General features: G+C 61.3%; 47 protein-coding genes and 2 pseudogenes. 16 read left to right on the forward strand and 33 right to left on the reverse strand.

Annotated features, from left to right (window positions below; all coding sequences use genetic code 11):
* The 6 genes from N181_RS24340 to N181_RS24365 all read left to right on the forward strand — a co-directional run.
* Positions 1-223: L,D-transpeptidase (locus tag N181_RS24340; RefSeq protein WP_155621622.1), on the forward strand; the 223-nt coding region annotated here is incomplete at its 5' end.
* 18 nt (positions 224-241) lie between these two features.
* On the forward strand, positions 242-1,693 hold the full coding sequence (locus N181_RS24345) for a TadA family conjugal transfer-associated ATPase (RefSeq protein ID WP_037433247.1): 1,452 nt from the start codon (positions 242-244) through the stop codon (positions 1,691-1,693).
* Positions 1,690-2,643 (forward strand): type II secretion system F family protein, encoded by a 954-nt coding sequence (locus N181_RS24350; protein WP_037433249.1) that lies wholly within the window; start codon positions 1,690-1,692, stop codon positions 2,641-2,643. The genes N181_RS24345 and N181_RS24350 overlap by 4 nt, the downstream gene beginning before the upstream one ends.
* A 9-nt stretch (positions 2,644-2,652) precedes the next feature.
* Positions 2,653-3,594 (forward strand): type II secretion system F family protein, encoded by a 942-nt coding sequence (locus N181_RS24355; RefSeq protein ID WP_037433252.1) that lies wholly within the window; start codon positions 2,653-2,655, stop codon positions 3,592-3,594.
* A gap of 17 nt (positions 3,595-3,611) precedes the next feature.
* Complete coding sequence (locus N181_RS24360; RefSeq protein WP_037433254.1) at positions 3,612-4,904, forward strand: ATPase AAA; 1,293 nt, start codon at positions 3,612-3,614, stop codon at positions 4,902-4,904.
* A gap of 155 nt (positions 4,905-5,059) precedes the next feature.
* Positions 5,060-5,605 carry a hypothetical protein gene (locus tag N181_RS24365; RefSeq protein WP_050984036.1) on the forward strand — a complete coding sequence of 182 codons (546 nt, stop codon included), beginning with the start codon at positions 5,060-5,062 and terminating at the stop codon, positions 5,603-5,605.
* Between the two features lie 302 nt (positions 5,606-5,907).
* Here N181_RS24365 and N181_RS24370 read toward each other — a convergent pair whose 3' ends face one another.
* The 7 genes from N181_RS24370 to N181_RS24400 form a co-directional block, all read right to left on the reverse strand.
* Positions 5,908-6,390 carry a tetratricopeptide repeat protein gene (locus N181_RS24370; protein WP_370009469.1) on the reverse strand — a complete coding sequence of 161 codons (483 nt, stop codon included), beginning with the start codon at positions 6,388-6,390 and terminating at the stop codon, positions 5,908-5,910.
* Positions 6,391-6,765: 375 nt separating this feature from the next.
* Positions 6,766-7,848 carry a fatty acid desaturase gene (locus N181_RS24375; RefSeq protein ID WP_060563949.1) on the reverse strand — a complete coding sequence of 361 codons (1,083 nt, stop codon included), beginning with the start codon at positions 7,846-7,848 and terminating at the stop codon, positions 6,766-6,768.
* Between the two features lie 87 nt (positions 7,849-7,935).
* Entirely contained in the window at positions 7,936-8,316 is a 381-nt protein-coding gene (locus N181_RS24380; protein WP_060563951.1) for a DUF6481 family protein, read from the reverse strand.
* 176 nt (positions 8,317-8,492) lie between these two features.
* Complete coding sequence (locus N181_RS24385) at positions 8,493-8,702, reverse strand: cold-shock protein (protein ID WP_014332328.1); 210 nt, start codon at positions 8,700-8,702, stop codon at positions 8,493-8,495.
* A gap of 270 nt (positions 8,703-8,972) precedes the next feature.
* On the reverse strand, positions 8,973-9,227 hold the full coding sequence (locus tag N181_RS24390; RefSeq protein ID WP_037394885.1) for a hypothetical protein: 255 nt from the start codon (positions 9,225-9,227) through the stop codon (positions 8,973-8,975).
* 478 nt (positions 9,228-9,705) lie between these two features.
* On the reverse strand, positions 9,706-9,846 hold the full coding sequence (locus N181_RS34150; RefSeq protein ID WP_014332331.1) for a hypothetical protein: 141 nt from the start codon (positions 9,844-9,846) through the stop codon (positions 9,706-9,708).
* A 558-nt stretch (positions 9,847-10,404) separates the two neighbouring features.
* Positions 10,405-10,881 carry an Lrp/AsnC family transcriptional regulator gene (locus tag N181_RS24400; RefSeq protein WP_015887171.1) on the reverse strand — a complete coding sequence of 159 codons (477 nt, stop codon included), beginning with the start codon at positions 10,879-10,881 and terminating at the stop codon, positions 10,405-10,407.
* Between the two features lie 245 nt (positions 10,882-11,126).
* On the opposite strand from N181_RS24400, the gene N181_RS24405 reads away from it, so the two are divergent.
* The gene (locus N181_RS24405) at positions 11,127-12,452 is read left to right on the forward strand and encodes an NAD(P)/FAD-dependent oxidoreductase (RefSeq protein ID WP_037433269.1); all 1,326 of its coding nucleotides are present in this window, start codon (positions 11,127-11,129) and stop codon (positions 12,450-12,452) included.
* Positions 12,453-12,863: 411 nt separating this feature from the next.
* Here the strand turns inward: N181_RS24405 and N181_RS24410 are convergent, their stop codons facing one another.
* The 11 genes from N181_RS24410 to N181_RS24460 form a co-directional block, all read right to left on the reverse strand.
* Positions 12,864-13,301: a hypothetical protein gene (locus tag N181_RS24410; RefSeq protein WP_037433271.1), complete on the reverse strand. Its 438-nt coding sequence runs from the start codon at positions 13,299-13,301 to the stop codon at positions 12,864-12,866.
* A gap of 227 nt (positions 13,302-13,528) precedes the next feature.
* Positions 13,529-14,845: an HlyD family type I secretion periplasmic adaptor subunit gene (locus N181_RS24415; protein ID WP_037433272.1), complete on the reverse strand. Its 1,317-nt coding sequence runs from the start codon at positions 14,843-14,845 to the stop codon at positions 13,529-13,531.
* On the reverse strand, positions 14,842-16,602 hold the full coding sequence (locus N181_RS24420; RefSeq protein ID WP_037433274.1) for a type I secretion system permease/ATPase: 1,761 nt from the start codon (positions 16,600-16,602) through the stop codon (positions 14,842-14,844). Before N181_RS24420 ends, N181_RS24415 begins: the two co-directional genes overlap by 4 nt.
* A 409-nt stretch (positions 16,603-17,011) precedes the next feature.
* Positions 17,012-17,356 (reverse strand): SMa0974 family conjugal transfer regulator, encoded by a 345-nt coding sequence (gene rctB, locus N181_RS24425; RefSeq protein WP_037433276.1) that lies wholly within the window; start codon positions 17,354-17,356, stop codon positions 17,012-17,014.
* A gap of 41 nt (positions 17,357-17,397) precedes the next feature.
* Positions 17,398-18,660, reverse strand: a complete 1,263-nt coding sequence (locus N181_RS24430) for an 8-amino-7-oxononanoate synthase family protein (protein WP_037433312.1) — start codon at positions 18,658-18,660, stop codon at positions 17,398-17,400.
* A 191-nt stretch (positions 18,661-18,851) separates the two neighbouring features.
* Entirely contained in the window at positions 18,852-19,610 is a 759-nt protein-coding gene (locus N181_RS24435) for a winged helix-turn-helix transcriptional regulator (RefSeq protein ID WP_234885865.1), read from the reverse strand.
* A 519-nt stretch (positions 19,611-20,129) separates the two neighbouring features.
* Entirely contained in the window at positions 20,130-20,843 is a 714-nt protein-coding gene (locus tag N181_RS24440) for a winged helix-turn-helix transcriptional regulator (RefSeq protein ID WP_037433319.1), read from the reverse strand.
* 32 nt (positions 20,844-20,875) lie between these two features.
* The gene (locus N181_RS24445) at positions 20,876-21,652 is read right to left on the reverse strand and encodes an SDR family oxidoreductase (RefSeq protein WP_037433278.1); all 777 of its coding nucleotides are present in this window, start codon (positions 21,650-21,652) and stop codon (positions 20,876-20,878) included.
* A complete protein-coding gene (locus tag N181_RS24450) occupies positions 21,649-23,361 on the reverse strand; it encodes an acetolactate synthase catalytic subunit (RefSeq protein WP_037433281.1) in 1,713 nt (570 codons plus the stop codon). Before N181_RS24450 ends, N181_RS24445 begins: the two co-directional genes overlap by 4 nt.
* Positions 23,358-24,719 carry an aspartate aminotransferase family protein gene (locus tag N181_RS24455; protein WP_037433283.1) on the reverse strand — a complete coding sequence of 454 codons (1,362 nt, stop codon included), beginning with the start codon at positions 24,717-24,719 and terminating at the stop codon, positions 23,358-23,360. Before N181_RS24455 ends, N181_RS24450 begins: the two co-directional genes overlap by 4 nt.
* A 102-nt stretch (positions 24,720-24,821) precedes the next feature.
* Positions 24,822-25,520, reverse strand: a complete 699-nt coding sequence (locus N181_RS24460; RefSeq protein WP_037433285.1) for a GntR family transcriptional regulator — start codon at positions 25,518-25,520, stop codon at positions 24,822-24,824.
* Between the two features lie 278 nt (positions 25,521-25,798).
* On the opposite strand from N181_RS24460, the gene N181_RS24465 reads away from it, so the two are divergent.
* Genes N181_RS24465 through N181_RS24480 form a run of 4 tightly spaced genes read left to right on the forward strand, consistent with a single transcriptional unit; the run spans position 25,799 to position 29,775 of the window.
* On the forward strand, positions 25,799-26,917 hold the full coding sequence (locus N181_RS24465) for an ABC transporter ATP-binding protein (RefSeq protein ID WP_037435671.1): 1,119 nt from the start codon (positions 25,799-25,801) through the stop codon (positions 26,915-26,917).
* The gene (locus N181_RS24470) at positions 26,914-27,795 is read left to right on the forward strand and encodes an ABC transporter permease (protein ID WP_037433290.1); all 882 of its coding nucleotides are present in this window, start codon (positions 26,914-26,916) and stop codon (positions 27,793-27,795) included. Before N181_RS24465 ends, N181_RS24470 begins: the two co-directional genes overlap by 4 nt.
* On the forward strand, positions 27,785-28,651 hold the full coding sequence (locus tag N181_RS24475; RefSeq protein WP_080579138.1) for an ABC transporter permease: 867 nt from the start codon (positions 27,785-27,787) through the stop codon (positions 28,649-28,651). The genes N181_RS24470 and N181_RS24475 overlap by 11 nt, the downstream gene beginning before the upstream one ends.
* A 50-nt stretch (positions 28,652-28,701) precedes the next feature.
* Complete coding sequence (locus N181_RS24480; protein ID WP_037433292.1) at positions 28,702-29,775, forward strand: ABC transporter substrate-binding protein; 1,074 nt, start codon at positions 28,702-28,704, stop codon at positions 29,773-29,775.
* A gap of 97 nt (positions 29,776-29,872) precedes the next feature.
* Here the strand turns inward: N181_RS24480 and traA are convergent.
* A pseudogene (traA, locus tag N181_RS24485) lies at positions 29,873-34,491 on the reverse strand (Ti-type conjugative transfer relaxase TraA).
* 208 nt (positions 34,492-34,699) lie between these two features.
* Here traA and N181_RS24490 point away from each other — a divergent pair.
* From N181_RS24490 to traG, 3 genes are read left to right on the forward strand one after another with little or no spacing between them, the layout of a single operon-like run.
* Complete coding sequence (locus tag N181_RS24490) at positions 34,700-34,987, forward strand: TraC family protein (protein ID WP_037433297.1); 288 nt, start codon at positions 34,700-34,702, stop codon at positions 34,985-34,987.
* A complete protein-coding gene (locus tag N181_RS24495) occupies positions 34,977-35,216 on the forward strand; it encodes a conjugal transfer protein TraD (protein ID WP_037433301.1) in 240 nt (79 codons plus the stop codon). The genes N181_RS24490 and N181_RS24495 overlap by 11 nt, the downstream gene beginning before the upstream one ends.
* On the forward strand, positions 35,207-37,117 hold the full coding sequence (traG, locus tag N181_RS24500) for a Ti-type conjugative transfer system protein TraG (protein ID WP_037433304.1): 1,911 nt from the start codon (positions 35,207-35,209) through the stop codon (positions 37,115-37,117). The genes N181_RS24495 and traG overlap by 10 nt, the downstream gene beginning before the upstream one ends.
* Positions 37,118-37,318: 201 nt before the next feature.
* Here the strand turns inward: traG and N181_RS34155 are convergent, their stop codons facing one another.
* The 4 genes and pseudogenes from N181_RS34155 to N181_RS24510 all read right to left on the reverse strand — a co-directional run bounded on the left by N181_RS34155 (position 37,319) and on the right by N181_RS24510 (position 39,220).
* A complete protein-coding gene (locus N181_RS34155) occupies positions 37,319-37,486 on the reverse strand; it encodes a hypothetical protein (RefSeq protein WP_162832835.1) in 168 nt (55 codons plus the stop codon).
* Positions 37,487-37,809: 323 nt separating this feature from the next.
* Entirely contained in the window at positions 37,810-38,133 is a 324-nt protein-coding gene (locus N181_RS24505; RefSeq protein WP_037433307.1) for a DUF736 domain-containing protein, read from the reverse strand.
* 416 nt (positions 38,134-38,549) lie between these two features.
* A pseudogene (locus tag N181_RS35010) lies at positions 38,550-38,970 on the reverse strand (hypothetical protein).
* Positions 38,960-39,220: a type II toxin-antitoxin system Phd/YefM family antitoxin gene (locus N181_RS24510; RefSeq protein ID WP_037433320.1), complete on the reverse strand. Its 261-nt coding sequence runs from the start codon at positions 39,218-39,220 to the stop codon at positions 38,960-38,962. The pseudogene N181_RS35010 and the gene N181_RS24510 overlap by 11 nt, the downstream one beginning before the upstream one ends.
* 124 nt (positions 39,221-39,344) lie before the next feature.
* On the opposite strand from N181_RS24510, the gene N181_RS32330 reads away from it, so the two are divergent.
* Complete coding sequence (locus N181_RS32330) at positions 39,345-39,566, forward strand: hypothetical protein (protein ID WP_234885867.1); 222 nt, start codon at positions 39,345-39,347, stop codon at positions 39,564-39,566.
* Here N181_RS32330 and N181_RS24515 read toward each other — a convergent pair.
* The gene (locus N181_RS24515) at positions 39,536-40,459 is read right to left on the reverse strand and encodes an ArdC family protein (protein WP_037437455.1); all 924 of its coding nucleotides are present in this window, start codon (positions 40,457-40,459) and stop codon (positions 39,536-39,538) included. The genes N181_RS32330 and N181_RS24515 overlap by 31 nt on opposite strands.
* Positions 40,460-40,633: 174 nt before the next feature.
* On the opposite strand from N181_RS24515, the gene N181_RS33420 reads away from it, so the two are divergent.
* Complete coding sequence (locus tag N181_RS33420; protein WP_153451764.1) at positions 40,634-40,924, forward strand: hypothetical protein; 291 nt, start codon at positions 40,634-40,636, stop codon at positions 40,922-40,924.
* A 708-nt stretch (positions 40,925-41,632) separates the two neighbouring features.
* Here the strand turns inward: N181_RS33420 and virB11 are convergent.
* The 9 genes from virB11 to N181_RS24565 form a co-directional block, all read right to left on the reverse strand.
* Complete coding sequence (virB11, locus tag N181_RS24525; RefSeq protein ID WP_037434805.1) at positions 41,633-42,622, reverse strand: P-type DNA transfer ATPase VirB11; 990 nt, start codon at positions 42,620-42,622, stop codon at positions 41,633-41,635.
* 9 nt (positions 42,623-42,631) lie between these two features.
* A complete protein-coding gene (gene virB10 / locus N181_RS24530) occupies positions 42,632-43,777 on the reverse strand; it encodes a type IV secretion system protein VirB10 (protein ID WP_037434806.1) in 1,146 nt (381 codons plus the stop codon).
* Between the two features lie 9 nt (positions 43,778-43,786).
* Positions 43,787-44,641, reverse strand: coding sequence for a P-type conjugative transfer protein VirB9 (virB9, locus tag N181_RS24535; protein ID WP_037434808.1), 855 nt, complete (start codon positions 44,639-44,641; stop codon positions 43,787-43,789).
* Positions 44,641-45,312: a VirB8 family type IV secretion system protein gene (locus N181_RS24540; RefSeq protein WP_037434809.1), complete on the reverse strand. Its 672-nt coding sequence runs from the start codon at positions 45,310-45,312 to the stop codon at positions 44,641-44,643. The genes virB9 and N181_RS24540 overlap by 1 nt, the downstream gene beginning before the upstream one ends.
* A 4-nt stretch (positions 45,313-45,316) precedes the next feature.
* The gene (locus tag N181_RS24545) at positions 45,317-45,595 is read right to left on the reverse strand and encodes a hypothetical protein (protein WP_060563955.1); all 279 of its coding nucleotides are present in this window, start codon (positions 45,593-45,595) and stop codon (positions 45,317-45,319) included.
* A gap of 38 nt (positions 45,596-45,633) precedes the next feature.
* The gene (locus tag N181_RS24550) at positions 45,634-46,566 is read right to left on the reverse strand and encodes a TrbL/VirB6 family protein (RefSeq protein ID WP_037434812.1); all 933 of its coding nucleotides are present in this window, start codon (positions 46,564-46,566) and stop codon (positions 45,634-45,636) included.
* 3 nt (positions 46,567-46,569) lie between these two features.
* Positions 46,570-46,800, reverse strand: coding sequence for an EexN family lipoprotein (locus N181_RS24555; protein WP_037434814.1), 231 nt, complete (start codon positions 46,798-46,800; stop codon positions 46,570-46,572).
* Positions 46,797-47,495 carry a P-type DNA transfer protein VirB5 gene (gene virB5 / locus N181_RS24560; RefSeq protein ID WP_037434815.1) on the reverse strand — a complete coding sequence of 233 codons (699 nt, stop codon included), beginning with the start codon at positions 47,493-47,495 and terminating at the stop codon, positions 46,797-46,799. The genes N181_RS24555 and virB5 overlap by 4 nt, the downstream gene beginning before the upstream one ends.
* Positions 47,495-49,268: VirB4 family type IV secretion/conjugal transfer ATPase (locus N181_RS24565; RefSeq protein ID WP_060563954.1), on the reverse strand; the 1,774-nt coding region annotated here is incomplete at its 5' end. The genes virB5 and N181_RS24565, both read right to left, overlap by 1 nt.

Raw genomic sequence — 49,268 nt, forward strand, 5'->3', positions numbered from 1 at the left:
GGGGCTTCCTGAACTCGTCCCCGCAGGACCGTTCAACCCTATGGGGGCGCGAGGGATCTATCTCTACCGAGGCAATGCGGACACGCTTTACCGCATCCACGGCACGAATGAGCAGTCGACAGTCGGTGAATTTGCCTCCTCCGGCTGTTTCCGCATGAGCAACACCGACGTCATCGATCTCTACAAGCGCGTGAAGGTCGGGGCCACGGTGGTCGTCAAGTAGTTGTAAGGAGTAGGGCTGATGGCGAACGGGTTTATAGGACGCTTTTACAAGCAACAGCCGCAGGAGAGTGCCGGGCTCAGGCAGATTGCCGAGATAGCCGCCAATGGTGCAACTACGGTCTCTGCCATGCCAAAGGAAGCGGTTGCCGAAGCGGCCGTGGAAGAGCAAGGCCCACTCGGCCTCGACATGGTGTCGGAAAGGGTCAACCTGCACCGCCACCTGTTGGACCAGATCAATCTCGGCATCCTTGACACGCTCGACGAGGAAGAGATTGCCGCCGAGATCCGACCGCTGGTCAAGGAATATATCCGTCGCAACAACTCACCGTTAAATGCCAAGGAAATCAATGACCTCGTCCACGACATCACCGACGAGATGCTGGGGCTCGGGCCGATCGAACCGCTGCTCGCCGACGAAACCGTCGCCGATATTCTGATCAACGGCCACAAAAGCGTGTATGTGGAACGCCGCGGTCAGCTCGAGAGCACTGCGGTCCGCTTCAAGGACGAGGATCACCTTCTTCGGGTGATCAACAAGATCGTCTCTGCCGTCGGGCGACGGGTCGACGAATCGACCCCGATGGTCGACGCCCGCCTGAAAGACGGCTCGCGCGTCAACGTCGCAATCCGGCCGATCTCAGTCGACGGGCCGCTCGTTTCCATCCGCAAATTCACCCGTAAGCCGCTGACGCTCGAGCGCCTCGTCGAATACGGCGCCATGGCGGATCAGATGCGCATTCTGCTCAGCGCAGCGGTTAAAGGTAGGGTGTCGATGATCATCTCGGGCGGTACCGGCTCGGGCAAGACCACTCTGCTCAATGCGCTTTCCTCGCAGATTTCGGAGAAGGAACGGCTAATCACCATCGAGGATGCCGCGGAACTGCAGCTCCAGCAGCCGCATGTCGGCCGCATGGAAACCAGGCCGCCGACGCTCGACGGCCGCAACGAGATCCGCCAGCGCGAACTCCTGAAGAACGCGCTGCGCATGCGGCCCGACCGTATCATCGTCGGAGAGGTGCGTGGCGAGGAGGCCTTCGACATGCTGCAGGCGATGAACACCGGCCACGAAGGATCGATGACCACCATTCACGCCAATACGCCGCGCGATGCGGTGAGCCGCCTCGAGCAGATGGTCGGCATGGCCGGCATGCCGATGTCGCAGTTGAGCGTCCGCTCCCAGATCGCCTCGGCGATCACGATCATCGTCCAGGTGCAGCGCCTGAGCGACGGCAGCCGCAAGGTCGTTTCGGTCTCCGAGATCACCGGCATGGAGGGCGAGGTCGTGCAGATGCAGGAGATCATGCGCTTCAAAAAGACAGGCACCGACGAAAATGGCCGCATACAGGGCGAATTCCGCGCCACCGGCCTACGACCGCGTTTCATCGAGGAATTCGCCGAAGTCGGAGTCATCATTTCCCCGGCGATCTTCGAACCCGGTAAACCACTTCAGACGGGACCCGGCAAGCCATGACCCTCATCCTCCTCTATGCCGCCGTATTCGTCGCAGCGCTGGTCGCTGCTGAAGCGCTGCTGCGCAGCTACTTTCGAAGCTCCGAACGCCATCAGGCGGTGAACCATCGCCTTAGTCTCCTCGAGGGCAGCGAGAACCATCGCGAGACCTACCGCGAAATGCTGAAGGCACGCGGCGTCGACGGGGACTCTCGGTGGCAGCCCCTCATGCAGCGGCTGCGGCAGTACTATGTGCAATCCGGCATCAAGTTCGATGTCAAGCGATTTGCCCTCTACGGCGCCGCCGCTGCCATGGGCATCTGGCTGGCACTTCAGTTTTTCGTGCCGAGCAACCTCGTCCGGATACCGCTCTTCCTAGCCATCTGTCTGTTGGTGCCGGCGCTTGTCGTCTGGCGGGTGCGCGCCAGGCGCATGCACAAATTCGCAGAAAAGCTGCCGGAGGCACTCGACGTTGCCAACCGGAGTCTTGCTGCGGGCCACCCGCTTCCGGCAGCGATCTCGCTCGTGGCGCGCGAAATGCCAGATCCGATCGGTACCGAGTTCGGCCTTCTGTCGGACGAACTGACTTATGGCGTCACGCTCGACGATGCGCTCGTAAATCTCAATGAGCGGGTCGGCGTCGACGACCTCAACCTGCTCGCCATATCACTGAGCGTCCAGGCCGGAACCGGCGGCAACCTGGTCGAGATCCTGCAGAACCTCTCGAAGACCCTACGAGACCGGTTCATGCTGAAAGCGAAGGTCAAGGCGATCTCGGCGGAGGGGCGCATCACCGCGATCTTTATGTCAATCTATCCGTTCCTGCTCTACGGCATGATCAAGGCGCTGTCGCCGACCTATTTCGACCCACTCTGGAACAGCGGCTACGGCACCACCATCGTTTCGGGGCTGCTCGTCGTGATGGCGATCGGCAACGTCATTCTCTACAAAATGGTCCACTTCGAGTACTGAGGCGCAGCCATGTGGAACGAGTACGGCATATACCTCATCGTCTTCTTCTCGGTCATGATCTTTTCCGCCGCCGCCTCGGAGGTCGTCTTCCGGCGACGCGAGGTGGGTGTCCGGCTTTCGGAGGCCAAATCGCGGGCCACGGGCAATGATATCGTGGATGGCGCGATGGCGGATCTCGGCGAGGCCGAGAACCGGCTGATCCGCCGCTATTTCGAGATCACCCGACACGACACCAACGCGAATTCCACGCAAAACCGGCTCATTCGCGCCGGTTATTTCAGCGCCAATGCAGTCGCGACCTTTCAGGTGATCCGTGCAATCGTCTGCATGGGCGTGCTGGTCTCCTCGGTCTTGGCCTTCAACCGCTTCTTCCCCGAGACGTCGCGGCTGATGACCCTGCTTATTGCCATGTTCGCCGCCGGCACGACCTTCATTCTCGTAAATATCTATATCGATCGGCGTGGCGACGCGAAAGAGCGCGAATACCGGCGGCTCTTTCCCGATTTCATGGACATGCTGATCGTCTGCCTGGATGCGGGCATGAGCCTCGAAGCGGCGGCAAACCGCGTTGCGCGAGAATTCGTCAGCAAGAGGAAGGACTTCGGGCTGCATCTGTCGATCATGATGCTTGAGGTGCGCGGCGGTCGCCGGCTGCGCGAAGCGCTTGCCAATCTTGCCACGCGGCTCCGAATCGACGAGGCGCGGGCGCTCGCGGTCCTCTTCCGCCAGTCGGAAGAGCTCGGAACAAGCGTGACGCAGACGCTCCGTGTCTACAGCAAGGAAATGCGCGACCTGCGCATCGTCCGGGCGGAGGAAAAGGCCAATGCCTTGCCGATCAAGATGCTCCTGCCGCTCGGCGCATTTCTGTTTCCCGTCAGCCTTGTGATCGTGTTGGTCCCCGTCGTCATTCGCGTCATCAGTCTCATCGTCGGCCTGACGCCCGGTGGTTAAAGAAAAGCGAGGTTCTCATGCATTCGCTCGATCAGGTTCATGAAGACATGGCTCCGTCACTCGACGCCCGCATGCCGCTGGCGCCGATGAGCGTCGAAGAATCGGGGCTCGAATTCTCCTTCCTGTTGCGGCTGGCGGCAAAATGCGCGACCGAGCAGGACACGGTGACGCCCTCGCATCTGGCGGAGCGGATGAAGCTGCCCAAGGTGGTGGTCAACTTTCTGGTCAAGGAACTCGTAAAGCTCGCCTATATGGAGGCAAGGGGTTTGGCGGGAGAGGACGTGAGGTCTGACATTCGCTACGCGCTTTCGACCAAGGGCATGGAATATGCCCATGCTGCGATCCGACAATCCTCCTATGTAGGGCCGGCGCCGGTCTCGCTCGACGCCTTCTGCCGCCAGATCGCCCTGCAGTCCATTCATCACGAGCGAGTCACCCAGGATGGCCTTTTCGCGAGCCTCGAGGGGCTCGTGCTGTCGCCGTCGCTGGTCGAGAAGCTGGGCCCGGCCATGAATTCCGGGCAATCCATTCTGCTTTATGGCCCGCCGGGAAACGGCAAGACCAGCATTGCCGAGCGCACCTCGCGCCTGTTCCGACAGACGATCTGGGTGCCCTACGCCATCGAGGTTGGCGGCTACGTGATCAGCTTCTACGACGAAGCAGTTCACCAGTCGGTGGCCGGGACATCCTATCCGAAAGCAGATCAACGTTGGGTGGAATGCCGGCGGCCGGTGATCAAGACAGGCGGCGAGCTGACGCTCGATCTTCTCGATCTTTCCTACAGCGAAGGCTCGACCGTGTATGAGGCGCCGCTGCATCTCAAGGCCTCCGGCGGCGTCTTCATCATCGACGACTTCGGGCGCCAACAGGTGATGCCCCAAGCGCTCATCAACCGCTGGATCGTGCCGCTTGAGCGCGGCTACGATTTCCTAACCCTCCATACCGGGAAGAAGTTCAAGGTTCCCTTCGACGAACTCGTTGTCTTTTCAACCAATATCGCCCCGAAGGATCTTTCCGACGAGGCCGGCTTGCGACGGCTGAAATACAAGATATTCGTCAATAACCCATCGCGAGCAGAATATATCCGGATATTCGAGGGCTATGCGGCAGGCGTGGGCGTGGTAATGTCCGTACCGGACCTGGAACAGTTCTACGATCGCAAATACGGTGCCGAATCACTGGGGTCCTGCTACCATCCCAAGTATCTTCTGGATTTCATAGGTTCCTATTGCGAGTTCAACGGATTCCGGAAGGTGGCGTCGCTGGAGATGCTGGAGCGAGCGTGGGAAGGGGTCTTCACGGTGGACTAGGCGTCGGGCGGCGTGTGACTATGGTTGGTAAAGGTCACATGAAATACTGAGCCGGGGCGCTTGCCTCGGCAACCATCGGCCCCGACCTCCTGTCGGGCGGAGGTATTTTTCGAGGGCCACGGCCCGGCTTGCGGCGGAGTGAGGGGATGGCCAGCATGGCGAATATAGAAATTGAGCCCGACGCGCGGCGCGAACGAACAGCGGACGAGCCGATACGCAAGCGCGCCGTGCCACTCATCGCCCTGGCACTGATATTCCTGCCGTTGAATGCCGGGATCCTGCTCTACACGGCCAAGAACGCAGCCGACCTCAGAGAAAGCCGCGACGTTCTCGCCGGCGTCAAGCGTTCCCTCGACGGACTGAAGCTGCAGCTCGAAAAACAGGGCCGCAACATCGCCAGGGGCGCAAAGGCCGATGAGCTGGCAATCGTTCGCCAGCGGCTTGAGAACCTAAAGAAGGCGGTCTCGGAGCTGGACGACGGGATGCGCTCCGGTCTGCCGAGTTCCGGCGGCTCGGTTATCCTGAGCGCTCCGGGCAAGGGGGCGACGCAGCGCCTCGAGCCATCGCTGACGACCGCTGCCACGGAACTGCAGCCCCAGGACGGCAGCCTGCCCGCTATGGGGACCGAGGGCGGCAACTTGCCGCGTTACGAAAGGTCTATTTCGCCAGAAGGCAAGTTGATCCTGCGAAAGGTGCGATAGCCGAAGCTATGCGGCGCTCGTAACGGCGAGAACGCGCTGGCTGCAACGGCGGCATGTGACAGGAACCATGCGATAGAACTTGAGCAGTCCTAACTCATAGCCGGTTCAAATCAGCAGCATTTCAAAGTGCTACAGCGACGTTTTCGCGTCTGAATCACACTGCGCGATAGTCGCGCAACAGGGTTTGCCGGATGCGTTCTCCGTCCCTCATCCCTGTCCCTGTCAGGGATCAGGGATCCTTCAAACTGGCTACAGCGCCGTGCGTCTTTTGAGACGCACAAAGATCGCTGTAGCACTTTGAATTACCGCTGCGCGTATTTGACGCTGTTCTTCATCAACTCGAGATTGCGCGCGGTCGTCTCATTCGCAGGGTCGAGCTCGTATGCCTTGAGGAAGTACTGCCGTGCGCGCGGCAGGTCGCCACGCAGGAGACGCGAATACCCGACATTGTTGTAATAAACCGGACTGTTGCCGATCATCTTGGAGAGTTGCTGATAGGCCCGATCCGACGTGTCGAACCGCCCGATCATGTCAGCAGAGGCAGCGAAGCCGAGCCAAGCAGCAGGGTCCTGTGGGAAAACGGCAACCGCACGTTTGTAGATGGCGTAGGACTTTCCGTAGTTCTTTTCCTTGAACTGCAACTTGCCAGTCGTGATCAGTTCATCGTTTTTGTAGAAGGCGACCGCCGAGTCGTCCTCGAGAGTTTTGGCACTATCGCCAAATGCCGCAACGTCGTCGAACGCAGCCGATTGGCATCCACTCAGGACGAGTGCGGCCAACAGCAACGGCGAAAGGCGACCAAGTCGTGACTGAATTTGATCTATCAATATTCATCCCCTTAACACTGGGCCATCCTAGACTCGCGTTTTCTCACGCTCACGTAAAATTTTATGCGATGGAAGCTAACAAATGAAGAATTCGCGCCAATAGTCGCCAAAGAGAGACACATGCCTTCGACCGCGATTGCGCCGCCTGAGGGGAAGCTTGCCTCCAAGGCGCTTCCTTGCCACCGGCCAAGCCGAAAGCGATTACCCGAGGCAGGAGCCAGTTGAAGAGGTCGAAAAGGCGCAGCTTGATTCTTCCGGTAACGCCTGGGAGTGCAACCGGCCGTATCAGTTCCGTAGCGGGTCTGCATTATGGAGTGACGATCTCTGATATCGTCACAGGCCTTGTGTCACACCAGGGGGCGCCGTGAAGCGCCTGTCATGATTGAACGCCGCACGGGCAGCATCTTGGAATGAAACGAGTTTCTGGCGTCCGTCATCCCAAAGGACGAGCCTGACGCATTGCAAGCTTTCCCAAAGAGTGATGCGACCGATATGCGCGAGCGGCGGATGGTCGCGAAGTACTTCCGGCAGTCTGTAGTAAGGGATCCTGCTCGACAGGTGATGAACGTGATGGATGCCGATATTGCCGGTCAACCATCGCAGCACCAGCGGCAGGTCATAGTGGGAGGCACCATGCAGAGCGGCCTGGGGGAAGTGCCAATCATCACCGGCCGACCAGTGCGTATCTTCAAACTGATGCTGCACATAGAAGAGCCAGATGCCGGCGGCGCCCGACAGGAGCACAATCGGCAGGTGGATCAAGAGGAACGGCAGGAGTCCGATCGCCCAAGCCATCAAGGCGGCGCACACCCCGATCGCCACATTCGTCGCCATCGTCGAGACCCAGGGCAGCGCCCCACCGTTCATCATTCCGACCGGCAGGCGCTGTTTGAGGAGAAAGAGCCAGGCCGGGCCGAAGCCGAACATCACCAGCGGGTGCCGGTACAGGCGATAGCCGAGGCGCTTGATGGGTGAAAGTGCATGGTATTCCGAGACTGTGAGCGTGGTGATGTCGCCGACACCCCGCTCGTCCAGATTGCCGGCCGAGGCGTGGTGAGCGGCGTGCGCCCGGCGCCAGTAATCGTAAGGCGTCAGGGTCAGCACGCCGATGACGCGTCCCGTCCAATCGTCGAGGCCGCGGCGGGCGAAGAACGAGCCGTGGCCGCAATCGTGCTGGATCATGAAAAGCCTGAGGAGGAAGGCCGCGGCCGGAATGACCGCGATCAGCCCGTACCAGAAGCTGTGAGCGAGCGAAAAATAAGCGATGGCCCAGAAACCGGCGAACGGAACGGCAGTGACCAGAAGCTCCAGGACGCTGCGCCCGATTCGGGGCTGACGGTATTTCGCAAGGGTCTTCAACCATGCCCCGGCGTTGTCTTCAGCAAGGGATGCCAGTGGACGGGCATGTGCGTTCATCAAACTGGTCCGTATTTCCTCGCCTCGCACACACTCGCCAAGGCCCTGTGGCTTGCGGTTGAGTCTCAGGCGCAGTGGTTGAAAGTGTCAGGCCTGACGAGCCTTGCGTGCCGCATAACGGCGATCGCGCTCGGCTTTGCGGGCAGCTTCGTCGGCCACGACCCGTGCAACGCGATTGGCAATTTCAGCCTGCCGGGCTTCGGCTTCTTTCCTCGCCTCGATTTCGGCGGCCGCAGCCGCTGCTGCGGCTTCCGCCAGCAGGCGCTGGTTTTCGGCTGTCTTCAATGCTTCGCGTTCCGCCCGACGGACTTCGCGTGCGGCCGCCACCGCTTCGCGGGCGGCAAGCCGCTGCTGCATCTCGGGATCAGTCGCCTTCGGGGCGGAGGCGAATTTTTCCAGAAGCTGACGCTTGGCCTCGGCCGCAGCAGTGCGGCGTTCGGCAAAGCCATTGGCGTTGAGGTGTCTCAATAGATATTTCCTTAATTCTCATGGTCACGAGCTTTCCCGCCACTTTCGGAAGGAGGACTCGGGATGTTGCGCCCGCAATGGAGCCCAGAACAAGAAAAAGGCCAGACATCCGCCTGGCCTTTTCGAACTTCTTGCCGCCATGCCAGTACATCCGTGGTCATCGGCGGCCAAAAGCTTTAGGCAGCGCGAAGCTGACCTGCGGACATTTTGCCCGACTTGTTGTCTCGCTCGAGTTCGAAGCCGAGTTTCTGGCCTTCTACGATCGAGTTCAGCCCTGCACGCTCGACAGCCGAGATGTGAACGAACACATCAGCACTGCCGTCGTCGGGCTGGATGAAGCCGAAGCCTTTGGTGGCGTTGAACCATTTAACTGTGCCAGTGGTCATGAAGAACCCTTTCTTAGCAACATTGATCACCGCCGGGCGACGCACAGCGGGTTTTCGACTTTTGAAAGGGAAGTTCGTCAAGAGGCGCGAGGCGCAGCAAAAACAAATATCGGCAAACAAAGTATCGATGATCTCTCAGTACAGCACTTGGACGATGACGTCAACTTCTTGTTTTGGATATCGGCCACATACTACCTCCGGTGGTTGAATGCCAATAGAATCGCGCACCCCACGCCAACCGGCACCAAAATCCCGGGTTGTGAAAACGGCTCAATTTTTCTGGCGGCCCCGCCGCGGCAAAGGGTATGCGTCAGCATCATAAAGCTCCCGCATCTGCTCACCATTGTAGCGGGCCTCCTCGACCTCCAGGACAGAGCCGCGAAGCATCGACGACGGCATGTCCTCGATCGCGAAGCGAAGCGCTTCGGCGACCGAATCAAACCGCTTGTAACGAAGCCGGCTCGTCCTTCGCACCGTCTTGCAGGGATACAGTCCCGCGCCGGCACTGTAATCAAACATCGCCATCGGTGCGCTCCTTGGGTACAAAGAGAGTGCCGCGGGAAAGCGTCCTACGTTTCTCGAGGCGTTGCTGCCGTTCAGCGGGCCCGCGCTCGCGCATCCGGAGTATCTGCCTGGCGCGGATTTTTTGCAGCTTGTCTGCATTCGAGCCTTCGGGCGCCGCGGGCCGGAACAGGCTTTCCGCCGTGTGACGGGCTGTATTCATCATAAGAGTGTCCTAAAACGTGGTTGCGCAACGCCATAGCGTTCAGCGCAATTTTCTCCCCGCCAGAGGCGGGTTCGGAACGTTTGCAAATCGGGAGTCGCCAAGCAGCCGGCCGAGCCGGTGAGATCAGGTAGCCGAAAGGCTGGAAAACGTAACCTTTATGTGGCGACGCCCGCAGCGCTATTCAAGGCAGCCGCCGTTCGGCGTCGAAAGCCCGGGACCCTTGGTGGCCGAGGCAACGGCAGAGGCGGCACGCAGACGCCTCTGCTCCTATTCGCGCTATTTCTGCTTCTTGCCGAGGCTAAGCCCGCTATTTGCGAACTTGACCTGAGCGCCCTGCACGGCGGCGACCGGCGCCACCGTCTTGTCTTTTTTGGGCTTTCTAACTTCACGGTTGCTTCTTGCCTGGCCTTTTGCCATCTGGTTCTCCCTAATTTCGGTTGATCCTCAGCCGAAGCTTTCAACGCTGCGGCATCGCCGTACGCTAACCCCGTTCAGCAAGGCCGCAATGTTTCGCGACCAAGGCAGGAAACGCGGGCGCGCGGCGCTGCGAATCGCTTAATGCGCGGTGCGGCCGCTCGCTCGGCATTACGGAGTTGCTGAAGCCGAACGTTTTCGCCGTATCCAAATCCACTGACGCTGACGAGGTTGCGAGCCGTGGCGGGAAAGTGGAGGTCGGAAGACATGCTGTCCTCCTTTCGTTGGGGCCAGGACACCGAGGCCCCGAAGCAGCAGCGCCCTGAAAATGGCTGCTGACGTCACCAGCATGCTCTCTTTAAAGGTCATACGCAATCGGCCATACCATCAAATCCGAACTCGCCCGCTGTTTCCAGATCCACAAACGGGATGCAGTCGGGTATTGCGACGGGACGGTTTTCCCAAACTCGGCATCACTCTACTGCCCGATTGGCCCGCTGAAAATTGACTATGCCGAGCGACAGAATGTCCTCTTTCTGACGGTTGCAGGTTCGCCCTCGTCTAATGCGGAAACAGGCTGGTCAACGGCATGTGCGATTTGACGATCGGCGATTTCAGCACGACATAACTGAAATACTTGTCGATACCGACATCCATGTCGATCAGCCGTTCCATGATCGTCTGATATTCGACGATGCCGCCGGTGACGAACTTCAAAAGATAGTCATAGCCGCCGGAAACCAGATGGCATTCCACGACGGAATCGACCTTCTCGACGGCCGCGAGAAAGCGGGCGAAATCGATCTGGCGATGGTTCTTGAGCGTGACTTCGGTGAAGACCGTCAGGGTCTGGCCGAGCTTGGCGATGTTGATCTGTGCCGAATAGCCGACGATATACCCCTCCGCCTGCAATTTCTTCACCCGCATCAAACAGGGGCTGGGCGACAGATTGACGAGTTCGGCGAGCTCGACATTGGTGATGCGGCCGTTCTTCTGCAGTTCGTAGAGGATCTTGATGTCGATCCGGTCGAGTTTCATCGGCGCTCTCCAGTTCGTGGCGGCGACGCGGTGGCCGTCTGCGCTTTCCAGCATTTTATGCGGCTGGGACTCGCTTGCAAGCGAAACGGCCACGCCATCCTCTGTTAAGTTTATGAAATTTTCACCAGAATAAATCTCCGCCAAGTATAAATCGAACCGAAGAATATGCTGCGGGATGGGCTATGTGCAGCAGTCCGCCGGGCGCGGAAGCGCTAGAATGCCGGTCGAAAGAATGGAGACCATCGATGCCCGCCCCGCTTCTTCAGATCGAAACGACGCCTGCCCTGCCCACCAGCGCCGACGCCGTCGTCATCGGCGGCGGCATTGTCGGGGTTTTCGCGGCCTACCATCTGGCCCGGCGCGGCCTCAAGGTCGCCCTCGTCGAAAAGGGCCGGATCGGCGCCGAGCAGTCCAGCCGCAACTGGGGCTGGTGCCGCCAGCAGAACCGCGACGCCCGCGAACTGCCGATGGCGACCAAGAGCCTGTCGCTCTGGGAGGATTTCGCCGGTGAGACCGGCGAGGACACCGGCTTTCGTCGCTGCGGCCTGCTCTATCTCAGCGATGACGAAAGCGAGCTCGCCGGCTGGGCGCGCTGGGGCGATTTTGCCCGCACCGTCGGGGTGACGACCCATATGTTGGATGGTGCTCAGGCGAGTGAAAAGGGTGCGGCGACCGGCCGCCGCTGGAAGGGCGGCGTCTTTTCGCCGACCGACGGGACCGCCGACCCCGCCCGGGCAGCACCTGTGGTCGCCCGCGCCGTCATGAAGCTCGGCGGCACCGTCCACCAGATGTGCGCGGCCCGTGGCCTCGAGCTCGAGGCCGGGCGCGTCAGCGGCGTCGTCACCGAGGCCGGCACGATCCGCACCCCGATTGTCGTGCTTTCCGGCGGCGCCTGGGTCTCCTCCTTTTGCCGTCAACTCGGCATCCGCTTTCCGCAGGCCTCGATCCGCTCGTCGATCCTCTCCGTTGCGCCTGGTGCCGAGGGCTTGCCGGCGGCGCTGCATACGGCCGCGGTCTCGGCGACGCGGCGTGGCGACGGCGGCTATACGCTGGCGATCAGCGGCCGCGCCCGGGTCGATCCGACCCCACAGCAGATGCGCTTTGCCAGGCATTTCGTGCCGATGTTCGCGCGACGCTGGCGGAGCCTTGCTCCCGGCGGTTTCGAAGGCTGGAAGTCCGGTCATGAAACACTTCACCGCTGGCGGCTCGACGAGCCGACCCCGATGGAGTTCAACCGCATGCTCGATCCCCGCCCCGACCAGACGCAGATACGCTTGACTCTGGAGCGCGCCCGGGCGCTCCTGCCGGCCCTTCAGAAACTACCGGTCAGTGCCGCCTGGGCCGGCTATATCGACAGTACCCCGGATGGGGTACCGGCGATCGGCGAGATCAGTTCGCTGCCCGGCCTTGTGCTGGCCGCCGGCTTCAGCGGCCATGGCTTCGGCATCGGCCCCGGCGCCGGGCACCTTGTCGCCGACCTCGTGACGGGTGAGCCGCCGATCGTCGACCCGAAACCCTACCATCCCGACCGGCTGAACGGCTCGGCCTGGGGCAAGGTCGCCGATTTCTGACATAGCTTATCTGGGCTGGCACTGCGGTTGCGAACAGCCCGCCTGCGAGTGGCCCGCGAACGGGCGGGTAGTGTGAGGTTGCCGCCGCACACTTCGCCGCTCCCGCGTCCCTCGCGCCCGAAGACGCAGGGCGCACCACAGCGGCGAAGTGGCTCCCCCGCTTCGCGTCCTCAACTCATGGGACGTCAGCAATCGAAGGCGTCGCCGGTCACACCGTTACCGGGCGAACGACCAGCCAAACAATCCCTCTACGCGGCCCGCCGAGCGGGCCGCCACCGTGAGCCGTGGTCGCGCAGACGTCGCTTGCCCTACAGCGCCGTGCGTCTTTTCAGACGCACTAAGGACGCTGTAGCACTTTGAATCGGTGCACGCTTTTATCCTTAGATCGGCTTCGATTTAAGGAAACATGCACTAGCCAAAGAATATCTGGCGCAGGCGAGCAAAAAGCCCCGGCTGATTTTCGACGAGCATCGCGCGAATGTGACGTGCCGCCGTCGACGCACTGACCGTGGCGCCGAAATGGCAATAGCAGATGACCTTGTGCAATTGCTCGTCACTCAGTTCGAAAAACCGCTTCGCCTCGCCGTAGCTGTCATTGTCCATGCCAGCCGTCCGAAGGACCGGGTCCTCGAATGCAACGGAGATCGGCGTGCCGTCGCCACGCATCGTTGCGCGGACATGTGCCGGCTGATACTCGGTCTCGTGCAGTGTCGAAAGCCGTCTGTGCGGGCTGCGTTCCAGGAGTTCCGCCCAGCGCTCCAGGCGCTCGGTCCGCGACAGGGTGCGGCGCGGAAAGTCCTGTTTGACCTCGGCGACGCCTTGCAGTTCTTCGATTGCATGGTGCTTCATTGTGACCTCCTAATCACCTTAGTTGGTCCCCCATTCCACCTCATACGCTTGATAAAACTGACTCCAACCGGACGCGAAGTCCAATCACGAAATGCCCGCGAACTCTTAACCGGTGAGAACAGGCAGAATCGGCGCTAACCGCGGTCCGATGGCGCCCCGCTCATCCGAGACGGGCCGGCGTCCCGCCCCAACTCCGGGACGCGCGCCGGCCGTGTCGCGATACCGTCTCAATCCTCACGGAATGCGTGGCGCATCTGGTCGGTAAGCGGCTTCGCCAGGTAGGAGATGACCGTGCGGTCGGCGATCTTGATGAACACCTCGGCGGGCATGCCTGGATAGAGAGACAGTCCCTTGAGCTTAGCGAGGCTTTCCGGCTTCGGACGAATGCGCAGCGGATAGTAGCTGGCGCCGGTCCGCTCGTCACTGACGAGGTCCGGGGCGACGGTCACCACCTCCGCCTCGACCTCGGGCGTGGTGCGCTGGTTGAAGGCGCTGAAGCGGATCTCGACCGGCTGGCCGACATGGATCTGGTCGATATCGTGGGTCGCCACCCGCGCCTCGACGGTCAGGTCGTCGGCCTCCGGCACCACGAGCATCAGCGTCTCGCCGGGATTGACGACGCCGTTCACCGTGTGGACGGCCAGCTGATAGACGCGGCCCGGCAGGGGCGCCGTGATGTCGAGCCGCCGCAGCTGGTCGGTCGCGGCCGTGCGCCGCTCCTCATACTCGGCGATCTTCGCCTCGACATCGGTCAGTTCCTTGGAGATCTCGGTACGCCGGTCCTCATCGAGCTGCAGGACCTGCAGGTCGACTTCGCTGGATTTGCCGCGCGCCTGGGCACGCGAGGCAATATGCCGGCCGCGATCGCCTTCGAGTTCCGCCCGCTGCCGCTTCAGGGTCGTCACGCGCTGCATCGGCACGAGGCCCTGGCCATAGAGCGAGTCGACGCCCGTCAGTTCCTCGGCGATCAGCGTCAAGGCATCCTCGATCGCCTTCAACTGCACGGTCAGGCCCTCGATCTCATCGGCCAACTGCGCCTTGCGCGATTGAAGCTGCCCCTTCATTCCGAGCAGTGCGGTGCGACGGCTGGCAAAAAGCCTCTGTTCGCCGTCGACGAGTTTCGTCGCCGCAGCGCCAGAGATCAGGTTCACGACGTCCTTGTCGATCTCGAACGACTCAGCTCCGATCCGCTCTGCCTGGAGCCGGGCGCGGCGCGCATAAAGCTGCGCCAGTGTGCTATCTACAATCGCAAGGTTCGCACGCACCGTGGTGCCGTCGAGCCGGATCAGCACCTGGCCTGCCTCGACACGGTCCCCTTCCTTGACCTTGAGCTCCCCGACGATACCGCCGGTCAGATGCTGGACCTTCTTGACGTTGTCGTCGACGACGACCACGCCGCCGGCAACGATCGCGCTCGACAGTTCCGTCGTCGCCGCCCACCCGCCGACGCCGGCAACGAGGGCGAGCGCCAGGACCGAGACGCCCATCATGTGGCGCCTGAGCGAGCGGCGCGCACCCGGCATCCGTTGCGTGCTGCCACTCATTGCTTTGCCTCCTGGCCTTCCGAGACGATCTTCAGCGGCGACGGGCGATCCGTCTGTTGCTGCCTTAGAACCTTGCCGAGCACTTCCTCCTTCGGGCCGAAAGCCTGCAGCCGGCCCTCGTTCATCATCACAACCAGGTCGGTGCTCGCAAGCGCACTTGGCCGGTGGGCGATGACCACCACGATGCCACCGCGACCGCGCACATTCATGATCGCTTCGCCGAGCGCCTGTTCGCCCTCCGCATCGAGATTCGAATTCGGCTCGTCGAGGACCACCAGGAAGGGATCGCCGTAGAGGGCGCGCGCAAGCGCGATGCGCTGGCGTTGGCCGGCCGAAAGTGCTGCCCCGCCCTCGCCGATCTCGGTATCGAAGCCATTCGGAAGGCGAAGGATCAGCTCATGGACGCGCGCCGCCTTGGCGGCAGCGACAATTGCCTCCGACGTCGCATTCTCGGCGAAGCGGCAGATATTCTGCGCCACGGTTCCGGCGAAGAGCTCCACATCCTGTGGCAAATAGCCGATATGCCGTCCAAGCGCGTCGCTGTCCCATTGGTCGAGCGCGGCCCCGTCGAGTCGCACCGAGCCGCGATAGGCCGGCCAGACGCCGATGATGGCGCGCGCCAGCGACGACTTGCCCGAGCCGCTCGGCCCGATGACGCCGAGGGCGCTTCCGGCACGGACGGTGAAACTGATGTCCGTGAAGATCAGCCGCTGCGCTGCCGCAGGTCCACTCGCCAATGCCTCGACGCTCAAGCGCTCGTGCGGGTCCGGCAGCGAAAGCGGCGCTTCCGCCTCGGGCAATGCCTTCAGGAGGTCCTTCAGGCGTTGCCAGCTCTGTCCCGCTTGGACGAGGCCGCGCCAGTTGCCGATGGCGAGCTCCACCGGTGCAAGCGCCCGGGCAGTCAGGATCGAGCCGGCGATGATGATACCGGGCGACGCCTGGCCCTCGATCACCAGGACCGCTCCGGCGGCCAGCACGCCCGATTGCAGCGCCATGCGAAAGACCTTGGAAAGCGCGCCATAGCCATTGCCGATGTCGGATGTGCGCCTGTTCTCTTCCCGGAATTCGGCGTTGCGGCGCTCCCAGAGTTCGGCAAGCCGGCCGGTCATGCCCATCGCCTGGACGACCTCGGCATTGCGCTGCGAGGCTTGGGCGAAGGCGTTACGCAGGCTGCCCGCCTCGGACGCCTTCCTGGCGGGAGCCTGCGTGCCGCGATTGGTGAGATAGGTGAGAAGCGTCAGGATCAGGCCGCCACCGATCGCCACGAAGCCGATCACCGGATGAAACAGGAAGCAGATGGCGACATAGAAGGGAAGCCAGGGCAGATCGAACAGCGCCGCCGGCCCGGCACCGGAGAGGAACGCGCGAACCTGATCGAAGTCGCGCAGCGCCTGAAGCCCGTCGCCCTGCATCCTGAGCTTCAAGGGCGCCTTCACCACCGCCCGATAGACGCGGCCGCTCAGGCTCTCGTCGAGCGCGCCGGCAATGCGCACCAGCATGCGCCCGCGGATCAGCTCGAAGGCGCCCTGGAAGGCGTAGAGCAGCAAAGCCAGCAGGCAGAGCGCAATCAGCGAGGGAATGCTGCGGCTCGGCAGAACCCGGTCGTAGACCTCGAGCATGAAGAACGAGCCGGTGAGATAGAGGATATTGACGAGCGCACTGGCGACGCCGACGCCGACAAAGGCGGATCGGCAATCTCTCAGGGCGGAGGCGGGATCGATGTTCCTGCCATTCGATACTGCTAAAGGTTCAGGCACTGGCCAATGTCTCCAGGTACGGCGTGTCCGGCCGCGGGGGCCTTCTTGATCCGGCGCGAGGGCGACGGAGAATGAGGATGCTCGGTCATCTTGCTCTGCAGCTTAAATCACGCCGGCCTAATTTTTCAAAGTGCGCACGGAAGAGTTGTTCCCGAGGAGACAGGAATTTATGCGAAAGATTGGGGGTTGGCCATCGCCGGGTGTCGTTTTATGAGTGTCGCGGCACCTCCGAGGCATAACTGCAAAAGGCATCGCCACTGCTTTTCTTCCCCGGAAGCTAGAAACTGCTTTGATGTCGGCAGACGAATGGTGAGCGATAAGCTCACTGCTAGGCCGCTCCTCCGGGGTGTCATCAGCGAAAGCGCTAAGTCTGCCGCGGCGTCAGAGCCTGGGTTGATTTCGGCATCAATTAAACGACTTCGCTTCGAGGCGCCTCTCCGATTGTGGTAGGAGGCGCCAAGGCGGCCGGATACCAAGCGATCTTCTCAGGCGGGGATTGGAGGATTTGGAAAATGGAAACCTCGAACGCTATTCTGATGGCGTGGGAGGAAACGAGGTTCGCCGCTCCGATCCGCATCCGCAGGCCACCATCCACGGCTCTCGCAGCCGCGTAACCATCTGTGAATATGAAGGTTTTTTCGCTCCCCTGTTCAATTGTGTATTCGTAGAAGCCTGCAAGCCGCAGGCGCATTTGCTCAACGAAGCACTGCGGGTTCGACAGGAAAACGTAGCACGTGAAGACGTGCTGATGCATACCATCCCTCCTTCGAATTTACCGTCTCGCCGTGTGCGTGGCTATCGAACCGGTGCACCGCCAATCTCTCCATGAATATCATGGAGCACGCTCCCCAATGCCCGGATTTCGTCCTCCGAGTGGCTGGCGGTCGGGCACAGTCGCAGCCCTGCCCTTCCCCTTGCAACCGTGGGAAAGAAAATGGCCGACGTGTAGAAACCGCGGTCCAGCAATGCTCTTGCCGCTGCGATTGCCTTGAGTTCGTCACCCACCTCCACGGTGCGGATTGGCAAGGGCGAGCCTCGCTGCTCCGTTGGGACGAGGCTGTCGAACAGGGCGACGCGATCCCGGAGCGTCTGTTGCAGCTTTGCAAGTTCTTTCGTCCTATGCAATTTCTGCGATGCCAGCGCGGCACCAATGGCTGCGACGTTCAGCGACGCTGAAAACGCGTGTGCTATCGCAAACCTTCGAAACAGCTCTTCTTGTCGAGACGTGCCGAGCAGGAGCAGACCGCCCGAGGCACCGAAACCCTTTCCGAGCGACGCCGCTATTATGGTTCGCTCGCCCAAGCGGCCGGCGATTTGCGATCTGGCAAAGCCTTCACCACGCTTGCCGAATAGCGAGACACCGTGTGCGTCATCAACATACAGGAAAAGGCCATAGCGATCCTGGAGGCGGAGCAGACGTTCGATATCGGCGCTTCCGCCCATCGAATAAACGCCATCACAAACAAAGGCGACGGAATTGTTGGTCTGGCAGAGAGTTTCAAGGGCCTCAAGGTCGTTGTGCGCGACTGTTTCAACCCTCGTTTCGGTGGCAATAGTTCCCTTGTGAAAGGCGAGTGTCGCGTGGGCGAGGCGGTCAAATACCATCACGGGTTTGATGCCACCGGTCAGATACCCAGACGCGATCAGCGGTAATGCGCTCATATTCGCGGCCAGAACCGTGCTGTAGGTGATCACCCGTGCGCCAAACAACTCCGATAAGGCCGCTTCTAAATCGCCAAGGATTGAGAAATTGAGGCGCGTTCTTGCACACGACCAATGGAGCGCGCCATATTGGCTCAGCGCTTCGATCGCGCCTGCGACGATCTGCGGATGATTGTCGAGACCAAGATAAGAGCATCGCACGAAGTCAACGATATGGCGGCCATTTTCCTGGCGGAGCGCCACAACGCGTCCCGCCAGTGGGCGTCCATAGATCGCCATCAATCCCTGAAAATGCGCCGCATCGAAGTGACTTTGAGCATACTGAATGAGGCTGCTGGTGTTTCTGTAGGCGCTGTTGCCTGCAACGCTTTCCTGCCCTGGCGATTCGGCTTTCATCTCGTCCTCCCGATGGGGCTTGATTCGCATGTATCGGGAGCATTAAATCTTCAAATCAAAAACTCAATAAAGTAGATGTGAAATATTGTAAAAACTAGTTTTCAGAATACAACTAAGTTGTTAAATATTAATCGGCGCCTTTACATTATGATGATTTGTAAATTGGCAGTTCAACCTATGAAATTGCCGCATCAGTCCCACCTTGCGTCCATGTCCAAGGCATAACCCGTAGCTCGCACCGTGCGTATCATGCTACGCCCAGTTAGGCGCTCAAGTGAGCGGCGCAGTCGCCCGACGTGCACATCGACCGTACGGGGCTGCACGAAGAGACCTGACGGCCAAGCAGTTTCGATCAGTTCCAAGCGACTGAAGACACGGCCCGGCTTTTCAACTAGGCACCGCAGTAGATTGAATTCGATGGGGCCGAGCTGGATTTCTTTATCACCATAGACGACCATGCGGCGTCCGGCTTCTATCCTGAGCCCGCCAAAGATGGTGGCCCCTCCCCCGATTGCCCCGGTCGGCCGTGTACCGTTAGCGTCACTCCGGGAGAGAGAACAAAGGTATGCCAACAGCCTTGCGGGTGAGACTGGACGGAAGAAATTTTCGTCAATGCCAGCTTTGAGCAGCGCGAGATAGTACCGCTCATCCCCCGACGAAACGAGCGCGATCGTTGGAACGCCCGCGGTCGCGTGGGAGGCCTTAATTGCCGCACACGTTTTCAGCGTCAGCCCCGGGTCTTTCGCCGAATCCAGTATGATTGCCGTGACGTGTCTTGTGGCGGCCCGTTTGATGACTTCGTCCTCACCGACCAGCGCTGTCTCAAAGCCCTCACGTACGAGGATATGTGCCAGAAGCACGTAGAAGTCTGCATCGTCCGAGCAAATCAGTACTAAGGGTTTCGCGTGTTGAGCCTTCATGCGATCAATTCCCTGCTCGTCTTCAGTCATTTGATGTCACAAAACATCAAGTAATATGCTCTTTCCCGCACAGTAAGCCTTATAATTTTAGTGTTTTCGCTCTTTATGCCATGAATAGTGTAAAATCCGTCCATTTCTCTCGAATTTTTGTTGCAACATATTGCTGATTTTTCGGCGGACGTTAGACACTCTTCGGATTCGGCCCCGCCGCCAATTCACGTCCCAATGACTTCAAAGGAAACGCAGATCATATGAAGGCCAGCCTCGATCACGTCCCGCACGAAAGCAGCGCGTGCTCGCGCGCATAGTGGAGGCCCTGCACGAGAAATTTGAGGATGCGCCCGTCGACGTGATAGCTTTCCTTTAGGATGTCGACGAAAAATTTGCCATGTCGCAGCGCCGCGTCAGCTTGCGTCGTCCACGGGCAGTGAAAATCATCGGCGTCGACAACAGGAAGCTCACAGTTTGCATACTGGCACGAGGCCCGGGATCGCTTGCTTCAGCTCCGTTAGCTAAAAGCGGCCCCGCGGGGTCGCGGCCGAACAAAAGCTACGTTTGTATTGGTTTCGCGACTTCGTCGAGCGAGTAGCCAACGGATCGCACTGTGCGAATGATGTTCGGCCCATACCGGTTCAGCGCACGCCGAATGTGTCCGATGTGAATATCAACTGTGCGTGGCTCGACTTCGGCTTCGCGCGGCCAACCAGCTGCGATCAGATCTTCGCGACTGTGCACGATGTCAGGCGTCCTCATGAGATGCAGAAGCAATCTGAACTGCAGGGCGGAGAGACGCACGGCGTGACCGTTGCGGGTGACCCGGACCCTCGTGACGTTCATCTCTATATCCGCGTGGCGGAAAATCAGCTCGGGCGCAGCTCGAGGGCGAGGATCGTGTGGCAGTTTCGTATGCAGCCGCTTCAGCAAGGAGAGCAACACGATCGGTTTGAGGGGGCGGAACAAAACGGTATCGACTCCGGCAACATGAAGGTCACGGCTGAGGTCGGCCTCCAGTGAATTTGCGAGGGCCGCAACTGTCACCTCGTCGCCGCCTGCCGTTCTAATTTGGCGGCAAAGCCCGGGGGCCTCCTCCCCTCGACTGCTGCAGTCGAGCAGGATGGCGACTGCCTTTTCAGTCTGGATCGCATCTAGCAGTTCCTTTGGATCGACGCAGATCCGGGCGGGGAATCCCTCGGTCTCAAGAATGTGTTTCAGGAGAAGGAAGAGCTCCACGTTGTCCGTATGAATCAGTACTTCCGCATCCATCTCGCACCCTGTGTGGCCCGAAAACTCCCCTGTCAAAGCGGCGCATATTCCCCGCCGTTAACGTCTATAGTCACGCCGTTTACGTAGGCCGCCTCATCTGACGCCAAAAAGCAGATAACCGCCGCAACCTCTGCCGGTTCGCCCAAGCGGCCGGCGGGAATGCGGGCAACAGCCGCGCGATTGACCGCACTGTCGCGCGGTCCGGCCATCTCGGTGGCAATCCTGCCTGGTGCAACGACATTCACTGTAATTCCTTCCGCCGCATATCGCGCAACCAGTGAGCGTGCGAGCCCCGCAAGCGCGGCTTTCGAGGCGACATAGGCGGTGCCAGCGATTTTGGGTAGCGCACGGCCGGCAATGGACCCGACAAGAACGATGCGGCCAAAGCCTTGCGCGACCATGCCAGGCATGGCCGCCTGGCAGCAGAGCAATGTCCCGGTCAGGTTGACGGAAAGAACGGCGTTCCATTCATCGAGCGTGATCTCTTCGAATGGGGTTGGGCCGTCCGGCCCTTTCGGTGATATTCCTGCGCTGCAAACCAGAATTTCAGGCTTTCCCCAGTAGTTCTGCAATTCTTGAAAGGAGGCTTCGATCTGCGCCGGTTCGGCCAGTTCGACAGCGCGAGCGAACACGCGCTCGGAGCCGAAATCCCGCGAAAGCGCCTCGGCGGCGCTTTCGACATTGGTGCGTCTTTGTCCGAAGACGGCGACCCTGCATCCCCGTTGCAAGAGGTGACGGGCCGTTGCCAGTCCGATTCCGGAACTACCGCCAGTGACGACGGCAATCCTTGCTGTGGCATTGCGGCTCATGCTGCTTCGTCCATCTTGGCGAAGAGCGATAGGGGCGGATGCGCCGCCGGGTCGGTCATCACTTCGATCAGAAGCGGCCCCTGCTCCATGCCGCGCTGCAGATGATAGGCAAGCTCGCCTGGGTCGTCGACACGGACGGCCGGGCAACCACACGCTTCAGCCAATTTCGCGTGGTCGACCTCGGCGAAGTGGCATGCCGATGTGAAGTTACCGAACTTCACCGTTTCCGCGTCGCGCTGGAAACCGAGAATGCCATTGTTGAGGACGACGATGGTGACAGGAAGCTTCATCCGCATCATGGTCTCGAGCTCCGCCCAACTATGGGCAAAGCCGCCGTCCCCGACGATGGCGACGACCGGCCTGTCCGGGCGGGCAGCCTTTGCGCCGATCGCGAGCGGTACTCCCCAACCGAGCCCCGCCAGCCCGCGTGGCGTGATAAAGCGCATCCCGCTCGCCGGCGCTCTCAATTGGCCCAGGACCCACATGGATGAGTAGCTAGCGTCGGCGACGACCGTCACATCTTCGGTTAGCAGATCCTGGAGCTCCGCCATAAGCCGCTCCGGGCGGATCGGGCGGGAGCGCGATGTCGCCACATCGCGGCGATCATGCTCGAAGCGTCTCCAATATGCAGCGATGCATTCTTCGAGCCGCGCGCGATTCGCATGCCGGCGTGTGAGGTCGACACGGGAGAGCGCCACGCGCAGTGCCGCTAGCGTCTCCCGCGCGTCGCCAACAAGCCGAAGAGATTCGTAGTTGCGCCCGATCTCCACCGGATCGACATCGATGTGTACGACCGTCGCGCCGGAGGGAATTTGGCGCCAATTGTCGGTGCCGTTCTGGTTGGTCCGCGTTCCGATGAGAAGGACCAAGTCAGCGGCTTCGGCCAAAGCGGACGAGTGGCGTCCGAGCGAGCGCGGGCCGACCAGCGAACCTAGCACGCCGGCGGAAAGCGGATGGTATTCGTCAACCGCTCCCTTCCCCATATTCGTGGTGAAGACCGGCAGGGACGCATCCTGCTGGAGCGCAACGAGTTCCACCGCAGCACCGCCGCAGTGAATGCCTCCGCCGGCGATAACAATGGGCGCTTGCGCCGATGCGATGAGGGAGGCGGCCTCTGCGAGTGCGCCATCCGAGGGTCGGACGCGGTCCAGGGGCCAATGCCCCAGGTTCCTTGAACGTGCGACTGCTGGCGCTCCCGCCTCTGTCCGGAGGAGATCCGCTGGCAGCAAAAGCGCGGCCGGCCCGGCGCGGCCGGACGTTGCAGCCGTGAAGGCGGCGTCCACATAATCTTCGATGCGTCCCGGGACAGTAACGCGCCGCACCCATTTGGTGCAGGACTGGAACAAAGCGATCTGGTCAAGGTCCTGAAAGGCATTCCGGTCCGTTTGATCGCGCTCGACATCCTGCACCAGCGCCACTATCGGCACACTGGCCTTCAGGGCCTCGGCAAGCGGCGGCACAAGCAAGGTTGCCGCGGGACCGTTCTGGGCTGCGACGACGCCGACCTTACCGGAAACACGGGCGTATCCGTCGGCCATCGCGCCGCCCATATTCTCCTGCCGGTAAGCGATCTGTCGAATGCCGATCGCCTCGGCGGCGAGAATGACGGCCGATGGAAGGCTTTGGCCGAAAATGAATTCCACGTCGTGGCGGCGAAGAGTCTGCGCGATACGCTGCGCAACGGTTTCGATGGGATTGTGCTGCGTCATTGAGCGCGTTCCTTTCCGGATTGGCTGTCGGCATCAAGAAAATTGTCAAATGCTTGGAGGATGAGTTCAATCTCGCTTTCGACCATTACCGTCGAGAGGCAGGCCGCGGCCCCGTAGGGTAGAAGTATCCCCGCTTCCAGGAAGTGGCGGCTCATTCGCCGCATGAGCGAGGTCTCTTCGGCGCTCAGATAGGCATCGCGATACTCAGCGGGTGCGACGCGCTTGGGGTGGATCCGGAAGAGCGAGGCGGCGCCGGTCACCGAATACGGCGCATCGCGGCTGGCAATGCTTGCCCTAAGGCCGCCGCGTAGTAGCTCGCCCATCTTCTCCAAGCGATTGAAGGCATCTGGTGTCATTGCTTCCATGGCCACACGGCCGGCGACCATGGAAACGGGATTTGCAGAAAAAGTGCCGCCTTGCGGCAGCGACGGCTTCGCATTTTCGGTGCCGAAAACGCGCATCACTTCTTCGCGGCCGCCAATGGCGCCAATCGGAAAGCCACCTCCGATGATCTTGCCGGCCGTAATCAGGTCGGGTTCCAGACCGTACCGTGCCGAAGCGCCGGCGTAGCCTTGCCGAAGATTGAGCACCTCGTCGGCAATGATCAGGATTCCGTATTTGCTCGCTGTTTCCGACAACGTCTCTATGAAGGCGGGCTCCGGATGCATCAAGCCCGCCCGGCTGGGCATCGGATCAATCAGCACGCCCGCGATGCGGTCGCTCGCCGCACTCAAGCGCGCTTTGAGACCCTCGACATCATTGAACCGCAGAAGAAGCACCTCTTCGGCTACCCTCGGCGGAGTGCCACGATAGACCGGCGTGGCGATCGGAGCAGGATCCCAGCCATCCTTGCCAGGCGCCCCCCCCTGTCCTGCCTCGGCCCAGTCATAGGCGCCGTGATAGGCACCTTCGATCCGCGCGATAGCGGGCCTGCCGGTGAAGGCGCGCGCCGCCTTGATGGCAAACATCACCGCTTCAGTGCCGCTGTTGACGAAGCGGACCCGCTCCATTGCGGGAATGCGGGCGGTCAGCAGTGCCGCCAGGGCAATTTCATGTTCCGTCGGGTTGGCGAAACAGGTACCCGAGCGTAGCAGGTCGACGACAGCCTCCGAGACTGGTTCGAACCCGTGTCCGTGAATGAGCGTGGTAAAGTTGTTGTTAAGATCGAGGAGTCGGTTCCCGTCAACGTCGACGAGATAGGCCCCCTCTCCGCGCTGGACATAGATCGGAAAAGGATCCTTCTCAACCGTTGCGCGGGTGGTTCCATCTGGAAATAGGGCCTTGGCGCGGTTGAATAGGTGCTTGGACCTACTGCGCGCAGACGCCTGCCGCAGCCTGTTTGTTGCTTGATCGAGCATAGTTTCCGGCTTCCTGACAAAGAAAACGACCGCTCGCTTTGCACGAGCTTCACATTTTTGTTGCAACAAAAATGCAGCCCGTCAAGTCCATGCAACAAAATCTTAGGCCGAACAGTCACCTTCTTTCTCTTGATTGGCGCGCTTCAGCCGCCGATATCCATCGCGAATGTCATTCTCCATCGCTGCCCTGAGGCTCGCCGCGTCGCGCTCTTCAAGAGCCTCCATGGCGATCTCGTGGTTGCGAACTCCGTACTTCTCCTCGGCAAACTCTGGGTAGAGATTGTGCAAGGAGGGGCCGATCCTCAGCCAGAGGCTTTCGATGATCGAGACGAGATGAGGAAGTCCCGAGAGGCGATAAATCGCGAAGTGGAATTCCTTGTTGTGCCAAAGCGCTTCCGCATAGCGCTTTTCGTCGAGAGCAGAATTGATAAGCCTTTGTAAGGACTTTAATTCCTCCACATCGACAGGCGTGCCGTGTTGAGCAGCCTGCTCCGAAGCGAGCCCCTCGAGCGCCAGGCGCGTGAGCGTTATTTCTCGAAGCGCGGTCGAGTCGAGAACCGGAACGACAACCGTCTTCGGCCCGGTGTAAACAAGCGCTCCCTCGCTCGTCAGCCTGTTGATGGCATCACGCGCTGGCGTTGTGCTGACGTCGAGATCCTGCGCGACGGCGCGAACCGTCAACTTGTGGCCAGGCCTATAGACGCCACGGATGATGCGCTCCTTCATTTGCCGATAGGCCGCATCCCCCAACCTTTCCATTGCCCGCTCGACCTGCGGCACCTTCTTTGGAATATCCGGCATTTCACGATCACGATCGGTTGACACTACGAATTTTTGATGCAACAAAAATGAAGTGTGAAGGGTTTGCAAAGCTTTTGTCGCATCAGCGGTATTAGCAGCTTTCCCTTGCGCCGTCACGCGGACCGCATACTCGCGTCCCGTGTGAACCAAACCTCAGCAATAGCACCTCGTCCTGACTCCCCCTCAGAGTCGGAAGACGGATCTTCATTGCGGTCGATTCGGCCGTACCCAGGGGAGAGACGCCGAAGAGCGTCCAGCAGCTGAAAGGAAAGGCGGATTTGATCGGTCAATCTCTGTCCCTTGCGGGACTTCAAAAACGATACGGCGAGGCCTTTGCGGTTCGCGAACTGTCTCTCGACATCGCTGCCGGGGAGTTCGTCTCTTTGCTGGGGCCGTCCGGCTCCGGCAAGACGACAGCCTTGACAATGATCGCCGGTTTCGAGGCGCCAAACGCCGGCAGGATAACCATCGGGGGGCGGGACGTCACCTTCCTCCCGCCCAATCACCGCGACATCGGAATGGTGTTCCAGAAGTATGCGCTTTTCCCACATCTGACGATCCGACAGAACATCGCGTTCCCGCTGAGGATGCGAGGTCGGATGCAAAAGGCGGCAATTGCCCGGCGGGTCGATGAGATGCTGGAGCTCGTGCAACTCTCCCGCTACGCAGAACGCTACCCCAACCAGCTTTCCGGTGGCCAGCAGCAACGCGTCGCGGTGGCGCGCGCTTTGGCGTTCGAGCCACCCGTCCTCCTGATGGATGAACCGCTCGGCGCCCTCGACAAGAAATTGCGAGAGGCGATGCAGTTTGAGATCAAGCGCCTGCAGGAGCGGCTTGGCGCTACGGTCATCTATGTAACGCATGATCAGGACGAAGCGATGACGATGTCGGATCGCGTCGCCATCATGTCCGATGGCCGTCTGGTGCAGTTCGGCACACCGGCGGACCTCTATCGGCAACCGAAAACCGAGTTCGTCGCGGACTTCATCGGCCGGATGAATTTTATCGATGGCGATTGCCTTGAAAGCTCAGCTGAAAATGCGGTCGTGCGTTTATCCGAGGGGATCGTGCTCAACGTTCGCTCAGTGGCGAACGACCGCGAGCGCAGGTGCTCAGCCGGCGAAGCTTTGCGCATGGCAATCCGTCCGGAACGGATGCGGCTTGTGAAGCGAGGCCACGGGGGCGCCGATGCGCTGCCAGGTATTGTAGACGCCGCTGTATTCATCGGCTCCACCTACATCTATCTCGTCCGCCGAGCCGATCGCCCGGAGGCGAGCCTGCAGGTGCAGATCGCCGCCGACGGGTTCGTGCCATTCCAGAAGAACGACGAGGTGGACATCCTCCTCGATGAGAAGGCCTTGCATATCTTTCCTGTGACGGAGAGGCGCGCTGCATGACGAACTCCTCGCCACACTCTTCCGCTCGGTCAACGTTGTCGTCGGCGCGTTTTTATTCGCCATCCGCATCGTTGGGATTGGCCGCGCCGCTCCTCGCTGCCCTGGTGGCAGGCTTTCTCTATCCGGTTGTGCGACTCGTCGCATTGAGCTTTTCCGGAGGAACATTTGAACACTACAGGCGCATTTTCTCCGAACCGCTTCATCTCGGCGTTCTCGTAAGCACGATCGAGGTCGCTCTCGTGGTGACGATAGCGAGCCTCGTTGTCGGCTTTCCGGTTGCCTACCTCATGGCGCGGCTGAGCAATGGGTTGGCCGTGGTCGTCGCAGCTTGCGTCTTCATTCCGTTATGGACTTCTGTCCTCATCCGCTCCTACGCATGGGTCGTCCTTCTCCAACGCAACGGCATCGTCAACCAACTGCTCCTCGAAATAGGCGTTACCGACGGGCCGCTAAAGCTGATCTACACGCGGGGTGCAGTCATCCTCGCCATGACGCACGTGCTGATGCCATTCATGATCCTGCCTATCTATTCGGCACTGTGCGCCCTTCCCCCCGATTACATCCGCGCCGCCCGCAACCTGGGAGCCGGGCCCGTGCGGGCTTTCGTTGCCGTGACACTACCGCTTAGTCTCCCCGGCGTCTTTGCCGGCAGCGTGATGTGCTTCGTGCTCGCGCTCGGCTTCTACATCACACCGGCGCTGGTGGGCGGTCCTGGCTCAATGCTGATGGCGACGCTCATCGGCCAGCAGACGGCAGTTCTACTCGATTGGCCGTTTGCGGCCGCGCTTTCGACCGTTCTTCTCGCCGTCACTCTCCTTTTTGTCCTGCTGTTCCGCAGGTCGCTATCGCTCAGCAAGGGATTGAACAGTGTCCATTGATCAAGCACAGGTGCATGGCCGCCTTCCCGCAGCCCTTGATGTTTTCGCCTCTCCGACGATCCGCGCCTGCACAAGAGGGGCGTTCATTCTCGCCATCGGTGCGGGGATCGGATGCGTTCTCTTCTTTCTGCTGCTTCCGACGCTAATCGTCGTACCGATGTCGCTCAGCGAAACCGACTATATCGAGTTCCCGCCGCGGGGCCTGACGCTCAAATGGTACAGCGCCTACTTCAATGATCCGGACTGGATGGCTGCAACATGGTTCAGTCTCAAGATCGCCCTGGCGACAACCGCGACAGCAACGGTCGTGGGCACCATGGCGGCTCTTTCGATCGTACGAGGATGTCTTCCGTTCAGATCCGCATTGCAGGCGCTCGCGCTCGGACCGATGATCGTGCCGCACATCATCCTCGGTGTGGCGCTCTATCTCGCCTTTGCGCCGTTGCAGCTCACCGGCAGCTTTTTCGGCTTCCTTGTCGCACATACCGTACTTGCAGTTCCCTACGTGATCATCACCGTCACGGCGTCGCTGCAGCGTTTCGATCCGACGCTCGAACTGGCAGCGTTGAACTGCGGAGCTAACAGGCTGCAGGCGTTCTTTCTGGTCGTGCTACCGAACATCGTGCCTGGTGTCGCAGCCGCGGCGGTGTTTGCCTTTCTCGCCTCATTCGATGAAGCAACCGTTGCGTTCTTCATATCGGACATCGGCGGCAAATCGATCGGGCGCAAGATGTTCGAGGATATCGACTTCAACCTGACACCTGTCATCGCCGCGGTCTCCACCGTGCTTGTCGCCACCTCCCTCCTGCTCATGGGCGCGGTCCGCCTCCTCAATGCCCGTAAGCCCAACGCGTGAAACCGGCGATCTCCGTTTCCCACTAACTGACCTGATAAAGGGAACCTCTCATGACCTCTCTGCTTTCGCGTTTCGCAAATATCCTTAAGCCGACCATTGCCAGTCTACTCTCCTTGATAGCCTTGACGCTCCCGACGCTCGCCGCCGAGCAGGTCATCATCGCTTCGACCGGCGGTGCCTATGACCGGGCCCTGAAGGAGGCATGGTTCGATCCGTTCACCAAGGCGACGGGAATAGAAGTCGTAACCGTCGTCGCGACCAACGCTGAAATGCGAGCAAAGGCTGCCGCAATGGTGAAAACCGGAAACATCAATTGGGACCTCTATCTCGATGGCGAGATCCAAGCCGCGTCGAAGGCGCATCGGGAAGTCACGGAGGACCTAACGGAATTCTGCCGCCAGTTTGCCGGTCGAAAGGACCTTAGCGCCAATGCCTGCTCGGCTGGCGGAGCGCTCTTGCAGTCGACGGCAACGCTGTTGGCCTACAGGACCGGAAAGTCCGGCGATCCCGCTCCAGAGACCTGGGCCGACATGTGGGACACAGAGAAATTCCCGGGAGAACGTGCCTTCCCGAATTTCGACGACCCCTGGCGCGTCATGGCGGCCGCGCTCCTTGCCGACGGTGTCGCCCGCGACGAACTCTTTCCGCTCGACATCGATCGCGCGCTGGCCAAGCTCGATCACATCAGGCCTGCCGTCTCGCTCTGGTGGAAAACCGGCGATCAGAGCGTGCAGGGATTCCGCAATGGCGAGTATTCGCTTGGGCAGATCTGGTTGACACGCGCAAAGGCGATGCAGACCGAAGGACTGCCGATCGCCTGGTCCTACAAGGCCTCTTTCCTCGTCGGCGACCGGATAGCACTCCTCAAAGGGGCACCGCACCGCGACAATGCGCTCAAGCTGATCGCATTCTGGCTGAATTCTCCGGCGGCCCAGGCCAAGGCGTGCGAGGTTCTTTCCTGTACGCCCCCAAGCCGTGACGCCATTGCGTTGATGTCCGAGGAAGCGCGCCTCACAATGCCGCAAGGTGACGACGTTCGGGATTACGTGATCGTGCCTGATGCGGAATGGATCAACGCCAATACTGCGATGCTGCTGCAACGCTGGAATGAGTGGGTTCGCTGACAGCGCGAGGCCCATCCATGAACACCGGCGCCGGCGCAGCGATCATCTACCGCAGCGCCTCGCCTAGGCATTATCTGGACTAGCAGTTTAATGTAATCTAACGCTCGAAACCACGTGCCCGACTGATTACGCGCTCGCGGCGATCGGAGACGATCTTCTGGCTGCTGTTGATCCGCACAGTCTGCTGCAGCACCTTGAGCCTCTCCTGCAGCGCCTCGAAAGCCGGCCGCTGGGCCGGCGGCACTCTGTTGAGGAGATCCTTTTCCCCCCGGAGAATGGCATTGCGGCCGAAGCGCTCGTCGAGCGCTCTGCTAACGGCAGCAAACTCCCGGCGGATATCCGAATCGAGTGAACCGGCCACCGCGTCGAGCTTTCGGCTCTCCTTCTTCATCTCGGACGCTAGTCGCTGCAGGGTTTCTTCGGCTGGTTTAGAGAGACCGGGAATAGCAACGGCCATGCGCCGTCGCTCTTCCTTAACAGCCTGGCGCTCGGCATCGAAGGCGCTGACATAAGCCGCGTTGAGCGAGCGCAGATGGACGCCCGCTTCCGAAACTGCCTGCAGCGCCTCCTTCCTTTCCCTGCCGGAGGCAAGCATCCGGTCCATGAGACGATCCGAGCCGCGGAGCGCGCCATAAGCGGCCGGGTCGTCGGCTACCGCTGCGGCGATCCGCTCGCCGGCGAAGCCCTCGACGACCAGATCCTCGATCTTGTCGACGGCGGCTGCCGGATCGCGCCAGATACGTTTCGCGGTCTCGGCGAGCGCCGCGCGATGATGGCAATAGTGCGCCAGGGTAAGCGCTCGCGCTCGGGCCTCGTCGTCCACCGGCGTCCTGAATTCCGTCACCGCTGCAAGCATCGGCAGCACGGCTTTTGCCTCCTTTCCGAACTCGACACTCGCGCCAGCGACGATCTTCGACCGGTCCTTCCTCTCGGCAAGATGCTGCTCCTCGGCGAAGCGCCGGACAGCCTCGAAGAGCCGCGTCAGCTTACTGCGTCTTTCGTCAGTGAGGTCTTCCGGCATGCGTTCGGCCACATTGCGCTCAGCGATCGCGCCGGCATTGGCGGCGAAGGCGCTCCAGCCGAAGCGGGCGGTCAATGCGTCGCTGACGGCCTTCACCTCCTGCACTGTCGAGCGATCCTCGCCGGCAAGCGCGAATGCGGTTTTGTAGGCGCCGTGACCGCCCCGCCTGCGAACTGCCTCGATCTCCACGAGGCGCGCCATGGCGTGCTTTGAGAGCGCTGGGATGGACAACGACATATAGGCGCGGCGCGTGTGCTCGCGCTTGAGGAATCGCTCGGTATTCCGGCGCAACTCGGTCGCATGGGCACGAGCCAAGGGCAGCAATTCCTTCAAAGCCGCCGCCGCAACGCTGCGCTCGTCGCGTGCCGCCCGGCCATTGACTATAAGGTCGGACCCTCGCAGGCGGCCAAGGCGGTTTGGTGCTTTGACGAGATCATCAGCAAGCTTGCGGGGTTCGATGGCGCTATTCGCGGCAAGCGCATTTAGGTGGACAAGCGCCTCGTCGGGATTGCGATAGATCTTTTCGAGCAGCGGCCGAAGGGATTGTTCCCGCTCCTTCCACTGGGGCGAGGAAAGCTGCGCCAGGCGTGCATCCTCATCGACGCTCCGGGCGAAGTCGGTGGTGGGCGGGATCAGATAGTGCCCGCCAATCGGGATTCCGGCCGAGGGGGATTCGGTCCGTTTCTCACTGTACGAAACGCGCCGTTCCCGCTCGATCGCGAAGCCGAGCGCCACGCTCGCCCGCTCCCACAGCTTCGCCACTTGCTCGCTCTTTTCCGCAATCCATCCCAGCCTCCGCGAAACGCCCTCGTCCATTCGGGCCGCGGCCAACGAGAGACTGTCGAGCCCGCGCCGCCGTGCGAAGTCGCTGGCATACGCCTGGTAGCCGTCCTCGCTTTCGAAATCGAGCGTCGTGCTCTTGGCGCCGGACCGGGACAGCCGCTCGACAAGCTCTTCGAACACATTCTGCCGATGGCTTCCCCGCTCGATCCGCTTCTGGCGAGCCTCAGCGGTTTCTACTTGGCTTGCGGTCCAGACATTGCGGTCGACTTCCCGTTTTTCAAAACGCTTCTCGCCCGTTTCCTCATCAATGACGGGTACCATCACCCTGACCTTCTCGACACCATCCTTGCGCAAGGTGACTGTATCGCGCTCCGAGACGCCGGCCTCCTCGAGAACCTTCGGCAGGCTCACGCCCCAGAAACGATGCACGGCTCCATCGTCGGTTCGGATGTCGGCATAGGGGCTTTCCTCAGTATCCTCGTCATTGGGCCGGAATCTCGCTTGCCCGGCCTCCACGAGCTCGCCGGTCACGCCGGCTGCATGATCGACGCGCGGCTTGCCTCCCCATTCCGGCTTCGCATTGAAGTCTTCTTTCGCCGCATAGAGATCGGCGCGGTCGCGATGCCGCGTCATCGACACATAGGTCAGATGCTGATCCATCATGCCGGTGGCGAGCACGAAGGTCCGATCCACAGTCGCACCTTGAGACTTGTGGATCGTCGCGGCATAGCCATGGTCGACATTGCAATAGGTGTCCTCGCTAATCACGACGTCGCGGCCATTGTCGAGACGGACCGACAGCAATGCATCGGCGCGTTTGTCGTCGGTGGAAACGACCGTGCCGAGCATGCCGTTTTTGACGTATTGCGGTCCGAGGCGCCGGGCACGTGGCTCCACGAAGCGGGCATTCTCGAGGAAGATGATGCGGTCGCCCACGGCGAACTCGCGCGCGCCGCGAGCTGTCTGGAAAGTACGGCCGTCGCTCAGGGCGCCCTCGTCCGCCATCACTTGGCGCAACGCGTCGTTCAACCGTTTTGCGTCGTTATTGGTGTGGGCGAGCACGAGCAATTCATCGCCGCGAAGGTGAGGCGCATTTTCGTCGTCAGCTGATTTCTGAAGAAGTTCACGGCGCGCATCCGCCCAGTCGGAAACAATCCGGCTGATGATCTCGTGACGCGTCCCATCTCGACAATACGGCCATGACGGGCATAGGCGTCGAGGGCCTTCTCGACCTCGCCGCGGGCGAAGAGCCGCGAAGCGTCGCGCGCCCACACATCGCGCTGCCGCCGCACGCCGGCAATTTCCGCAAAGCCGACCCTTTCGGTGATCGCCCGGAAAGCCGCACCCGCCTGGATCGGCTGCAGTTGCATCGCGTCGCCCACCAACACGGCTTTCGCGCCTGCGTCTACTATGGCCTTCAGGACACGCGCCATCTGCCGCGACGACACCATTCCGGCCTCGTCGATCACCAGTACGTCGCCGCGCTCCAGCAAATCACGGCCAGACGCCCAGGCGAGCTCCCAAGATGCAAGCGTGCGCGTCTTGATGCCAGAACTGTCCTCCAGACCTTCCGCTGCTTTGCCTGCGAGTGCCGCACCGAAGACCCGGCGGTTCTCGCTTGCCCAGGCGACGCGCGCGGCGGCGAGCAGCGTCGACTTGCCGGCGCCGGCAAGACCGACCACGGCGGCAATCGCATTGTCGCCCGTGGCATAACGAACGGCATCGACCTGTTCCGCATCGAACTTGAAGAGCTTTTCCGGATCGGCTGTTTCGACGTTTCGGATTGCAGTCTCAACTGGTCTCGCGGAGACGCCGAAGCTCTTTCGCTCCGACAGGATCTGCGCCGACTGCGCCATATCGTATTCGATGCGCAGGATCTCTCGCGTGGTGAACACTGCCGGTTCCGACGCCTTGCCGGTCTGCGTGTCAATCTCCTGTGGCCTGAGCGTGACCAATTCGTTTGACGCCATCAGCCGCGCCCGGATATGGGCGAAGTCGACCGGATCGTCGACATAGCGGTGCAGCGCCTTGGCGAGATCCTTCTCGTCGAATGTGGAACGCGCGTTGCCGAGCTGTTTCAGGAGAAGCTCCGGCTCGGCCAGCAGCCGGTCGGCCATCTCCTGTCGCCGCGCCAAGTCCGCCGGCGCGAAATACATCTCGACACCCTTGCGCGCGAGCGCCGCCTTCTCGGGCCCGAGATGCTTTTGCGCGATCCCGTCGAGACCCTGCTCGGCATAGGAGCGTCCGTCGAGTCGGATCTCGTGGCCGGCAAGCGCCAAATGCCGGTTGGCCGTTTCCGCCCAGGCGATCTTCCACGCCTTCATCGTTTCCTTGTCACCGGCCCAGAGCCTGTAGACGATCTTGCCGTTCGGCCGGTCGGGCGTGACGACGCGTAGCGGCTCGCCATCTTCGCCCAGGACCGCCACTTTCTTCGGCCCAAAACCCTCCTCCGTCAGCGGCCTCAGCGCGGTCATCAGGTGGATATGTGGATTGCCGTCCTTGTCGTGAAACACCCAATCCGCGACCATGCCCCTGGACGTCAGATTGTCCCGCACGAATGCGCGCACCAGGGCGATGTTCTCTGCCCGCGTCAGCTCTTCCGGAAGCGCGATGATCAGCTCGCGCGCAAGCTGTGCGTCCGCCCTCTTCTCGAAAGCATCGACGGCATTCCAGAGCGCTTCGCTGGCGGCGGCTACGGAACGTCCGTCGATCACCGATCGTAGCCAGGTGGGAATATCGTCCGGCAGAGCCAGTTCCTCATGGACCAGTTCGGATGCTCCGCCCCGATAGCTGAACGACGTGCCGGCCTGCTCATCCATCATCCGGGCGCGATGACGATAGGCGGCGGCCGAGACGAGGCTGCGTCCCGCTCCCCTGCTGATCACCTGCGCTCTGACGAACATGATCGCCACGACCGTCTCCAGACCTTCCGAGCCCGTCGCGTCAGCGACGTATATTGCGCCCTCAAACCGATCGGCCTGACCAGGCCGATGCCGCTTTCCGGAAGACGGCCTGCGGCTGAGACATTTTCGGGTTGATGCAAGTTAGCCTATTTTACTATCTTATTTTAGTCAGTATAGTTGATGCTGTTAGTTGTTTAAATCGGAAAGGAGCGACGGGATGGTCGCAAAATCATCGCTTTCGGATCTGGATGCCCAGATCGCGAAGCTCCGCGAACGCAGAAGACTTTTGATAGTTAAATCCGCGGAGCGCTTTGCCCGCGCCGCCACGAAGTCCGGTCTGGCGGAAATGGAGATCCCCGACGAAGAGGTCGATCGGATCCTTAAAGAGATCGCCGCGCGATTTCAGAAGGGTGGTGGGAGGAATAGGACTGCTGGCTCTCCTCAAACGCATCGACCAGCAGATAGCGGGTCTGGAACGACAGCGGAGGTTTCACATGACGGCTGACCGGAAGAGGCAAGTGCGGGAGAAATTCCTGCTTGGCGGCATCGTCCTCAGAGCGGGGCTCACGAATGCCGATCGGGCTTTCCTGCTCGGCGGTCTCGTCGAACTGGCCCGGATCGCTCCCGGCTCTGCCGAGCATCGGCGCCTGCGCGATATCGGCGAGAAAGCCTTCAAGGCGCCTTCGCAGGATGCAGTTCAGGCGCGTATCAAGGAGACGCAGGAATGGCACTGAGGGGCAAACCGCAACCGCCGTTGCTGCTCATTTTCGTGCCGATCGCTGTCACCGCCTTTGCGGTCCAAGTTGTGGGTTGGCGGTGGCAGGAGTTGGCGGCCGGTATGTCGGGCAAAACGGCATATTGGTTTATGCGGGCGGCACCTTTGCCGCCGATTTTGTTCGGGCCGCTCACCGGACTCCTGATGGTCTGGGCTTTGCCGTTGCACCGGCGGCGACCCGTCGCAATCGCGAGCCTTGTATGCTTTCTTGCCGTCGCCGGCTTCTACGCCTTGCGTGAATTTGGTCGCCTCGCACCGTCAGTCGAAAGCGGAGTGGTCACATGGGACCGGGCGTTGTCCTATCTCGACATAGTCGCCGTCATCGGCGCGTTCGCTGGTTTCATGGCAGTAGCGGTCTCCGCCCGCATCTCCATCGTCGTGCCCGAACCAATGACGCGTGCCAAGCGTGGCATCTTCGGGGACGCCGACTGGCTGACGATGTCGGCGGCGGCAAGGCTGTTCCCGGATGATGGCGAGATCGTCGTCGGCGAGCGATACCGTGTCGACAAGCAAATCGTTCATGGGCTGCCCTTTGATCCGAACGATAGAAGCACATGGGGACAGGGCGGCAAAGCCCCTTTGCTCACCTACAAGCAGGACTTCGATTCCACCCATATGCTGTTCTTTGCCGGGTCGGGGGGATACAAGACGACCAGTAACGTCGTGCCGACGGCGCTACGCTACACCGGACCACTGATCTGCCTCGATCCCTCGACCGAGGTCGCGCCGATGGTGGTTGAGCACCGAACCCGCGTCCTTGGGCGAGAGGTGATGATACTTGATCCGACGAATCCGATCATGGACTTCAACGTGCTCGACGGGATCGAGAGTTCGCGACAAAAGGAAGAAGACATTGTCGGCATCGCGCATATGCTGCTGTCGGAAAGCGTGCGTTTCGAATCTTCTAGCGGCGCCTATTTCCAGAACCAGGCGCACAATCTCCTCACCGGCCTCTTGGCGCATGTGATGCTGTCACCGGAATATGCGGGGCGGCGCAATCTGCGCAGCCTCCGGCAAATCGTCTCGGAGCCCGAGCCCTCGGTGTTGGCGATGTTGCGCGACATTCAAGAGCATTCCGCTTCGGCCTTCATCCGCGAAACACTCGGCGTCTTCACCAACATGACGGAACAGACATTCAGCGGCGTCTATTCGACCGCCTCGAAGGATACGCAGTGGCTCTCGCTCGACAGCTACGCCGCGCTCGTCTGCGGCAATGCCTTCAAATCGAGCGATATCGTCACCGGCAAGAAGGACGTGTTCCTGAATATCCCGTCTTCCATCCTGCGCTCTTATCCGGGCATCGGCCGCGTCATCATCGGCTCGCTGATCAACGCGATGATACAGGCAGATGGCGCATTCGAGCGCCGCGCTCTCTTCATGCTGGATGAGGTCGATCTTCTCGGTTACATGCGCGTGCTGGAGGACGCCCGCGACCGCGGCCGCAAGTACGGCATCACCATGATGCTGATGTACCAATCGGTAGGGCAGTTGGAGCGGCATTTCGGGAAAGACGGCGCGACGTCATGGATCGACGGCTGCGCTTTCGCCAGCTACGCAGCAATCAAGGCGCTCGATACGGCGCGCAACGTCTCTGCGCAATGTGGGGAAATGACCGTCGAGGTACAGGGCCGCTCCCGCAACATCGGCTGGGACACGAGGAACGGCGGCAACCGCAAATCCGAAAGCATCAACTTCCAGCGCCGGTCGCTGATCATGCCGCACGAGATCACCCAATCAATGCGCAAGGATGAACAGATCGTCATCGTGCAGGGCCTCAGTCCGATCCGCTGTGGGCGGGCGATCTACTTCAGGCGGAAGGAGATGGATCAGGCTGCCAAGGCGAACCGCTTCGTCAAGTGAAGGGACTCAGGTTTGTTCCGCCAGTTCGTACTCGGCTTCGGTCGGCTACTTCGTGGCTCCATGACCGCCAGTGCTCCGTCGATCCCCTTCAGTTCGTCTTCGATGAGGTCGTCGGTTCTCACAGAGATATTGCCCGCTGTGACGGCGAAGCGAGCCGTTCGATCCCTTCGCTCGTTATCTCCGATCAGACCGATCACGAGCTCAAAAGGGCGGCTCGGCATCCCTCGTGCCATCCTGCTCGGCCATTGCGGCGATCAGTTCGGCCCGAGCAAGTTCCAGCTCTGCTTCGATCAGGCGGCGCTCGGCTGGATCGGCGTTGCGCAGCTCGGCGCGCAGTTCCTCGATGTGGATTTCGAGTGCAATCGTCATCGTCTTCATCTCCTTGATGAGTGTGAAGGATGACGCGGGGTGTCCGTGAGGATCGGGCCGGGTCAAGGATCGCGGAGCGACCGCCAGGGGCGGCGAGTGGTGGAGCCGATTTTCTGGCGACGTCCCATCAGGGCGGCGACTGAAAATTGGGGGACCACTCGTCCTTGAGGCGGCGCGAGCCCTCATGGCAGACTTGGCGATCTAAGCAGACAGACTTTTCGTTTCGTGTGGCACGGGCAAGGGGAGCGGCAGCGGGCTCAATGCCCGCTGCCGCTCCCGGCACAACGCATGCCGGCCCCGTCGTCCGGGGCCGGCGTTGTGGCTCAGGCCGGGTTGTTCCAGAGGATCACCTTGCGGTTCGGATCGCCGCCCGGGGCCGGAGCGAGGTTGCCGAAGATCACCCCGATCTCCGGCGCCTCCAGCTTGACCGAGAGGTATTCTTCACCGGTCTGGCGGGCGGTGCGGTTCCACGCGGCGCCTATCTCGAAGCCCGTTTTGCGATGGATGACCCGGTAGTCGGGGGCTTCTTCGCTTGCTTTGCTGGCGTTCGGGACGATGGCGATCGGGGCGTTGACCCGGATGGTGGCGAAGACGCCTTCGTGGCTGCCGTCGGTTTTCTGGGTGAGGGTTGCGATCGTGGTGGCCATGGTATTGTCTCCTTCGGTTGCTCGGGACCATTCCCGATGGCGCCCGAAGAAGGGGCCGAGCCGCAGGCGTCACCGGAGCGACAGCGAAGGGGAACCCCCTTGCGGGGTTGACGCTAATGGTGCCCGGTCCCTTAAAGAGGCGACACAAGAGAACGGGAATGGTCTCGTGTAACCGAAGGTGCTCGACAGACCATAGCTGCCATCTGGTGCGCCGTTACGCAGACTCGACCGTGCCTGCGGGTGCCTTGACACTGTCCGAAGAAATGCCCCCTCGTCCGCGCCGGGCAACGGCGGCTATGCGAAGCGCCGCGTCTGCCTCATTCCGGCGATACCGGGCGTGATGGTCGTGCTCCTGTCACTGCCCGAACACGGAGCCGTCGACTTGACCGGCCCGGACAATCGGGGCCACAGTCCGCTTACTCCGTCCGATTGACGCGACGACCCGCCTTTCGTGACGCCTCTCCGAAGGCTGCTGCGATCTTCATCATGAAGGCCTTGCTGAAACGGCCGAGCGCTTTTCCCTCGGGCCAATGTACCAGGATCGCTCGGCGACATCGTAATTGTATTCGTCGACGACGATCCAGCAGCGCTTGACGTCGCTGAGGCCAGCCGCCGGCACTCTATATCGGAAACTTCCAAGGCGATGCGATCGGCCTGCGGCAGCTGGGTCGTGATCGCCAGCAGTGCGAGGTGGGTGAGTTCTTCATTCGCGCCACGGACAGCGACGACGACGCAGGTCGGCCGGGTCTTCCGGCCTTCGGTTTCGCCGCGTTCGTGTTGTCATGCCCAGAGATAGGGATAGGTAATCACCTGACCGGGCAGGAACTCACGACCCATCATCATACCCCTCGCCGCGCGCCAGCCGGTCGATCTCCGCGGCAAAGAGCTTCTTATGTTCCTCCGGCATATCCGAAGCGCGATGGGCGCTACGCGGATCGCCGCCGGCGCGCATCCGCTCGTAATACTCATAGCTCATCAGTACGAAGCGGGGTTTCCTGTGCTTGGTGAGAACGACTGGTTCGCGGCTGGCGGCGTCGGTGACGTCGCCAACCTGCTTGTTGAGATCGCCTGTCGAAAATTCCCGCATGGCTATGCTCCTGTTGTCGATCTCCATATAATCCAGATTTGCAAGAAAACGACGCTTCAAGCGTCCCCACCTGCGACCTTCCGGCGGCACCATTGCGCTGGTTTGCGAGGGCGACCCAATCACCATCGATGCACACCGCCAGTTGCTCCAGCTAGACGTGGACGATTCAGAGATCGCCCGCAGGCGAGCCGAGTGGAGGCAGCCCGAGCCGCGCTACAAGCGCGGCTCCTTGGCAAATTTGCCGCGCTCTCGCGCCCGGCCAACGAAGGAGCCGGCACAGGGTGATGCCGCAGGACGGCACATTCAAAGGGGCGCCTATGCGGCGCCCCTGACCCCGTTCCTGTGAGCGCCGGTCTGCTGCGCGTGCATCCAATCGGCAATCTGCTGCGCCTTGCTCGCGGCGGTGAAGATGGCGCGCGAGTCGGAACGCAGCACCTCGAGCCAGGTGGCGATGTAGCGGGCATGATCGGGGCGCGGCTCGACGCTGAGATTTAGATCGGCGCAGATCATCGCGCTCAAGAGCTCGACCGTGCATTCCTCCATGGCGTAGGCGGCCGAACCGAACCGTCCGGAAAGATCGCGGTCGAGGCGATGCTTGGCGCCGGAGGCGTGGCCGGACTCATGGAGCAACACGGCGTAGTAGGCGACCGCGTCGCGGAAGCAAGCAAACTCCGGCATCTGCACATGGTCGGTAGATGGGCGGTAGTAGGCCTGTGATCCGCCGTGGCGGATGTCGATGCCGAGGGCGGCGCAGAACCGTTCGGCCTGCTCGATCCGCTCGGCCTCGGGCAGCGCTGGCATCTCCGGCGGCGTGTAGCCGTCAACCTGGGCGCAATTGAAGACGGTGTAGCCGCGGGCGAACATACGGCGGGCGGGCTCGTCAGGATCCTCGTCGCCGTGTTGGGCATCCGCCGCGTCACGATCGGTAGTCTTCCAGAACACGACCAGATGGCCGCGTTCGCCCTTGCGAACCTGGGCGCCGAGCACCTGCCATTGGCGGTAGGTGCCCCAGATGCCGGCGGGATAGCCGGCTGCGTGCGCCGCAACCCAGAGTGAGAGGATGTTGACGCCGCGATAAGCCTTGCACGAGGCGACGTTGACCGGCGCGGTGATGGCCGATCCGTCGTGGTGCCACGGCATGCGGTAGTCACCAGCGCCGGCTTCGATGGCGGCGCTGATCTGGCTGGTGACGCGCTCGTAGATATCGTTCGGGGTCTCGCGGTTGCGATCTGTGGTCATGGGTGCCTCCTTCAGCTCGCCCTCTCCGTCGAGGGCGAGGCGGCAGGGGCAGACGCGGGAGGCCGGCCCGTCACACCCTGTTCTCGGTGCTGGTGCGGAACAGGGTTGATGGGCTGGCAGCGTCTGCCACGCCCGAGCCCTGCCTCGACGGGCGAGATGAAGGAGGCACCGACCATGATCGGCGCCCGGAACGGCCCGGATGATGCGCCGCTCTCAGCCGGCGTCGTCTCGCGGCGCGCGCTTCAGGGGGACAACACTAGCGTCGCCATATCGGGCCAGCTCCTGCCGCAGGCCTTCGATGACGGCATCCCGCTCGGCGACCCGCAACGTCAGCACCTGGATGTGCTGGGCGAGCGTGCGGACAAGGCCGCGCAGTTCGGCGTTCTCGGCGCCGCGCACGGCGCGCAGCTCGGCTTCGAGTTCGCGGACCCGCTCCTTGAGGGCCTCGGGGATGACCGCCGGTGACGCGCTTCGGCCGCCCGGAACTCGGCGAGAAGACCGACCGCACGGTTCTCCGTTGCCCGGCCGACGCCGGCTTCGCGCGCCAGGTTTGAGACAGTCAGCGCGCCATCTGTCCGCTCGAGGCGGCCGTCGAGCAGCCGCGCCATCGCCGCCCGCAACGCCGCCTCGCTCTTTGCGCCGAGCGCGCTCATGCACCGCCCTCTATAAGAGATGCAATGAGCCGGCGCTTTCGTTCGTCGTCGCGCGCGATGGCTTCCCGTTGCAACGGCGACCGCCGCGGCGTCTGCCAATGGTTTGCGCCCGCGAAAACGCACAGCTGCCCTACACAATGAGTGATCACCGATCGCACAAGGGCTAGTGCCCGTAGCTGATGCAGTTTGATGGCTTTTCCTCCCAGTGCCGTAGTGTCGGCTGTTCCCCTGCGAAGGGTAGGCATCTTCACACCTCAACGGGCCTCGGACTTTCCGACGGCCCGATCTTTTGTGTAATTCAGGTTCGCTCAAAGCCACGTTCCGCGGTGAGCTCACTCGATTGTTGAGCATCCGAAAAGGAATCGGGAGAAAACGCGACAGGCTTGCTGACCGGAGAACGAGTGACAGGATGCGAAGACTTGCAATCCTCAAGCGAATGGCCGCCTGCCGTACGTCGCAGTCTACGCAGGCGTAGCTGACGATGGGGCTGTAGTCGGTGTCGACAGATCCATGTGATTTATCAACAGCGAAAGTAGATTTCTGTTGCGCGAAATCGACCATCCATGCGTTTGCATTGAACAATGACGTCGACCGCGACCCTCAACAGTCTATCGATGTCTTCGTGATCCAAATTCCGTCCCCCTTCGGATTCCTTCACAAGAAGCGTCAACTGCTGGAAGGCGAGCTTGGCGGAATCGGCATGGACGGTGGTGATCGATCCAGGGTGGCCAGAGTTGACGTTACGCACATAATAAAATGCCGTGCCATCGCGCAGCTCCTGCAACAAAATTCGGTCCGGTCGCATCCGGAGGCATGATTCCAGGAGCTCTTTGGGGCCAGCCCCCGAAAGACCCTGGCCGCCCTTCGAATAGAACAGACGCACGTGGTTGGGCTGCGGAACAACCAGTTCGGGGGTGTCCTCGATCGAAATGATCCGCTCGTGCTCCGGAATGTGTTTGATCAGCGCTTTCGAAAGCGTGGTCTTGGCCGATCCCGTTGCGCCTGAGATGATGATGTTCTTCCGCGCGATGACGGCTTCCCGTAGAAAATCCTTGAAGCGACCGGCACGGTATAGCGCCAGCAGATCATGATCCTGCGTCGAGACGCCGTCGTTGGCCGCTCGAGTCTCGGAGAAAAACTCGCTCTGCTCCAGATCATCGAGAGTATACGTGACCGAGGATGGTTTTCGGATAGTGAGGCTGACCGTGTTCCTGGTGGTGGCAGGAGGAATGACGATCTGGATCCGTTCGTCCCCCGGCAGTGTTGCCGACAGGATCGGTCGCGTCTCATCGATGGATTGGCTGGAAAAACTGGCCACGGCCCGCGCAAGGCGCATGAGCTTTTCGAAGGAAAGCTCCGGTAGGTCATGGGTTCGCCAACCACCAGTGCCTTCCGTCAACACCTGCCCGGGCCGATTGACGATCACCTCGTAAAGTGACTTGTCATCGAGGAATGGCGCGAATGGCGAGAGCAGTTCACGAACGACCGTCGCGTCAGGGCCTTCCGTCATTTTGCTACCCTACTTCGTCACGAGCACAGCGCGGTCAAGAACGCGATGCCTCGGTTCCGTAACCCGGAGCCCATAGACACCGGAGAAATCGAGGTCACGCGCCACGAAAATCGAGACGAGTTCACCCTGGTGCTTGTTGAGCGTGGGTGGAATGTTGATCGACTGTTCGACCGCGATCGCGGCCGCCTGCTGGCCGGCGCTTGTCGTATTCCGCGCCTCGACGTCGCTATCCTGCAGGCGGCTGCCGGCATAATTCGTGGCGTCGCCCACGATGGAAAGGAGAAGCGCACTTCCGAACCGCTCCCACCAGTGGGTGTCGATATAGCCGTCCACGCCGGCCCGGCCAAGCGCATCCGTCGCCGGGGAGGCCAATGTGACGATGACACCGCTCGGGGTCTTCGCGCGGTTCCACAGAACGTAGAGGCGCTTCTGTCCTCGCTGGAGACCGCCGCGATATTCGCCGACGACCTGAGTACCTTTCTCCATCAGCACAACCCGCCCATTGTCCGAGAGGACATCCCGGTTGATCACGCAGCTTGTGAAACCGGGCTGATCAGACGCTAGCGCCGTTTCCAGGACACAAGGTATCGAGGTTCCGATCGCAACGATGAAGTTCCGATTGCCGAGCGTGCCGGCGCGCGAGCCCTGGAGCCTAGTCGGCCGTAGCAACCCGTTGAACCGCTGTTCGTCGGCATTGGCCGTATTCTGGCCCATCGTGTTGCCATCAAACGGCAGGAAATTGCTGTCCGCCGAAGCGGCAGGATTTTCGGTGTCACGGCGCGAGGTCGTGTTTTCCTGCCCGCCGCTATAGGCCATGACGGGCGCCCGCCGCGCCGAGTCGAGCAGCGGATCTTCCTCCTTCGCCTCTTCTGCGACGACAGGGGTCGGCAGTTTCACTTGCGGCTCGGCCTTCACTGGCTCCACCTTTTCCTTGGCGGGCTCGAAGTTCGTTGCCTGGCGGATGACCACCCGCTCCGGCTGGGCATTTTCCTGTTGCTTCCTCTCGCCGCTCATCGACCACAGAGCGAAGGCGACAAAAGCAACAACGGCAAGCGCAACCGCGCCGCGCTTCAAAACGGGATTGTTTTCGATCCTCCTCCCCGTGGTAGTTTCGCCCCGCTCGCCCGGAATCCGGCTTTCGTCTTCCTGGACCATGACAGCCTCCTACTGCGCCGCGCCGGCATCGGTCCGGACGACGCGCTCGACCGACGGTGAAGTCGTGTTGGTGCCAGGGTTGACGCCGATCCGGTCATAGGCCTCATTGAAGACGCAGAGCACGTCCCCACCGCTCCGCAGGATGAACTTCCGGCTGATCGCGTGGACCAGAACCAGGTTGCCGTCGACGGACTTGGGCACCAGGCTCTCGCTGCCATCCGAGTTCTCGATATAGATGGCCGGCATTTCCTGATTGCCGACGAAGGCGAACGTCGTGACCTTGCCATTGTCGTATACCGATTGCGGTTCTAGCGCCTGCGCACCTTGCGCCGAATAGCGCCAGTTCCGCGGCCCGTAGGCCTCATGAATGGCCAGCAAGTTGTCGGCCTCCTTCGCCTGACCCGCGATCGCGCGCGCAGCTGCGACTTGGCGCCGGCGTTCGGCCTCGTCGGCCGGATACCGATACTTGACGTAAAAGTAGCTGTTCTGGCCAACTTCCACCTTTCCATCCCGGATTGTCAGCTCCATCTGGTAGCTTCGGGTGGAGCCGTCGCGCCGAGTGGTTACGACGGAGATGTTGGTGACCGGCTGATTTTCCCGCGGTTTCAGGAACAGGATGTTTCCAGCCGGCGCCACTTCCCAGGCGACGCTGTTGCCGAGAGCGACGTGGGCGATCTCCTCGTCGGCAGCGAATTCCACCTGCACCGAGGACCGCAGAGAGCCGATGATCCGGGTGACGTTGTAGGGCTGGTAGTCGACGAAGCGCACACGGCTATCCTGCGATGCCCCGCGTGGGATTTCGAGGGCAAGGGCCGAAAACGCCGAGGCGGCAAGAAGAAGAGCGAAGATCGCTGCGGTACGCATCAATTAATCGCCTCCGGATCGGCCCGGTATTCGCTGACCGCAAAACCGAGCGGGTTTACAAGCCGATCTGTCGACGACATCGGCGCGTTCACGTAAGCGAAGGTGAGCGTTGCGACCCAATGGGTCGTTCGGATTTCCTCCCCGCGCGTCATCGTGCGCATATAGCGGACGGATACGACACTCGGATTGATCAAGGAGATCGAGGCGATGCTGATGCGCGCCGTGGCGTTGCGTCCATAGGTGTTCTGCGGCGAGTCCGGATTGCTGCCGCGATAGAGGGCCGAGAACCTGGCCTGCTCCGGCTGGGTCGACAGCAGGGCGACCGTGCGGAAGTTCTCCTCCGACTCGCTCCAGACGTAACCTTCCCGGGCGCGCACGTATTTCGCGGCAAAGTATTTGGTCACGGCCTCGTCGTAGGTGCCGGCTGTGGACGTCAACGCCGAGACGACATCGACGATGCCCGTCGAATTGTCAACGCGCACGACAAAGGGTTCCACCGTCTTCAGCGGTGTCAGGCCGGCGACGGCGAAGATCGAAGCGCCGGCAAGGATGCCGGCGACGATGGCAATGGACCAGGCGATGCGTGCCGAGCGCTCGATCTGGATCATGCGGTCCTGATCGAAGCGCCGCGCCTTCTCGAAGTATGACTTGAGTTCGCCCCCTGAGACCATGGCGCTACCCCTCGCAAGGACGATAGGACGCGTCGACGTCGAGATGGGCAACGCGTGGCGGCTCCTTCCCCTCTTCGGCATAGGCGGCTGCCATGCCCGACGACGTTACCGGCCGCGCATCCGAATCCTTCTGTTTGAGGCTGCTATTGTCTTCCCACTGCCACATCGGGCGATTGAGAGCGCGGCGCGAATAGCCATCGCATTTCGGGAGCGGATAGGTACTCAGCGATGCGCAGCCGCTCACAACGGCCGCCATGCAAAGCAGCGGAAATGTTCTGATCATTCCTGGAGAGCCTTTTTCTTGTTCGTGCGAAGGCATCATCAGCTGGCGCCTTTCGAGGTGAAGGTCCGTCCGACGGCGCGGAACCCGCGGCCCGCGGCACGGGCAGTATGTAATGCCGCCGAGGCGAACGCGCTTTCATGGGCATCGCGCGCAGCACCGTAACCGTAGGTGAGCGACGCGCCCCCCGCGGCGAGCGCCGAAGCGATGTTGGGTAGCTGATAGAAGACGTAGAGTGCAGCGAGGCAGATGGCGCAGAGCGCGGTCGGTCGCATCAGCACATCGCTGTATCCCTCGATCGCCGTGAAGGTCGTATCGATGCAGGTAATCAGCAGGGAGCCCACCGCGACGACGAGCACCTGAAGGATCACGAAGTTCACAAGCTGGCCGATCCACGCCTCGGTGAAGCGCCGCGTCGACCGAAACATTGCGAGCGCCACGAAAATCGGCCCGATGGCCAGCACGATGGCGAGCGCCAGCCGGGCGTAGAGCGAGACGATGTAGCCGATCGCCGCGACGATGAAGCTTGCGAAGATGACGAGCATCCCGCTGGCGCCGCTGACGATGTCGATAGGCCAAGAGGCGCGCGCCCAGATCTCCTTGGCGCAATGCTGTCCCTTGTCCAAAAGACTGTCGAAGGTCGATGCGCTCGTCGCCGTGCCCGTGTTCAGCGCCTGGGCGATCTCGCGCGGGAGCGCGTCGAAGAAGATGTTGGTGACGTAGGTCTCGTATTCGCCGGCGTTCTTCACCAGCATCACGATGATGGCGAGCTTGATTGCCCGATAGGCGAAGTCGAGGATCGGTTCCTGGACCGAGCCGCGCAGAACGAGATAGCCGTAGAGCACGATATAGAGGGTGACCGCCGCCGTCAGAGGGCCCGAAACCCACTCGGAAATGTTCGAGGTGCCAGTGGAGATAAAGTTCTCCAGCGGCGCCTTGAACTGCCCGTCGACGAAGGCGAAGACCTGATACATCCCTCATCCTCCAACCTTTCCCATCCTTTCGAGACGGGCCCTGAAATCTGCGGCCGCAGCGTTTCGGCATTTCGGCGTATTGCCTAGCTCACCCGGGTTGCTGCGGCATTGGCCGACCACGTCGGCAAGCAGCGCTTTGTCGGTCATCAGTTCATCGACGGTATAGACTCGTTCTGCGTCCTTCGAGCAGGCGGCCAGAAGAAGGAGAGAAATAGAAAGCAACCGTACTCTCATTGCAGCGCCGCTCCCATTGCATCCATGCGCTGGCGCCAGTCCTCGGCCCTGCGCTGTTCATCGACCTGAACCTGCGCCTGCTGCACCATGCGCAGGCCCTCCATGCGCAACACGTCGGTCTGGAGGAAGGCCTGTTCTGCCTGGAGCCGTGCCTGAAGGTCGGCGATATCCTTGGCATCGCTTGCCGTCGATATCTTCTCGCGCAGCTGGTCGATGCCGTCGATGCGCTTGGTCGCGGTATCGTATATCTGCTGGCCAAGGCTCATCTGGCCGGCGTTCTTGGCCTGGATGCGGGAAAGCTCCTGCGCATAAAAATCGTCTGCGCTGGTCCGATAGGTCGAATTTCCTTCAAGGAACTTCGAGGCCGAGTCATTGAGCACGCCCGTGCCGTTGCCCTTGAACAGGTCCGCGATGGCGTTGAAGTCGGCCGGTAGAGCTTTGCGAATAGTCGGGTCGTTCAAGACGCTGGCAACATCCGCCATGTCAGTTAGCTTGTTGAGCGAACCGTAGAGCTGCTGTGCCTGCTCGATCTGCTGATTGAGGGCATCGAGTTGCGACTTGAGCTCAGCGATAGTCTCGATGTGCTTGGCGATCGCTGTCTGGTCGATCACCGGGATCCCCTGCCCTGCCGCGCCGCTGGCGGAAAGGATGAGCGCTGCGGCAATCGCCGCACCGTGAAGTCGATAGGGAGCCATCAGCTTTCACTCCTTTTTTGCTGGAAAACGGGAAGCCAATCCTTGGCATCGTTTCCGACCTCGGCGCGGATCGCATCGGCAAGTTCGATATTGGCGGTTCGGCCGGAGAGGATGGCGAGTTCGTTATCGAAGCCCTTGAGGTTCAGCTCGGCGACGACACTGTTATGTCCCTGCTTCAACACGAACCGGCGACTCTCGACGGAAAGCTCGCGCGCGACCAGCTCGAACTCGCGCTCCGTCAGCTTGAAGCCATCGACATAGTCGGCATGATTGCCGCGGGCATTCGGCAGGAAGATCTGCGTCGAGCATTGCTCGATGATGGTGTGGGCGATCGGCGAGACGATCGCATCGCGCGGGCTCTGCGTCGCAAAGAGCATCAACCCGTTCTGCTTTCGGATCGTCTTCAGCTTGTTCTGAGCGAGATCCCGAAAACTATCATCCTGGAGCGCCTTCCAGAACTCATCGATGACGATGATGATCCGCCGGCCGTCGATCAACTGCTCGACGCGATGGAAGAGGTAGGCCATCAGCGGTGTCCGGATCTCCTCGTTGTCGAGGAAATCGGTCATGTCGTAGCCGACGAACGTGCCGCCGAAACCGAAGTCGCCAAAGCCGATGTCCTCGATCACATTGTCGAAGACCCAGCCGAGCGGCCCTCCCCTCTCCCACCGGCGCAGCCGAGCAGCGATCCCTTCCGGGTTCGTGTTGTCCAAAAAAGTCCTGAGCGCGCCGATCGTCCGGCGCTCCACCGGCAGGTCGGCGAGGCCGTCAATGGCGGAGGCAATGTCGCGAAGTTCGGTCACTGTCAGTTCCCGCGTTGCCGAGCCGACGAGCTTGCCGACCCAGCGTGTCAGGAACACCTTGTTCTCCGGCCTCAGTTCGAGGGCCTTCAAGGGGGCGCAGCCGGTCGGATTACCGTTCTTCAGCGGCAGATAGGTGCCCCCGGCGGCGCGTATGTAGAGATCGGCTCCCCGGTCCTTGTCGAAGAACACCACATGCGGATCGTGCTTCTCGAGCTGCGACAGCATGAAGTTCAAAAGCACGGTCTTGCCGGCGCCGGACGGTCCGCAGACGAACGTGTTTCCGAGATCGCCGTAATGGAAGTTGAAATAGTACGGCGATCCAGACGCCGTCTTGAGCAGGGCGACGGCGGGCCCCCATTCATTGCCGTCCATCTCACCTATCGGATAGGAGTGGAAGGGCGACAAGGCAGCGAAATTCCGGGACGTGATCGCGCCGGACCGGGCACGATAGCGGAAGTTGCCCGGCAATTGGGCCCACCAGGCTGCCTCAAGGCCAAGATCCTCGCGCGCAACGACTGCGCCGCCACTCGTGAGGTTGGCGCGTGCCTTGGCGAGATTGTCGGTCAGTTCCTTCACAGAGGGAGAAAAAACGGAAAGCGTCAGGTGATGCTCGCCGAGCACGAACCGGTTGGACTCGAGATCGTCCATCGCCTCGTCGAGCTCCTCGATCTGCGAGGCCGCCTTGTCGCCGCTGCTGACCATCTGGTTTTGCTTGCGGCCCATGATGACGCGGGCGTCGGTTTTCGAGACGAAGGAGAACGATTGTGACAAGATGACTTCAAAGGGACTGGTGAGCACGGCGTCGAGCATGCCGGTCCTGGTGCGGGTCGGATACTCCTTGAAGCTCAGCATGCCGGCATAGCGGCTTGTCGCTTCGTGCCGGATCTCGATCGTCTCGCGGCCAATGATGACCCGGTCGGAGTAGATCGCCGACGCGATGCGGCCCTCGGTCAGCGGGATCGGCTCCCCT

Source organism: Sinorhizobium fredii USDA 205 (assembly GCF_001461695.1).
Taxonomy (GTDB): domain Bacteria; phylum Pseudomonadota; class Alphaproteobacteria; order Rhizobiales; family Rhizobiaceae; genus Sinorhizobium; species Sinorhizobium fredii.

Coding starts and splice junctions, on each gene's coding strand:
- N181_RS24405 (WP_037433269.1), top strand. CDS start 11,127: ATGCCCGCCCCGCTTCTTCAGATCGAAACGACGCCTGCCCTGCCCACC.
- N181_RS24550 (WP_037434812.1), bottom strand. CDS start 46,566: ATGTATCAGGTCTTCGCCTTCGTCGACGGGCAGTTCAAGGCGCCGCTG.
- N181_RS24490 (WP_037433297.1), top strand. CDS start 34,700: ATGGTCGCAAAATCATCGCTTTCGGATCTGGATGCCCAGATCGCGAAG.
- N181_RS24445 (WP_037433278.1), bottom strand. CDS start 21,652: ATGAGCCGCAATGCCACAGCAAGGATTGCCGTCGTCACTGGCGGTAGT.
- virB11 (WP_037434805.1), bottom strand. CDS start 42,622: ATGACGGAAGGCCCTGACGCGACGGTCGTTCGTGAACTGCTCTCGCCA.
- N181_RS24480 (WP_037433292.1), top strand. CDS start 28,702: ATGACCTCTCTGCTTTCGCGTTTCGCAAATATCCTTAAGCCGACCATT.
- N181_RS24555 (WP_037434814.1), bottom strand. CDS start 46,800: ATGAGAGTACGGTTGCTTTCTATTTCTCTCCTTCTTCTGGCCGCCTGC.
- N181_RS24545 (WP_060563955.1), bottom strand. CDS start 45,595: ATGATCAGAACATTTCCGCTGCTTTGCATGGCGGCCGTTGTGAGCGGC.
- N181_RS24495 (WP_037433301.1), top strand. CDS start 34,977: ATGACGGCTGACCGGAAGAGGCAAGTGCGGGAGAAATTCCTGCTTGGC.
- N181_RS24435 (WP_234885865.1), bottom strand. CDS start 19,610: ATGACTGAAGACGAGCAGGGAATTGATCGCATGAAGGCTCAACACGCG.
- N181_RS24440 (WP_037433319.1), bottom strand. CDS start 20,843: ATGGATGCGGAAGTACTGATTCATACGGACAACGTGGAGCTCTTCCTT.
- N181_RS24540 (WP_037434809.1), bottom strand. CDS start 45,312: ATGGTCTCAGGGGGCGAACTCAAGTCATACTTCGAGAAGGCGCGGCGC.
- N181_RS24415 (WP_037433272.1), bottom strand. CDS start 14,845: ATGAGTGGCAGCACGCAACGGATGCCGGGTGCGCGCCGCTCGCTCAGG.
- N181_RS24450 (WP_037433281.1), bottom strand. CDS start 23,361: ATGACGCAGCACAATCCCATCGAAACCGTTGCGCAGCGTATCGCGCAG.
- N181_RS24510 (WP_037433320.1), bottom strand. CDS start 39,220: ATGCGGGAATTTTCGACAGGCGATCTCAACAAGCAGGTTGGCGACGTC.
- virB5 (WP_037434815.1), bottom strand. CDS start 47,495: ATGGCTCCCTATCGACTTCACGGTGCGGCGATTGCCGCAGCGCTCATC.
- N181_RS34150 (WP_014332331.1), bottom strand. CDS start 9,846: ATGGCAAAAGGCCAGGCAAGAAGCAACCGTGAAGTTAGAAAGCCCAAA.
- N181_RS24390 (WP_037394885.1), bottom strand. CDS start 9,227: ATGGCGATGTTTGATTACAGTGCCGGCGCGGGACTGTATCCCTGCAAG.
- N181_RS24350 (WP_037433249.1), top strand. CDS start 1,690: ATGACCCTCATCCTCCTCTATGCCGCCGTATTCGTCGCAGCGCTGGTC.
- N181_RS24470 (WP_037433290.1), top strand. CDS start 26,914: ATGACGAACTCCTCGCCACACTCTTCCGCTCGGTCAACGTTGTCGTCG.
- N181_RS24515 (WP_037437455.1), bottom strand. CDS start 40,459: ATGACCACAGATCGCAACCGCGAGACCCCGAACGATATCTACGAGCGC.
- N181_RS24505 (WP_037433307.1), bottom strand. CDS start 38,133: ATGGCCACCACGATCGCAACCCTCACCCAGAAAACCGACGGCAGCCAC.
- N181_RS24355 (WP_037433252.1), top strand. CDS start 2,653: ATGTGGAACGAGTACGGCATATACCTCATCGTCTTCTTCTCGGTCATG.
- virB9 (WP_037434808.1), bottom strand. CDS start 44,641: ATGCGTACCGCAGCGATCTTCGCTCTTCTTCTTGCCGCCTCGGCGTTT.
- N181_RS24455 (WP_037433283.1), bottom strand. CDS start 24,719: ATGCTCGATCAAGCAACAAACAGGCTGCGGCAGGCGTCTGCGCGCAGT.
- N181_RS24360 (WP_037433254.1), top strand. CDS start 3,612: ATGCATTCGCTCGATCAGGTTCATGAAGACATGGCTCCGTCACTCGAC.
- N181_RS33420 (WP_153451764.1), top strand. CDS start 40,634: ATGATCGGCGCCCGGAACGGCCCGGATGATGCGCCGCTCTCAGCCGGC.
- N181_RS24345 (WP_037433247.1), top strand. CDS start 242: ATGGCGAACGGGTTTATAGGACGCTTTTACAAGCAACAGCCGCAGGAG.
- traG (WP_037433304.1), top strand. CDS start 35,207: ATGGCACTGAGGGGCAAACCGCAACCGCCGTTGCTGCTCATTTTCGTG.
- N181_RS24375 (WP_060563949.1), bottom strand. CDS start 7,848: ATGAACGCACATGCCCGTCCACTGGCATCCCTTGCTGAAGACAACGCC.
- N181_RS24460 (WP_037433285.1), bottom strand. CDS start 25,520: ATGCCGGATATTCCAAAGAAGGTGCCGCAGGTCGAGCGGGCAATGGAA.
- N181_RS24430 (WP_037433312.1), bottom strand. CDS start 18,660: ATGAAAGCCGAATCGCCAGGGCAGGAAAGCGTTGCAGGCAACAGCGCC.
- virB10 (WP_037434806.1), bottom strand. CDS start 43,777: ATGGTCCAGGAAGACGAAAGCCGGATTCCGGGCGAGCGGGGCGAAACT.
- N181_RS24385 (WP_014332328.1), bottom strand. CDS start 8,702: ATGACCACTGGCACAGTTAAATGGTTCAACGCCACCAAAGGCTTCGGC.
- N181_RS34155 (WP_162832835.1), bottom strand. CDS start 37,486: ATGACGATTGCACTCGAAATCCACATCGAGGAACTGCGCGCCGAGCTG.
- rctB (WP_037433276.1), bottom strand. CDS start 17,356: ATGCATCAGCACGTCTTCACGTGCTACGTTTTCCTGTCGAACCCGCAG.
- N181_RS24365 (WP_050984036.1), top strand. CDS start 5,060: ATGGCGAATATAGAAATTGAGCCCGACGCGCGGCGCGAACGAACAGCG.
- N181_RS24400 (WP_015887171.1), bottom strand. CDS start 10,881: ATGAAACTCGACCGGATCGACATCAAGATCCTCTACGAACTGCAGAAG.
- N181_RS24410 (WP_037433271.1), bottom strand. CDS start 13,301: ATGAAGCACCATGCAATCGAAGAACTGCAAGGCGTCGCCGAGGTCAAA.